General features: G+C 25.0%; 58 protein-coding genes, 7 tRNA genes and 1 pseudogene (2 of these 66 only partly in view). 36 read left to right on the top strand and 30 right to left on the bottom strand.

Features of this window, described 5'->3' with window-relative positions:
• Positions 1-327: the end of a ribosome biogenesis GTPase Der gene (gene der, locus ATN01_RS03065; RefSeq protein ID WP_075433597.1), read on the top strand. 1,044 nt of this gene lie to the left of the window's left edge; the window shows 327 of its 1,371 coding nt (coding positions 1,045-1,371); its start codon lies off the left edge, out of view; its stop codon occupies positions 325-327.
• A 2-nt stretch (positions 328-329) separates the two neighbouring features.
• Here der and fdx read toward each other — a convergent pair whose 3' ends face one another.
• From fdx to ATN01_RS03040, 5 genes are all read right to left on the bottom strand, one after another.
• Positions 330-659, bottom strand: a complete 330-nt coding sequence (gene fdx / locus ATN01_RS03060) for an ISC system 2Fe-2S type ferredoxin (RefSeq protein ID WP_075433596.1) — start codon at positions 657-659, stop codon at positions 330-332.
• A gap of 216 nt (positions 660-875) precedes the next feature.
• Positions 876-2,399, bottom strand: a complete 1,524-nt coding sequence (gene hscA, locus ATN01_RS03055; RefSeq protein WP_075433595.1) for a Fe-S protein assembly chaperone HscA — start codon at positions 2,397-2,399, stop codon at positions 876-878.
• Between the two features lie 22 nt (positions 2,400-2,421).
• The gene (gene hscB, locus ATN01_RS03050) at positions 2,422-2,931 is read right to left on the bottom strand and encodes a Fe-S protein assembly co-chaperone HscB (RefSeq protein ID WP_075433594.1); all 510 of its coding nucleotides are present in this window, start codon (positions 2,929-2,931) and stop codon (positions 2,422-2,424) included.
• A 96-nt stretch (positions 2,932-3,027) separates the two neighbouring features.
• A complete protein-coding gene (gene iscU / locus ATN01_RS03045; RefSeq protein ID WP_075433593.1) occupies positions 3,028-3,408 on the bottom strand; it encodes a Fe-S cluster assembly scaffold IscU in 381 nt (126 codons plus the stop codon).
• Positions 3,409-3,435: 27 nt separating this feature from the next.
• Positions 3,436-4,650 carry an IscS subfamily cysteine desulfurase gene (locus ATN01_RS03040; RefSeq protein ID WP_075433592.1) on the bottom strand — a complete coding sequence of 405 codons (1,215 nt, stop codon included), beginning with the start codon at positions 4,648-4,650 and terminating at the stop codon, positions 3,436-3,438.
• A gap of 177 nt (positions 4,651-4,827) precedes the next feature.
• Here ATN01_RS03040 and ATN01_RS03035 point away from each other — a divergent pair.
• The 9 genes from ATN01_RS03035 (at position 4,828) to ATN01_RS02995 (ending at position 12,850) form a co-directional block, all read left to right on the top strand.
• Positions 4,828-4,903 (top strand) — tRNA-Trp (locus ATN01_RS03035).
• 240 nt (positions 4,904-5,143) lie between these two features.
• Positions 5,144-6,997 (top strand): dihydroxy-acid dehydratase, encoded by a 1,854-nt coding sequence (gene ilvD / locus ATN01_RS03030; protein WP_075433591.1) that lies wholly within the window; start codon positions 5,144-5,146, stop codon positions 6,995-6,997.
• A 39-nt stretch (positions 6,998-7,036) separates the two neighbouring features.
• Positions 7,037-8,506 (top strand): ketol-acid reductoisomerase, encoded by a 1,470-nt coding sequence (ilvC, locus tag ATN01_RS03025; protein ID WP_075433590.1) that lies wholly within the window; start codon positions 7,037-7,039, stop codon positions 8,504-8,506.
• 68 nt (positions 8,507-8,574) lie between these two features.
• The gene (locus ATN01_RS03020) at positions 8,575-10,533 is read left to right on the top strand and encodes a UvrD-helicase domain-containing protein (RefSeq protein ID WP_075433589.1); all 1,959 of its coding nucleotides are present in this window, start codon (positions 8,575-8,577) and stop codon (positions 10,531-10,533) included.
• 183 nt (positions 10,534-10,716) lie between these two features.
• The gene (gene trxA / locus ATN01_RS03015) at positions 10,717-11,043 is read left to right on the top strand and encodes a thioredoxin TrxA (RefSeq protein WP_075433588.1); all 327 of its coding nucleotides are present in this window, start codon (positions 10,717-10,719) and stop codon (positions 11,041-11,043) included.
• Between the two features lie 149 nt (positions 11,044-11,192).
• On the top strand, positions 11,193-12,452 hold the full coding sequence (gene rho / locus ATN01_RS03010) for a transcription termination factor Rho (protein WP_075433587.1): 1,260 nt from the start codon (positions 11,193-11,195) through the stop codon (positions 12,450-12,452).
• A gap of 92 nt (positions 12,453-12,544) precedes the next feature.
• A tRNA-Arg gene (locus ATN01_RS03005) sits at positions 12,545-12,618 on the top strand.
• A 45-nt stretch (positions 12,619-12,663) separates the two neighbouring features.
• Positions 12,664-12,736, top strand: a tRNA-His gene (locus tag ATN01_RS03000).
• A gap of 37 nt (positions 12,737-12,773) precedes the next feature.
• Positions 12,774-12,850, top strand: a tRNA-Pro gene (locus ATN01_RS02995).
• A 5-nt stretch (positions 12,851-12,855) separates the two neighbouring features.
• On the opposite strand, the gene ATN01_RS03230 is transcribed toward ATN01_RS02995, so the two are convergent.
• From ATN01_RS03230 to cyaY, 4 genes are all read right to left on the bottom strand, one after another.
• The gene (locus ATN01_RS03230) at positions 12,856-13,305 is read right to left on the bottom strand and encodes a uroporphyrinogen-III synthase (RefSeq protein WP_075433586.1); all 450 of its coding nucleotides are present in this window, start codon (positions 13,303-13,305) and stop codon (positions 12,856-12,858) included.
• Positions 13,263-13,610 carry a uroporphyrinogen-III synthase gene (locus tag ATN01_RS03225; protein ID WP_075433585.1) on the bottom strand — a complete coding sequence of 116 codons (348 nt, stop codon included), beginning with the start codon at positions 13,608-13,610 and terminating at the stop codon, positions 13,263-13,265. Before ATN01_RS03225 ends, ATN01_RS03230 begins: the two co-directional genes overlap by 43 nt.
• Positions 13,607-14,551 carry a hydroxymethylbilane synthase gene (gene hemC, locus ATN01_RS02980; protein ID WP_082248332.1) on the bottom strand — a complete coding sequence of 315 codons (945 nt, stop codon included), beginning with the start codon at positions 14,549-14,551 and terminating at the stop codon, positions 13,607-13,609. The genes ATN01_RS03225 and hemC overlap by 4 nt, the downstream gene beginning before the upstream one ends.
• Before the next feature lie 111 nt (positions 14,552-14,662).
• Positions 14,663-15,013, bottom strand: a complete 351-nt coding sequence (gene cyaY / locus ATN01_RS02975; RefSeq protein WP_075433583.1) for an iron donor protein CyaY — start codon at positions 15,011-15,013, stop codon at positions 14,663-14,665.
• A gap of 166 nt (positions 15,014-15,179) precedes the next feature.
• Here cyaY and dapF point away from each other — a divergent pair, with 166 nt between their 5' ends.
• From dapF to ATN01_RS02960, 3 genes are all read left to right on the top strand, one after another.
• Positions 15,180-16,034: a diaminopimelate epimerase gene (gene dapF, locus ATN01_RS02970; protein ID WP_075433582.1), complete on the top strand. Its 855-nt coding sequence runs from the start codon at positions 15,180-15,182 to the stop codon at positions 16,032-16,034.
• A 30-nt stretch (positions 16,035-16,064) separates the two neighbouring features.
• The gene (locus tag ATN01_RS02965) at positions 16,065-17,279 is read left to right on the top strand and encodes an MFS transporter (protein ID WP_161938580.1); all 1,215 of its coding nucleotides are present in this window, start codon (positions 16,065-16,067) and stop codon (positions 17,277-17,279) included.
• Positions 17,280-17,417: 138 nt separating this feature from the next.
• Positions 17,418-18,881, top strand: a complete 1,464-nt coding sequence (locus ATN01_RS02960) for an inorganic phosphate transporter (protein WP_075433581.1) — start codon at positions 17,418-17,420, stop codon at positions 18,879-18,881.
• An 85-nt stretch (positions 18,882-18,966) separates the two neighbouring features.
• Here ATN01_RS02960 and ATN01_RS02955 read toward each other — a convergent pair whose 3' ends face one another.
• Positions 18,967-19,704, bottom strand: coding sequence for a class I SAM-dependent methyltransferase (locus ATN01_RS02955; protein ID WP_075433580.1), 738 nt, complete (start codon positions 19,702-19,704; stop codon positions 18,967-18,969).
• A 185-nt stretch (positions 19,705-19,889) separates the two neighbouring features.
• On the opposite strand from ATN01_RS02955, the gene ATN01_RS02950 reads away from it, so the two are divergent.
• Entirely contained in the window at positions 19,890-20,246 is a 357-nt protein-coding gene (locus tag ATN01_RS02950; RefSeq protein WP_075433579.1) for a hypothetical protein, read from the top strand.
• 125 nt (positions 20,247-20,371) lie between these two features.
• Positions 20,372-21,307, top strand: coding sequence for a hypothetical protein (locus ATN01_RS03100; RefSeq protein ID WP_236854799.1), 936 nt, complete (start codon positions 20,372-20,374; stop codon positions 21,305-21,307).
• 117 nt (positions 21,308-21,424) lie between these two features.
• On the opposite strand, the gene coaD is transcribed toward ATN01_RS03100, so the two are convergent.
• Positions 21,425-21,922, bottom strand: coding sequence for a pantetheine-phosphate adenylyltransferase (coaD, locus tag ATN01_RS02940; RefSeq protein WP_075433578.1), 498 nt, complete (start codon positions 21,920-21,922; stop codon positions 21,425-21,427).
• Positions 21,923-22,049: 127 nt separating this feature from the next.
• On the opposite strand from coaD, the pseudogene epmA reads away from it, so the two are divergent.
• Positions 22,050-23,009, top strand: a pseudogene (epmA, locus tag ATN01_RS02935) (elongation factor P--(R)-beta-lysine ligase); the annotation flags it as partial.
• Between the two features lie 16 nt (positions 23,010-23,025).
• Here the strand turns inward: epmA and ATN01_RS02930 are convergent.
• From ATN01_RS02930 to hslV, 4 genes are all read right to left on the bottom strand, one after another.
• A complete protein-coding gene (locus ATN01_RS02930) occupies positions 23,026-23,778 on the bottom strand; it encodes an FAD-binding oxidoreductase (protein ID WP_075433576.1) in 753 nt (250 codons plus the stop codon).
• A gap of 113 nt (positions 23,779-23,891) precedes the next feature.
• A complete protein-coding gene (locus tag ATN01_RS02925; RefSeq protein ID WP_075433575.1) occupies positions 23,892-24,377 on the bottom strand; it encodes an Hsp20 family protein in 486 nt (161 codons plus the stop codon).
• A 186-nt stretch (positions 24,378-24,563) separates the two neighbouring features.
• Positions 24,564-25,895 carry an HslU--HslV peptidase ATPase subunit gene (gene hslU / locus ATN01_RS02920; RefSeq protein WP_075433574.1) on the bottom strand — a complete coding sequence of 444 codons (1,332 nt, stop codon included), beginning with the start codon at positions 25,893-25,895 and terminating at the stop codon, positions 24,564-24,566.
• Between the two features lie 12 nt (positions 25,896-25,907).
• Positions 25,908-26,438, bottom strand: coding sequence for an ATP-dependent protease subunit HslV (gene hslV, locus ATN01_RS02915; RefSeq protein ID WP_075433573.1), 531 nt, complete (start codon positions 26,436-26,438; stop codon positions 25,908-25,910).
• 558 nt (positions 26,439-26,996) lie between these two features.
• On the opposite strand from hslV, the gene rpmE reads away from it, so the two are divergent.
• On the top strand, positions 26,997-27,206 hold the full coding sequence (gene rpmE, locus ATN01_RS02910; RefSeq protein WP_075433572.1) for a 50S ribosomal protein L31: 210 nt from the start codon (positions 26,997-26,999) through the stop codon (positions 27,204-27,206).
• 97 nt (positions 27,207-27,303) lie between these two features.
• On the opposite strand, the gene ATN01_RS02905 is transcribed toward rpmE, so the two are convergent.
• The 3 genes from ATN01_RS02905 to orn form a co-directional block, all read right to left on the bottom strand.
• Complete coding sequence (locus tag ATN01_RS02905) at positions 27,304-28,032, bottom strand: N-acetylmuramoyl-L-alanine amidase (RefSeq protein WP_075433571.1); 729 nt, start codon at positions 28,030-28,032, stop codon at positions 27,304-27,306.
• Positions 28,033-28,363: 331 nt separating this feature from the next.
• Positions 28,364-28,439 (bottom strand) — tRNA-Gly (locus tag ATN01_RS02900).
• A gap of 93 nt (positions 28,440-28,532) precedes the next feature.
• Positions 28,533-29,075, bottom strand: coding sequence for an oligoribonuclease (gene orn, locus ATN01_RS02895; protein WP_075433570.1), 543 nt, complete (start codon positions 29,073-29,075; stop codon positions 28,533-28,535).
• Between the two features lie 205 nt (positions 29,076-29,280).
• Between orn and pgi the strand changes: the two genes are divergently transcribed.
• The 15 genes from pgi to dut all read left to right on the top strand — a co-directional run bounded on the left by pgi (position 29,281) and on the right by dut (position 45,417).
• Positions 29,281-30,930: a glucose-6-phosphate isomerase gene (pgi, locus tag ATN01_RS02890; protein ID WP_075433569.1), complete on the top strand. Its 1,650-nt coding sequence runs from the start codon at positions 29,281-29,283 to the stop codon at positions 30,928-30,930.
• A 74-nt stretch (positions 30,931-31,004) separates the two neighbouring features.
• Positions 31,005-32,927 carry a PTS mannitol transporter subunit IICBA gene (locus ATN01_RS02885; protein WP_075433568.1) on the top strand — a complete coding sequence of 641 codons (1,923 nt, stop codon included), beginning with the start codon at positions 31,005-31,007 and terminating at the stop codon, positions 32,925-32,927.
• 50 nt (positions 32,928-32,977) lie between these two features.
• On the top strand, positions 32,978-34,150 hold the full coding sequence (locus ATN01_RS02880) for a mannitol-1-phosphate 5-dehydrogenase (protein WP_075433567.1): 1,173 nt from the start codon (positions 32,978-32,980) through the stop codon (positions 34,148-34,150).
• A 61-nt stretch (positions 34,151-34,211) separates the two neighbouring features.
• Positions 34,212-35,606 carry a DNA mismatch repair endonuclease MutL gene (mutL, locus tag ATN01_RS02875; protein WP_236854797.1) on the top strand — a complete coding sequence of 465 codons (1,395 nt, stop codon included), beginning with the start codon at positions 34,212-34,214 and terminating at the stop codon, positions 35,604-35,606.
• Positions 35,607-35,668: 62 nt separating this feature from the next.
• Positions 35,669-35,878, top strand: a complete 210-nt coding sequence (locus ATN01_RS03175) for a hypothetical protein (protein ID WP_236854795.1) — start codon at positions 35,669-35,671, stop codon at positions 35,876-35,878.
• A gap of 45 nt (positions 35,879-35,923) precedes the next feature.
• On the top strand, positions 35,924-36,829 hold the full coding sequence (gene miaA, locus ATN01_RS02870; protein WP_236854793.1) for a tRNA (adenosine(37)-N6)-dimethylallyltransferase MiaA: 906 nt from the start codon (positions 35,924-35,926) through the stop codon (positions 36,827-36,829).
• 132 nt (positions 36,830-36,961) lie between these two features.
• Positions 36,962-38,176, top strand: a complete 1,215-nt coding sequence (gene hflK / locus ATN01_RS02865; protein ID WP_075433565.1) for an FtsH protease activity modulator HflK — start codon at positions 36,962-36,964, stop codon at positions 38,174-38,176.
• Between the two features lie 2 nt (positions 38,177-38,178).
• Positions 38,179-39,105, top strand: a complete 927-nt coding sequence (gene hflC / locus ATN01_RS02860; protein ID WP_075433627.1) for a protease modulator HflC — start codon at positions 38,179-38,181, stop codon at positions 39,103-39,105.
• A 45-nt stretch (positions 39,106-39,150) separates the two neighbouring features.
• Complete coding sequence (locus ATN01_RS02855; protein WP_075433564.1) at positions 39,151-40,440, top strand: adenylosuccinate synthase; 1,290 nt, start codon at positions 39,151-39,153, stop codon at positions 40,438-40,440.
• 145 nt (positions 40,441-40,585) lie between these two features.
• Positions 40,586-42,775, top strand: coding sequence for a ribonuclease R (gene rnr / locus ATN01_RS02850; protein WP_075433563.1), 2,190 nt, complete (start codon positions 40,586-40,588; stop codon positions 42,773-42,775).
• Between the two features lie 171 nt (positions 42,776-42,946).
• On the top strand, positions 42,947-43,300 hold the full coding sequence (rpsF, locus tag ATN01_RS02845; RefSeq protein ID WP_075433562.1) for a 30S ribosomal protein S6: 354 nt from the start codon (positions 42,947-42,949) through the stop codon (positions 43,298-43,300).
• Positions 43,301-43,382: 82 nt separating this feature from the next.
• A complete protein-coding gene (gene rpsR / locus ATN01_RS02840) occupies positions 43,383-43,610 on the top strand; it encodes a 30S ribosomal protein S18 (protein ID WP_075433561.1) in 228 nt (75 codons plus the stop codon).
• A 43-nt stretch (positions 43,611-43,653) separates the two neighbouring features.
• Positions 43,654-44,106, top strand: a complete 453-nt coding sequence (gene rplI / locus ATN01_RS02835) for a 50S ribosomal protein L9 (protein ID WP_075433560.1) — start codon at positions 43,654-43,656, stop codon at positions 44,104-44,106.
• 49 nt (positions 44,107-44,155) lie between these two features.
• Positions 44,156-44,914: a 3'(2'),5'-bisphosphate nucleotidase CysQ gene (cysQ, locus tag ATN01_RS02830; RefSeq protein ID WP_075433559.1), complete on the top strand. Its 759-nt coding sequence runs from the start codon at positions 44,156-44,158 to the stop codon at positions 44,912-44,914.
• 47 nt (positions 44,915-44,961) lie between these two features.
• The gene (gene dut / locus ATN01_RS02825; protein WP_075433558.1) at positions 44,962-45,417 is read left to right on the top strand and encodes a dUTP diphosphatase; all 456 of its coding nucleotides are present in this window, start codon (positions 44,962-44,964) and stop codon (positions 45,415-45,417) included.
• A gap of 50 nt (positions 45,418-45,467) precedes the next feature.
• Here the strand turns inward: dut and pyrE are convergent, their stop codons facing one another.
• Positions 45,468-46,118 carry an orotate phosphoribosyltransferase gene (pyrE, locus tag ATN01_RS02820; protein ID WP_075433557.1) on the bottom strand — a complete coding sequence of 217 codons (651 nt, stop codon included), beginning with the start codon at positions 46,116-46,118 and terminating at the stop codon, positions 45,468-45,470.
• A 121-nt stretch (positions 46,119-46,239) separates the two neighbouring features.
• Positions 46,240-46,315: transfer RNA gene (locus ATN01_RS02815), tRNA-Ile, on the bottom strand.
• Between the two features lie 137 nt (positions 46,316-46,452).
• On the opposite strand from ATN01_RS02815, the gene ATN01_RS02810 reads away from it, so the two are divergent.
• Positions 46,453-46,525 (top strand) — tRNA-Asn (locus ATN01_RS02810).
• A 10-nt stretch (positions 46,526-46,535) separates the two neighbouring features.
• Here ATN01_RS02810 and ATN01_RS02805 read toward each other — a convergent pair.
• Positions 46,536-46,844 (bottom strand): DUF496 family protein, encoded by a 309-nt coding sequence (locus tag ATN01_RS02805; protein ID WP_075433556.1) that lies wholly within the window; start codon positions 46,842-46,844, stop codon positions 46,536-46,538.
• A gap of 117 nt (positions 46,845-46,961) precedes the next feature.
• On the opposite strand from ATN01_RS02805, the gene sbcB reads away from it, so the two are divergent.
• Complete coding sequence (gene sbcB / locus ATN01_RS02800) at positions 46,962-48,395, top strand: exodeoxyribonuclease I (RefSeq protein WP_075433555.1); 1,434 nt, start codon at positions 46,962-46,964, stop codon at positions 48,393-48,395.
• Here sbcB and murI read toward each other — a convergent pair.
• The 3 genes from murI to mutY form a co-directional block, all read right to left on the bottom strand.
• On the bottom strand, positions 48,382-49,164 hold the full coding sequence (murI, locus tag ATN01_RS02795) for a glutamate racemase (RefSeq protein WP_075433554.1): 783 nt from the start codon (positions 49,162-49,164) through the stop codon (positions 48,382-48,384). The genes sbcB and murI overlap by 14 nt on opposite strands.
• A 95-nt stretch (positions 49,165-49,259) precedes the next feature.
• The gene (locus ATN01_RS02790) at positions 49,260-49,499 is read right to left on the bottom strand and encodes an oxidative damage protection protein (RefSeq protein ID WP_075433553.1); all 240 of its coding nucleotides are present in this window, start codon (positions 49,497-49,499) and stop codon (positions 49,260-49,262) included.
• 1 nt (position 49,500) lies between these two features.
• Positions 49,501-50,565, bottom strand: a complete 1,065-nt coding sequence (mutY, locus tag ATN01_RS02785) for an A/G-specific adenine glycosylase (protein WP_075433552.1) — start codon at positions 50,563-50,565, stop codon at positions 49,501-49,503.
• A gap of 55 nt (positions 50,566-50,620) precedes the next feature.
• Here mutY and trmB point away from each other — a divergent pair, with 55 nt between their 5' ends.
• On the top strand, positions 50,621-51,352 hold the full coding sequence (trmB, locus tag ATN01_RS02780) for a tRNA (guanosine(46)-N7)-methyltransferase TrmB (protein ID WP_075433626.1): 732 nt from the start codon (positions 50,621-50,623) through the stop codon (positions 51,350-51,352).
• Here trmB and hemW read toward each other — a convergent pair.
• From hemW to dnaB, 5 genes are all read right to left on the bottom strand, one after another.
• Positions 51,344-52,474 carry a radical SAM family heme chaperone HemW gene (gene hemW, locus ATN01_RS02775; RefSeq protein ID WP_075433625.1) on the bottom strand — a complete coding sequence of 377 codons (1,131 nt, stop codon included), beginning with the start codon at positions 52,472-52,474 and terminating at the stop codon, positions 51,344-51,346. The two genes, trmB and hemW, sit on opposite strands and share 9 nt — an antisense overlap.
• Positions 52,475-52,523: 49 nt before the next feature.
• A complete protein-coding gene (locus ATN01_RS02770; protein WP_236854846.1) occupies positions 52,524-53,108 on the bottom strand; it encodes a YggS family pyridoxal phosphate-dependent enzyme in 585 nt (194 codons plus the stop codon).
• Positions 53,109-53,236: 128 nt separating this feature from the next.
• On the bottom strand, positions 53,237-53,650 hold the full coding sequence (gene ruvX, locus ATN01_RS02765; RefSeq protein WP_075433550.1) for a Holliday junction resolvase RuvX: 414 nt from the start codon (positions 53,648-53,650) through the stop codon (positions 53,237-53,239).
• Positions 53,631-54,620 carry a glutathione synthase gene (gene gshB, locus ATN01_RS02760; protein ID WP_075433549.1) on the bottom strand — a complete coding sequence of 330 codons (990 nt, stop codon included), beginning with the start codon at positions 54,618-54,620 and terminating at the stop codon, positions 53,631-53,633. The genes ruvX and gshB overlap by 20 nt, the downstream gene beginning before the upstream one ends.
• Before the next feature lie 208 nt (positions 54,621-54,828).
• On the bottom strand, positions 54,829-56,226 hold the full coding sequence (dnaB, locus tag ATN01_RS02755; protein WP_075433548.1) for a replicative DNA helicase: 1,398 nt from the start codon (positions 56,224-56,226) through the stop codon (positions 54,829-54,831).
• A 494-nt stretch (positions 56,227-56,720) separates the two neighbouring features.
• Between dnaB and ATN01_RS02750 the strand changes: the two genes are divergently transcribed.
• Entirely contained in the window at positions 56,721-57,236 is a 516-nt protein-coding gene (locus ATN01_RS02750) for a single-stranded DNA-binding protein (RefSeq protein ID WP_075433547.1), read from the top strand.
• A 62-nt stretch (positions 57,237-57,298) separates the two neighbouring features.
• Here the strand turns inward: ATN01_RS02750 and bioH are convergent, their stop codons facing one another.
• Positions 57,299-57,671, bottom strand: partial view of a pimeloyl-ACP methyl ester esterase BioH gene (gene bioH, locus ATN01_RS02745; protein WP_075433546.1) — the end only. 398 nt of this gene lie beyond the right edge of the window; 373 of the gene's 771 nt are visible here — the last part of the coding sequence; its start codon lies beyond the right edge, outside the window; it ends in the stop codon at positions 57,299-57,301.

Below are 57,671 nucleotides of genomic sequence, written 5' to 3'. Positions count from 1 at the left end.
AAATTATTTCAATCTGTAAAAGAAGGATATGAAGAATCTAATAAAAAGATTAGTACATCTAAATTGACAAAAACTATGTTTGAAGCAATTAAAAAACATCAACCACCAATTTTTAAAGGACGTCGAATAAAACTTAAATATGCACATTTAGGAAGTTTTAATCCACCTAAAATAATTATACATGGAAATCAAGTAACATTTTTATCTTTACCTTATAAAAGGTATTTAATAAATTTTTTTCATCAAAATCTTAATATTAAGGGAACACCTATACAAATACAGTTTAAAGATAATATTAATCCCTATATTCAAAAACAAAAAAATTAATATTATTTAACATGATTAACAGTATATAATGGTATTTCTACTTCTATATCACAATTACCAACAATTGCTTGGCAACTTAAACGACTTTCAGAGCTAAGTCCCCAAGCTTTATCTAAAATATCATCTTCTTTTTCAGACCATCCTGAAAGAGACGCAAATCCTTTTCTAATAATACAATGACAAGTGCTACATGCACATGATTTTTCGCAAGCATGTTCTAATTGAATATTATGTTGTAATGCAACATCTAGTATAGTCTGTCCTGTTTGTGCGTATAATGTAGCACCTTTAGGTAATATAATTTTATGAGGTAAAAACAATATTTTAGGCATTTATATATTCTCTTTTAAAATACTTTTTAAAGTATAGACAATAGTATTTTATTTTTTAATAAAAAATAGTATTGATTTATTTTTGCTAAATTTTTTTAAATTAATTTTAAAAATAGGAAAATTATATCTATGTATAGATTATTTTAGTGTTATTAATTGTCATTTTATTTAATTTTTCTTTATTTATTTAAAATTATTTTTTAAATATATATCAATTTATTGGTGTTCTGTCTTTGAAAGATTTATTTTTTGTAAAATAATATTATTATCAATTTGAACTAACCTATCTTGATTACTATTTTTTTCAGATACTCTGATATTAATCAAACCATCAGTATCAATTTGAAATGTAACCAAAATACGAGCTAATCCTAATTTTTGAGGTTTAATATTTTTTAAAACAAAACGACATAATGAAATACAATCTTGTAAAAATTCACTTTCTCCTTGTAAAACATGAATTAATATAGATGTTTGATTATCTTTATATGTTGTAAATACTTTAGTTTTAGAAATAGGAATTGTACTATTTTTTAAAATAATTTTTTCAACAAAACCACCCATAACTTCAATTCCTAACGAAAGTGGAATAACATCTAATAACAATGTTTTCTTTTTCATATGAGTATTAACAAGCATATTTGCATGTATGGCAGCACCCATTGCTACAACTTTATCTGGATTAATAGAGTTTAATGGCATTTTTTTAAAAAAATCGGCTACTTTTTGATATACTAATGGAATGCGAGTAGATCCTCCAACCATTATGATTTCCTGTACTTCATGGATAGATAAATCAATTTCTTTAAGAACATCAGAACAAATTAATAAAGTTTTTTCAATTAAATTTACAATAGTTGAATTGAATTCATCACGGGTAATATAATCTGTCCAATTAAGGAATTGAACTTTTACTTTATTATATTGACTTAATTGTAATTTAGCATCTCGTGCTATTTTGAGTAAAGATGTTTGAAACCAATTATTGCATCTATTAAATAAATTTGATTTTTTATAAATATACTTGGCTAATTCAAAATCAAAATCATCGCCACCTAAATTAGAATCCCCACTAGTAGCTAATACTTCAAATATCCCTTTATTTAATTTTAATACCGAAATGTCAAATGTACCCCCTCCTAAATCGTATACAATAACAATACCTCTTTTTTTTATTTCTAACCCATATGCTAAAGCAGCAGCTGTAGGTTCATTTAAAAGTCTTATTAAACTAATGTTTGCAAGATTTGCAGCTTTTTTAGTTGCTTCTCTTTGAAAATTATTAAAATAGGCTGGAACAGTAATAACACTTGCATCTATTTCTTTTTCAAAGAAAAACATAGCTCTATTTTTTAAGTATTTTAATATCTCACTAGAAACATCAATAGGTGTAACTATTCTTGATGTTGTATGAAGTAAAATACCTCCTCTGTCATCTTTTGTTATACTATATGGTAAAGATGGATATTCTTGTTTAATAAATTCAATAGAACGGCCCAGTAAACGTTTTACAGAAAAAATTGTATTTTTAGGATCCTTAATTATTTTTTTTAATGCATTCCACCCAACCGTCACAGAATTCTTTTGATAATGAACAATTGATGGCAATAAATAACGTTTTTTCTTATCTGATAATAAAAAAACCCCTCTCTTCGTCACTGTTGCAACCAAAGAATACGTAGTACCAAGATCAATACCTAAAAATATTTTTTTTTTACATGTATTTATCAAATCAGTCATTCTATAATCCTTTATTTTATGCTTATTTTAGATGCATGTTATTTTTTAAACTTATTTTCATTCTTTCAAAAAAAAATAATTTTTCTACAAGAATAACGATCTTTTTAAAATTTCTTTTTTCAAATTCGCAATTAATGTCTTCTTGATGTTGGTAAATATTTTTTGTAATTTTTTCAAAAAAATTATTTATTAATACTTTATTAAAATCGTTTTTTTTTAAATTATCTAATTCTTCATATAAAGAAAAATATTCTTTTAAAAAAATATGATTATTTGAAAAAATAGTTTCTTTTTCAATTTTGATATCATATAAAGAGAGTAAATAGACAGATCTAGTTAAAAAATGTTTTAAAGTTTTATAACCTTTGTTTATTTCAATTGATTTTTCTAGAATTATTTTTTTCTTATGTACAGAATGATTTACAAATAAATCTGGATGAAATTGTAACTGTAATTTATAAAAATTTTCAGAAAGAATTTTTCTATCAATATTAAATTTTTTTGGTACATTAAATAATTTAAAATAATTCATTTATCACCTAAATTTATTTCATTCAAAACAATTATTAATTATAAAATAATAACAGTACATGTTGAAAGAATATTTTCTTTCAACACTAAAATTAAATTATTTATTTTTATTTTTATAATCAGCAATTGCAGCTTTAATAGCATCTTCTGCTAAAATAGAACAATGAATTTTTACCGGTGGTAATTCTAATTCTTCTACTATTCTTGTATTTTTAATGCTTTCAGCTTCTTTAATAGATTTTCCCTTCACCCATTCTGTAATTAATGAACTTGATGCTATAGCAGACCCGCAACCATAAGTTTTAAAACAAGCGTCTTCAATAATATCGTTTTTATTAACTTTAATTTGTAATTTCATTACGTCACCGCAGGCAGGAGCACCGACTAATCCACTTCCTACATTCATGTCTGTATTAGAAAAAGATCCAACATTACGTGGGTTTTCATAATGATCCATTACTTTTTTACTATATGCCATTTTTATAATTCCTTAATTTTTTTATATTTAAATATGATCCCATTCTATGCTATTTAAATCAACTCCTGATTTAAACATTTCCCATAAAGGTGAAAGTTCACGTAATCTATGAATAGATTCATGAACTAATTTTATTGTATATTGAATTTCTTCTTCTGTTGTAAATCGTCCAATAGAAAAGCGAATAGAACTATGAGCTAATTCATCTTTAATTCCTAAAGCTTTTAAAACATAAGATGGTTCTAGACTAGCCGATGTACAAGCAGAACCTGAAGAAATTGCTAAATCTTTAAGTGACATAATTAAAGATTCTCCCTCAACATAATTAAAACTAACATTTAAGATATGAGGTACACCTTGTTTTAAATCACTATTTAAATAAACTTCTTCAATGTTTTTAATCCCGTTCCAAAGTAAGTTTCTCAATTTTGTTGAACGAATAAAATCATCATGTATTTTCCTTTTGGCTAAAATAAAAGATTCTCCCATTCCCACAATTTGATGAACTGGTAAAGTACCTGAACGCATTCCTCTTTCATGTCCTCCACCATGTATACAAGGAAGTAGACGAACACGTGGTTTTCGACGTACATATAAGCAACCAATTCCTTTTGGTCCATAAACTTTATGAGCAGAAAAAGACATTAAATCTATAAATGTTGTTTTTAAATCAATAGGAATTTTTCCCATGCTTTGAGTTGCATCTACATGAAAAAAAATACCATTTTCTCGACAAATTTTAGATATATTATCTATATCTTGTATAATACCAATTTCGTTATTTACATGCATTATAGAAACGAGAATAGTATCTTTTCTTATATTTTTTTTTAGATTGTTTAAATCAATAATGCCATTATTTTTAGGAGTAAGATATGTTAAATTAAATCCTTGATTTTCAAGATATCTACAGGTATCTAAAACAGATTTATGTTCTGTTTTACTAGTGATAATATGTTTACCTTTGCTTTTATGAAACAATGCTATACCTTTTATAGCTAAATTGTTTGCTTCAGTAGCACCTGAAGTAAAAATAATTTCACGAGAATCAGCTCCAATAAATTCAGAGATCTGATTGCGTGCAATATCAACAATTTCTTCAGCATCCCAACCAAATTTATGAGAACGAGAAGCAGAATTACCAAATATTCCATCTATTGTTAAATGATTCATCATTTTTTTTGCAACTTGATACTCTACTGGAGTAGTTGCTGCATAATCTAAATAAATTGGAGTTTTCATAATAAAATTGCTCTTTTAATTTAACATTTTAAGTGTATAGAATAAATATTCTATCATTTTCATAATAAATTAGATCTAAAAATGATTAAAATTTATTGTTTTTAAACTTATTAAAATACATACTAGACTTTTATTATGATTAATAATATAATTATTTTATATTTTACAATATCACCTAGGGGTGTAGTTCAATTGGTAGAGCATCGGTCTCCAAAACCGAAAGTTGTAGGTTCAAGTCCTGCCACCCCTGCCAAAATATCATTAATTAATCATTTTTTAATATAAAAATGTTAAAAAATAAATTAATTTCTATAAATTTAATTATATAAAAAGTATAATTCCTAAAATTTCTATATAATTTTCTAAAAACATTCTATTATTTATTTCCTCTAATAATTTCATTAATCAATGGTATAATTTTTTATAAAAAACCTATAGAAATTTTTTTCAAAAGATGCTTAATACCATTATTTTTGCTGGAGTAGTTTAAAAAATGCCTAAATATCGTTCTTTTAAAACCACTCATGGAAAAAACATGTCTGGAGCAAGATCATTATGGCGTGCTACAGGTATGAACGATGAAGATTTTAAAAAACCTATTATTGCAATAGTTAATTCTTTTTCACAGTTTGTACCAGGACATATTCATCTCAAAAAAGTCGGAGAACTGATTTCAGACCAAATTCAGAAATCTGGTGGCGTTCCAAAAGAGTTTAATACTATTGCAATTGACGATGGAATCGCTATGGGACATTCCGGAATGTTATATTCTTTACCTTCAAGAGAATTGATTGCAGATTCTATAGAATATGTAATTAATGCACATTGTGTTGATGCCATGATCTGTGTGTCTAACTGTGATAAAATTACTCCAGGTATGCTTATGGCAGCATTAAGACTAAATATACCATCTGTCTTTATTTCAGGTGGTCCTATGGAAGCAGGTAAAATAAGAAAAAATGAAAAAGAAATAAAAATTGATTTAGTAGACGCTATTATGATAGGAGGACAATCTAATCAATGTAAAAATTTTATTAAAGAAGTTGAACTTTTAGCATGCCCTACATGCGGATCTTGTTCAGGGATGTTTACAGCTAATTCTATGAATTGTCTAACAGAAGCTATAGGTTTATCCTTACCAGGCAATGGTACACTTTTAGCAACTCATGTTGATCGAAAAAATCTATTTATAAAATCTGCTAAAACTATTGTCAAAATCACAAAAGAATATTATCACCATAACAATAAAAAAGTTTTACCGAGAAGTATTGCAAGCAAAGAATCTTTTGAGAACGCAATGATATTAGATATTGCAATGGGTGGTTCAACTAATACTATTTTACATTTATTAGCCGCTGCTCAAGAAGCAGAAATTGATTTTAATATGTCTAATATTGATGAATTATCTAGAAAAATACCTCATATTTGTAAGGTTTCTCCAAGTACTTCGCTATATCACATGGAAGACGTTCACCGTGCTGGTGGTGTTATGGGTATTTTAGGAGAACTAAATCGTGCTAATTTATTAAACAAACAAACACAAAATATATTGCAATTAAATCTAGAAGAAACTTTAAAAGAATATGATATTGTTTTATCTAAAAACCCTGATATTTTGAAAATGTTTAAAGCGAAACCTGCTGGTATTCGTACAATACAACCTTATTCTCAAGAAAATAGATGGTTAACGTTAGATTATGATCGTAAAACTGGCTGTATTCGTTCATGTAAAAACGCCTATAGTCAAGATGGAGGATTAGCTGTTTTATATGGAAATTTAGCTAAAAATGGCTGTATAATTAAAACTGCAGGAATTAAAAAATCCAATTATATTTTTTCTGGTCCAGCAAGAGTATATGAGAGTCAAGAAGAAGCAGTTAACGCTATTTTAAAAGGAGAAATTATTTCAGGTGATATTGTCGTCATTCGTTACGAAGGCCCTAAAGGTGGACCGGGAATGCAAGAAATGTTATATCCAACTACATATTTAAAATCTATGAAGTTAGATAAAACATGTGCATTGATTACTGACGGTAGATTTTCAGGTGGAACTTCAGGACTTTCTATAGGACATGTTTCTCCAGAAGCAGCAAATAAAGGTGTAATCGCTCTAGTAAAAAACGGTGATATTATTAATATTGACATTACTCAAAGAGTTATTAATCTAAATATTACAGAACAAGAATTACAACAACGTATTTTTCAAGAAGAATCAAAAAAATCTTTATCTTATAAACCTCTGAATAGAAAAAGACATATTTCATATGCATTAAAAACATATGCATTTTTTGCTATGAGTGCAGATAAAGGCGCTGTGAGAGATCGACAAAAATTATCTAAGATTTAAAAAACCAATGTCTATAAAAAATCAGGAGAATATTTATTAATGAATTATTTTAATACATTAAATTTTCGTCAAAAAATTAATCAAATTAAAAAATGTCGTTTTATGGAAAAAAAAGAATTTAACAAAAAAAATGAAATATTGAAAAATAAAAAAATAGTTATTGTAGGATGTGGATCTCAAGGTTTAAATCAAGGTTTAAATATGAGAGACTCAGGATTAAATATTTCTTATGCTTTAAGAAAAAATAGTATTTTAAAAAAAAATCAATCTTGGATTAATGCAACAAAAAATAATTTTTTAGTAGGTGATTATGAATCACTTATACCAAATGCTGATTTAGTAATTAATTTAACTCCCGATAAACAACATTCTAATGTAGTTAAGGAATTACAAAAATTAATGAAAAAAGATGCATGTTTAGGTTATTCACATGGTTTTAACATTGTAGAAAACGGAGAAACAATTAGAAAAGATATTACTGTAATTATGGTTGCTCCCAAATGTCCAGGTACAGAAGTACGAGAAGAATATAAAAGAGGATTTGGTGTTCCTACATTAATCGCTGTACATAATGAAAATGATTATTCTAATATGGGATTAGAAGTTGCAAAAGCATGGGCTTTCTCTACTGGTGGACATCGTGCAGGAGTTCTTGAATCATCATTTGTTGCTGAAGTAAAATCAGATCTCATGGGTGAACAAACAATTCTATGTGGCATGCTTCAAACCGCTTCATTAGTATGTTATGAAAAATTAATTACAACTCAAAACCATCCGGGTTATGCAGGTAAATTAATACAATTTGGTTGGGAAACCATAACAGAATCGCTTAAACATGGTGGTATCACTTTAATGATGGATCGACTATCTAATTCATCAAAAATCAGAGCATTCAAACTATCTCAAGAAATAAAAAGAATTTTCTCAAAACTATTTCAAAAACATATGGATGATATTATTTCAGGAGATTTTTCTTCAAAAATGATACAAGATTGGAAAAATAAAGATCAAAATTTGTTAAATTGGCGATATAAAACAAAAAACACATCCTTTGAACAATCTCCTGATTATGATAAAAAAATATTAGAACAAGAATATTATGATCATGGGATACTTATGGTCGCAATATTAAAAGCAGGAATTGAGTTGTCTTTTGAAACAATGATACAATCAGGTATTATGGAAGAATCAGCGTATTATGAATCATTACATGAATTACCATTAATAGCGAATACAATTGCGAGAAAAAAACTATACGAAATGAATATGGTAATTTCAGATACAGCTGAATACGGCAATTATCTTTTTTCTGAATCAGCATATCCTATTTTAAAAGAATTTGTAAAAAATATTAATAACACTGATCTTGGTTCTGCTTTACCTAGAAATTCTGTAAACAACATTGAATTATATAATGTCAACACAATGATTCGTAATCATCCGATAGAAATTATTGGACGTAAGTTAAGATCTTATATGAAAAACATGAAAACAATTATTGTAGGTTAATAAAAATTGTTGTTTAAAAATATTTACTTATATATCATCATTTTTAATTAAACATTATCGATATTCTCATGTCTCTTAATTTTGCTCAAAAAAATGCTGTTAAATTGATTACTGGTCCCTGTTTAATTTTAGCAGGGGCTGGTTCTGGAAAAACAAAAGTCATCATCAATAAAATTGTTTATTTAATTAAATATGGTGCATATAAATCTCACAATATTGCAGCGGTAACTTTTACAAACAAAGCCGCTTATGAAATGCGAACTCGTCTTTCAAAACATTTGAATATTTTAAAAACAAAAAATATAAATATTTCTACTTTTCATTCATTAGGATTAAAAATCATCAAACATGAAATTAAATCATTAAGATTTCATGATAATTTTACTCTGTTCGACGAAAAAGATCAAATTTCCTTACTAAAAAAAATATGTAATAAAGAAACGAAAAATAATATAACATTATTAAAAAAAATTAGTTTTCAGATTTCCTTTTGGAAAAATCAATTTTACACTCCTGAAAAAGTTAAATCTTTAGCAAAATCTGCTGTAGAAAAATACTTTTCAGACATTTACGAAAAATATAATACTTGTCTTTATGAATTAAATTCATTAGATTTTGATGATTTAATTTGTTTACCTACCACTTTATTAAAAGAAAATAAAGAAATAAAAAATAGATGGCAAACAAAAATTACATACTTATTAGTCGACGAATATCAAGATACAAATAATAGTCAGTATGAATTTATAAAAGAACTAACTAACACTCAATCGAATTTTACGTTAGTTGGAGACGATGATCAGTCGATTTATTCTTGGAGAGGTGCAAATCCTAATAATATTTTCTTATTAAAAAAAGATTTTCCTAATTTAAAAATTATAAAAATGGAACATAACTATCGCTCTTCAGGGAGAATATTAAAAGCAGCTAACAGTCTGATTTCTAATAATATGCATTCTTTAAAAAAAACATTGTTTTCTCAATTACAATATGGAAAATTTATACAAATTATAATAGCTGAAAATGAAGAAAAAGAAGCTGAAAAAATAGCGAAAAAAATTTTTCTACAATGCTCTAAAAAAAAACTTCAGTATCAAGATTATGCAATCTTATACCGTGGAAATTATCAATCACGAATTCTTGAAAAAGTTTTAATAAAAGAAAATATTCCATATAATATTTCAGAAAATTCATCATTTTTTTCTTGCGTTGAAATTAAGGATTTATTAAGTTATCTTCGTATTATTATTAATCCTAATGATAATGCTGCATTGATAAGAATTATAAATATTCCTTCTCGGAAGATAGGTAGTATTACTCTCAAAAAAATAGAAAAATATACTACTAAACAAAAAAAAAGTCTGTTTGATGCTATTAATGATATTGAATTAGAAAAAATTATAAACAAGAAAACTATTAAAAAATTAAAAGATTTTATCGATTTGATACAAGAATTTATTGATTTGGCTGATATAGCACCATATAAAATTTTAGATAAAATTATTCATGATATTGAATATGAAAAATGGCTATACAAATCTTTGAAAGATCCAAAAAAAATACAAAAAAGTATAAATAATATTTATACATTGTCTGAATGGTTAAAAAATATGATTCAAGGTGATGAACTTGAAAAACCCATGAGTTTATCAAAAATTATTACACGAATGACATTACGTGATATTGTAACAAAAAATACAAAAAAACAATCAGATAACAATAAAGTACAGCTCATGACATTACATGCATCTAAAGGTTTAGAATTTCCTACTGTTTTTATGATTGGCATGTGCGAAGGAGTTTTGCCTAATCAAAAAAGTATTCATAATAATAACATAGAAGAGGAAAGGCGATTAACATATGTAGGAATAACTAGAGCGAAAAAACAATTGTTTTTTACTTATTGTTGTAAAATCATTCAATATGGGAAAATGTTGTATACATCACCTAGTCGATTTTTATTTGAATTACCTCAAGAAGATATAAAATGGGAAAAAAATATTTTTAAAAACAATTTCGACAGATAAATTTAGAAAATTAAATTATTAAAAAAAATTTAATAATTGTTAGAAAAAAAATTTAAATAAATATTTGAAATTTAGTTTTAAAAAATCTTGAAAAATGATATAATATGGTTCTATATTTTTTACGTCATAAATATTTGAATTCTATTTTATTTAAAATTTCTTACTGCTGAGCAAAATACAAAAATGAATAAAATAATTGAATTAACTGATCAAAATTTTAAAGAAAAAGTATTAACTGCTCAAGGTTTTATATTAGTTGACTTTTGGGCTGAATGGTGTAATCCTTGTAAAATTTTAGCATCTGTTTTAAATGAAATCTCAGAAGAATATTCTAGCAAGATAATCATTGGTAAACTAAACATAGAAAAAAATCCTAATACGGCTCCAATATATTCTGTTAGAAGTATTCCAACATTATTATTATTTCATAATAGCGAAGTTCTATCAACTAAAGTAGGAGCAATTTCTAAATTAGAACTTAAAGAATTTTTAAATGAATACGTTCATTAAAAACATCAAAAATCATTAGTTATAAAACATTAAAAGCATCAAGATATTTAATTTCATTTAAAATTTATTATAAAATATTATTAAATTTTGAAATTACATAATAACTTTTATTTTGAAATTTACCCCGATTTTACTAAGAACCCACCATTATGAATCTTACCGCACTTAAAAATCTGCCAGTTTCTGAATTAATTACTCTTGGTGAAAAAATGGGGTTGGAAAATTTAGCGCGTATGCGTAAACAAGATATTATTTTTGCAATCCTTAAACAACATGCAAAAAGCGGAGAAAATATATTTGGAGACGGTGTTTTAGAAATATTACAAGATGGATTTGGTTTTCTACGATCTGCTGATAGTTCTTATTTAGCTGGTCCTGATGATATATATGTTTCACCTAGCCAAATACGTAGATTTAATTTACGTACAGGTGATACTATTTCTGGAAAGATAAGACCACCAAAAGAAGGAGAAAGATATTTTGCTTTACTTAAAGTTAATGCAGTAAATTATGATAAACCTGAAAATGCAAGAAGCAAAATTTTATTTGAAAATTTAACCCCATTACATGCGAACTCTCGTTTAAGAATGGAACGCGGAAATGGTTCTACTGAAGATTTAACCGCAAGAGTGTTAGATTTAGCATCTCCCATTGGAAGAGGACAAAGAGGGTTAATTGTAGCTCCTCCAAAAGCTGGAAAAACAATATTACTACAAAATATAGCACAAAGTATCGCTTATAATCATCCAGATTGTGTTTTAATGGTTTTATTAATTGATGAAAGGCCCGAAGAAGTTACCGAAATGCAAAGATTAGTTAAAGGAGAAGTAGTCGCTTCTACTTTTGATGAACCTGCATCAAGACATGTACAAGTAGCGGAAATGGTTATTGAAAAAGCAAAGAGATTAGTAGAACATAAAAAAGATGTCATTATTTTATTAGATTCGATTACTCGATTAGCACGTGCTTATAATACAGTAGTACCCGCATCAGGAAAAGTTTTAACAGGAGGTGTTGATGCTAATGCTTTACATAGGCCTAAACGTTTTTTTGGGGCCGCACGTAATGTAGAAGAAGGAGGGAGTTTAACAATTATTGCAACAGCATTAGTTGATACAGGTTCAAAAATGGATGAAGTCATTTACGAAGAATTTAAAGGAACAGGGAACATGGAATTACCTTTATCTAGAAAAATTGCTGAAAAACGTGTTTTTCCAGCTATCGATTATAATCGTTCTGGAACTAGAAAAGAAGAATTATTAACTTTGCCAGATGAATTACAAAAAATGTGGATTTTAAGGAAAATTATTCATCCTATGAGTGAAATCGATGCAATGGAATTTTTATTAAACAAACTTTCTATGACTAAAACTAACGATGAATTTTTTGATATGATGAAACGTTCATGAAAATTTGAAATGTTTTATTTTAAATTTTTACAAAAAAAAGCTGGACATCAGAGTTAATTAATTTTAAAATCTAGTTGTTATTTTTTAATATTGCGCTCGTAGCTCATTTGGATAGAGCGCTACCCTCCGAAGGTAGAGGTGTCAGGTTCAAATCCTGTCGAGCGCATTGTTTATAAAAATCACATCTCCATTAACTTATTTTTTTATTTTGGTGGCTATAGCTCAGTTGGTAGAGTTCTGGATTGTGATTCCAGAGGTCATGGGTTCAAGTCCCATTAGCCACCCAAAAACTAGATTATATAGCATTTTCATAATCAAAAACGGCGAATAGCGCAGCTTGGTAGCGCAACTGGTTTGGGACCAGTAGGTCAGAGGTTCAAATCCTCTTTCGCCGACCAAAAACTTAATGAATATATTTAATTTCCTCTATTCTTTTTATTAAACAATTATTACTTGCACAACTTGCAACTATGACATCATTCCATCCTAAATATTTTGCTATTTTTAGCAATCTTATACTTATGACAAAAATTTTACATTTTAATAACCAATCCGTTCTATCTAGACTAGACACTACATTTTTTACATGGTATAAAATTTCGCTACTAGTTATAACTAAAGTGTTTATTTTATACGACCGCCATTTTTTTTCTTCTATTTGCATATCTATATTTTTTACAACTCTTTTATAACATTCAACAAGAGAAATATTAAATTTTTTTTTTAATTGTCTTTGTATTAATTTTCGTCCATTTTCACCTTGTAATAACACTATTTTATCGTTTTTTAATAAATTTCTATATAATAATTTTAATAAATTCTCACTATTTTCTTTTTCTTGAGGGAAAAATATTTTTTTTTTACATATTTATAAAGAAAAAGCGCAGTACTTTGACCAATAGTAAAATATTTTACATTATCAGGCCATTTTAAATTATTATGTTTTAAATATAAGTTTGTATAGTAAATAGATCTTTTAGAAAATAGAACAATTATATTAGATTGATATAATTCATTGCACTTATTAGACAAATTCATCGAACTAGTGCTTATATCAAAATCAAAAAAAGAAAAATGCCAAGATTTTATACCTATTTTATTTAAATTATTTACTAAATCTTTACCTAATCGTTCAGGTCTCATGACTAATATTTTCATATATAATTAAACTGTTGTAAAAAGATATTGTTAAGAATATTTTGAGCTCCATTTTGTAATAATTCTTTAGCAAGTGAGTATCCCATTTTTTCTCCTGTATTATATCTGCCTATTTTTTCTCCTTTTAATATAGTTTCACCATTAGGTGAACCTACTAATCCTCGTAACCAAATTTGATTTTTTTTAATAATAGCATAACTTCCTATTGGAATATGACATCCTGCATTCAATTTTCTACAAAATGCTCTTTCTGCATTAATTTCAATAAAGGAGTTTATATGATTAAGACGAGATAAAAAAAATATCATTTTTTTATCGTGTATTCTAGATTGAATACCGATTGCACCTTGACCACATGAAGGAAGGGATAATTCAGCAGGTATAATTTGAGTAATTCGATTTTGTAATTTTAATCTGTTTAAACCTTCAGTTGCAAGAATAATTGCGTCATATTTTCCTTGATCTAATTTAGCTATTCTTGTTTCAATATTTCCTCTTAAGGGTAAAATAATTAAATCTGGTCGATAAGTAATCAGTTGGCATTGTCTTCTTAAACTAGATGTACCAATTTTAGCACCTTGGGGTAATTGATTAATTGAATTATAATGATTAGATACTAGTGTGTCTAATGGGTTTCCTCTTTTACAGACGCTAACTAAACATAATTCCTTTGTAATATTTACTGGAAGATCTTTCATAGAATGAATTGCAATATCCGCTTTATTCTCAAGCAAAGCAATCTCTAATTCTTTTATAAATAATCCCTTTCCTCCTATTTTTGATAGAGATTTATTTAAAATGTTATCTCCATTAGTGACAATAGGTACTAATTTTATATTCACATCTGGATACAAAGATAGTATTTTTTTTTGAACATATTTAGTTTGTTGTAAAGCCAACGGACTTTTTCTAGTAGCAATTCTTAATGTTTTATTTTTCATATTACAATTCATGTTAATATGAGTATATTTTATATGATTTTTTTCTTACAATCCTTAAAACCGGTGAAAAATCATTATAATTTTCATATTTATAATCAATTTATTTTTTTGTTAAAAGTGTTTCGGATTAAAAATAATTTTTTTATTTGATTGTATAGAAAAGGCATTTTCAAATATTTCCCAAAAATTTTTTTTAGTACGATTACAAATCCATTTATTTTCCTTGTAGTTAAAATGATATCCATTGATTTTCGTAGCTAACCAAATTTGTTTTAGTGATTCTTGTTTATTGATTATAATTAAACTTTTATTTGAAAAGGTAATAGTCATCACATAATCTTGAATTTCATAGTCTATATCAATTTCATTCTCATATAAATTTAAAATATCTTCTATTTTTAGAAATAAATCGTTCAATAAAACATAAAAATTATTTTTTTTATTTGTAGTTGTGTTTTTCATGATTATTTCCTTAGTTTTTATATTTATTATAACAAATTTGAAAGACAAAAATAATGAGATTAATATATTTTTATATAATTCTATTTTTACTATAATTTTAATGATTATTTGGATTGATTTATAAAAAATAGGTTTTAAAACATTAAACTATTAATTAGGACAGAATATGATTTCATATGATAAGAACAAAAAAAAATTATCTTTTTCTAAAATGCATGGATTAGGTAATGATTTTATGGTTGTTGATTGCATTAATCAAAATTTTCTTTTATCATCATGTATAATAAAAAAATTATCTAATCGAAATACTGGGATTGGTTTCGATCAACTTTTAATTGTAGAAAAATCGAATCATCCTTCTTTTGATTTTAATTATCGAATTTTTAATGCAAATGGCAGTGAAGTTGAACAATGTGGTAATGGTGCACGATGTATTGGTTTGTTTTTATTGTTAAAAGGTTTAACTAATAAGAAAAAAATTTTTCTTAGCACACAAAAAAATAGTTTAATTATTGAATTTTTATCTAATGATATGATTCAAGTTAATATGAATAAACCTGATTTTGAATTAAAAAATTTTACTTTATTAAAAAATTTTTCACATAAAAATTTTTCAATAGAGCTTTTTCAAGAAAAATTAATGTGTAGTCTTGTGTCAATTGGTAATCCTCATTGTATTATTAAAGTTCAAACTATTAAAAATGCGCCTGTCAACATACTTGGTAAAAATATAGAAAAAAACATTCTATTCCCTCAGGGAATTAATGTAGGATTTATGGAAATTATAAATAGAAAAAATATTAAATTAAGGGTATATGAACGTGATGTAGGTGAAACCTATTCTTGTGGTAGTGGAGCATGTGCTGCAGTAGCGGTAGGTATTGCACAAAATTTACTTTCTAATACCGTTAAAGTGACTCTATTAGGTGGACAACTCATTATAACCTGGAAAGGTTTTGGACATTGTCTGTATATGACAGGACCTGCAAAACATATTTATGATGGTTATATATATCTATAAAATTATTTTTTCTAAAACAGGAGTGATATTTTGATTTTATTAAAAGAAAACAATGAATCATTTGAAAAAAAACAGTATATTAAAAAAAATACAAGAAAATTTAATCAAGTTATTCTGGCTCTTTTTTCAGGTGGATTTTCTACTTTTTCAATTTTATACTGTGTACAATCAATTTTGCCAGTATTTTCTAAAGAATTTTCTCTCACTCCTGCCGAAAGCAGTTGGTCGTTATCTTCAGCCACTGGAATGATGGCTTTTGGTATGTTATTTACTGGACCTTTGTCTGATGTAATAGGTAGAAAATCAATTATGTCTGCTTCTTTATTTATAGCAGCAATATTAACAATAATATGTTCTATGATGACTAGTTGGACTAATATTGTTTTGTTTCGTGCTTTAACAGGTTTAGCACTAAGTGGTGTTGTAGCTGTAGCTATGACATATATTAGCGAAGAAATACATCCCAATTCCTTATCTTTTTGTATGGGTTTGTATATCAGCGGTAATACTATAGGTGGATGTTCAGGAAGACTTTTAAGTAGCCTTTTATCCGAACGATTTTCATGGAATATTTCATTAATAATTATTGGATTATTTTCTTTTATATCTTCTTGTCTGTTTTTATATTTTTTACCTGAATCTAAAAATTTTCATTCTATTTCTATTAATTTTTATAGTTTTTTAACACGTTTTTATTCACAATTAAAAAAACCTAAATTATGTATTTTATTTTTAATAGGTTTTATATTAATGGGTAGTTTTGTTACAATATTTAACTATATTAGCTATCGTTTAATTTTAGAACCATTTTTTCTTTATCCATCCACTATAGGATTATTATCTATGATTTATTTAACTGGAGTTTATAGTTCTCCTAAAGCTGGAATTTTAATAAAAAAATATTCTCGAAAAAACGTTTTAATAATGTCTTTATGTTTAATGTTAATAGGTGTATTTGTTACACAATATAATCAATTATATATAATTATTTTAGGCTTAATAGTCTTTTCTAGTGGGTTTTTCGCATCACATTCTATTGCTAGTAGTTGGATCAGTTCTCAGACAAAAACTGCTAAAGTACAAGCTACTTCTTTATATTTATTTTTTTATTATTTAGGTTCAAGTTTATTTGGTACAGTTGGTGGATATTTTTGGTTGCATTTACAGTGGTTAGGAATTTCAATTTTTATAACAACAATGTTATTATTAGGAGTGATATTATCTTTAAAATTAAAAAAAAATTAAATACTATGAATAAATGTTATTCTTTTATGAAAAGTATCAAAAATCATTTTTATACAAAAATTCATATTTTTCTTTCCTCAAATATAGTTTCTTACAGATAATAAACTTAGTTCAATTCATCAAAATGGCTTGAAGATTATGCTATACTTATTTTCTTATTCTGATTTGAATCATAGTTTATTCGTTTTTTTAGCTTTATTTTTCGTTTTATTTTATGAAGCTATAAATGGTTTTCATGATACAGCAAATGCAGTATCAACGTTAATTTATACTCGTGCAATGTCTTCAAATGTTGCAGTCGTAATGTCTGGAATATTTAATTTTTTAGGTGTGATACTTGGAGGTTTAACAGTTGCTTATGCGATTGTACATCTTTTGCCAAACGATTTACTATTAAATAGTACATCAAAAAATGCACTTGCTATGATTTTTTCGATTTTATTAGCTGCTATAATATGGAATTTATCTACTTGGTATTTTTGTTTACCTGCCTCAAGTTCACATTCGTTAATTGGAGCAATTGTTGGAATCGGAATAACAAATGCGATCATGAAAAATGCATCTTTAGTTGATGCACTTAACATTCCTAAAATGAAAAGTGTGTTTTTATCTCTTATTTTTTCTCCTATTATAGGATTGATAATAGCAGGTAGTCTAATTTTTTTATTACGATACTATGTTAATAATATTAATAAAAATTTTTATCAAATCCATATGACTCCATTAGAACGTGAAAAAATAGATGGAAAAAAAAATCCACCATTTTTTATTCGCGTAGCATTGATTTTATCATCTATCGGTGTCAGTTATACTCATGGTGCAAATGATGGACAAAAAGGTATTGGATTAATAATGCTCGTTTTGATAGGAATTGTACCTTCTTCTTTTTTAATAAATTTAAATTCTACTACAACTGAAATAATTTGCACAAAAAATACAATTCATCAATTAGAAAAATATTATTTAACATATTCAAAAAATACATTGCAAAAAATTGAAAACAAAAAAATAATTAATTCATGTAATTTTTATGAAATTATTACAAACATAAATAAAACTAAATTTTTACTACAAGATATTTCTAATTATAATACATTAGATGGAGAAAAAAGATTGCAATTACGTCATCTTTTATTATATATTTCTGATGTAATTGACCAAACAATCAACATTATTAATCTTGATAAAAAAGATAAAAATTTTTTAATAAAAAGCAAAAAAAATATACTAAAAAATATTGAATATGCGCCTATGTGGATTATATTAATTGTCGCGTTATCTTTATCAATAGGAACTATGATAGGTTGGAAACGTATCGTGATTACTATTGGTGAAAAGATAGGAAAAAAAGAAATGACTTACGCACAAGCTATGTCAGCACAAATAACAGCTTCATTTTCAATTGGATTAGCAAGTTATACAGGAATACCTGTTTCTACTACACATATTTTATCATCTTCAGTAGCAGGCACAATGTTAATTGATGGTGATGGAATTCAAATGAATACTATTAAAAACATCGCCTTAGCATGGTTATTAACTTTACCTATTTCAATTATTTTATCTAGCTTTTTATATTCTATCACGTTATTTCTAATATAAAATATGAATTTAGAATATAAATTTTGTAAAATTATTAGTGTTTTAATAGGGGTACGTGAAAATAATATGTACTCCTGTTTATATTTTAAATAGGATGATATATATCAAAACGATGTGTTTTGCCTCTAATAACAAAATTTATCTTATCTTTAGATAAGGGTTTTGCATAATAAGGACGTTTAACAACAATTCTTTTTTTTGCAACGGTTCTAGAAAGAGTTAATAAATTCTTAGCATCATCATCTTTTCCTATTAATGTTCTAAAAATTTGCATATTTTTTTTTGGCAAAGATGTTTTTTTCCGTAAAGGATACATAGGATCTATATATATAATATCTGGTTCTAAAACAGTCGATTTTATTATATGAAAACTATCATCAAAAATTAATTGTAATCTTTTTTTTAACCAACTTCCTATTTTTGTGTCTTGATAACCTCTGTCTAATCCATCTTTTAATAATGCAGCAATGATTGGATTACGTTCTACCATAAAAACGCGACAACCTAAAAAAGAAAGTATAAAAGCATCGCTTCCTAATCCTGCTGTTGCATCTAAAATAATAGGATAATAAGAATTTTTTATTCCTACAACTTTAGCTAATATTTCATTTTTTTGAATTGAACGACATCTATAAATATTTTTTTTTGATGTAAAATCAACTTTTATAGGGTTTTGTTTAGGATTTCTACGATTATGTAATTCGAGTGAATTAGAATTTACTATTAGAGTTATAGGACAATTTTCATCATGTTTTAAATTAAATAAATTAATTAAATTATACAATCGTTTATTATTATCTTTAAATGATAAATATATTTTCATGTTTTACCTTTTTTTTCATAATTAATAATTGACTTTTTTAAAAATATATCTAAAATATAATTTAATAAATTTTTTATATATTGTATATATAAAAAATATATAAAAATTATTTAAAAAAATTAATCTGTTAATTTCATTGTTATCAATTTATAAAAACAGTGTATCAAAAATAAGGATAAAATATTATGTCATATAATCTTTTTAATATGGATATAATTAGAAAAAAACCTGAAATAAAACAAAATACTTATAAAATTTCTAATAAAAAATTATCAGAACATAACAAAAATAAAAAAATTATATCATCAATGATATTTCAAAAAGATATAGAAAAAAATTTGAAAAATATATGTGAAAATTCTCTAATTTTATTAGACATATTAAATCAACACACAAAAAAAAACATGTATAAAAAATACAATTTAGAATCTTCTCTATTTGTAGACAAAAATTTTCACAAAATTATCAATGCAAGTGATAAATCTTCTGTAAAACTTTTAATGAAAAAAAAATTTCTAATAACCCCTCATCATATGTTTTAAACAATAAAAACACAACTTTTCAAAAAAAATTCATAGATTTCGATCTTTTAAGAATAAGTCGTGATATTTTAAATGCTATTAAAGATAAAGTAGTCACTACTTATAAAACTGCAAAAAAAAAGACAATGCAAGTTTTTAATGGAAAAATTAAAACTATATTATTTTCAGATCGAGATTTAGATCCAAATTCCAAAACTACAAAAATGATTCCCTTATCTGAACATCTTGAAGATCTTAATCAAATGATTGAATCTTCAAAAATTTTTATAAAATCAATAATTGAAAAAGTTCGATATCAAGGAAAAATAAAAATCGTTAATAAATTAAACAACAATCCGCAACATCCTCAGTATGAAAGTTCTTTTCCAGATCTTCTTAATGTGACTCCTAAAACACATAATGAAGATAGTTCTTATACAAGATTAGATGAAAATTTTGATTTAGAAGGGAGAAAACATCTTGCAAAGATAGATAGCAATTTTAAGAAACGAATGAATAAAAGTGTTCAAGAATCTTATATGCAAAATTTTATTGTTGACAAAAATTCATGGAAAGTTTCAGATAAATTAAATTCATGGAAAAATATTCAAAATGCAATCATACATTTTCAAAAATCTTACGAAAACTTAAAATTGACTTCAGATTTAAATAAGACTTTTATGGATGATTTTAATGTATCTCTTTTTATTATAAATGACCAAATTATTACTCCCGATAATCGTGAAAAGATGATACAAGATTTTAAAACAATCATACCAGATAGCAATTCTCAAAAAATAATTTCTATATATGCAAATCCCAAATTTTTATATCAATCTTATCTTCAATTAATTTCTGAACATCCAGAAATTGATCAATATCAAATAAAAAACTCACGAAATATTTATAAAATCGACAACTTAAATGATGGATCAATTAAATTAGTTGCCACACACCTATCTGATTTAAATGTACAAAATAGTAATTATATTCAAAAATATAAATCTTTAGGAGTTCGAGCAACTGTAATTATTTATCCTAATGATTTTCCAATCATTAAATATTCACACTTTGTAAAATAAACATATATTAGTTTTTTTGATATATTATACATCATAAATTATGAAGTAATAGGGTATATGAAATATATACCCTATTACATTATAATTTTTTATAAAATTAAAGTGTAATAAGATATGTTATTGAACAATAATGTTATTTATTTTTTTGAGTAATGCAATATGTACTTCTTTAGGAAGATATAATTTAGTATCACCTTTATGTTTTGCAATTTCTTTAACAAAGGATGAAGATATAAAAGAAAATTCTTTTGAAGAAAGTAAAAATATACTGTCTAAATCTGGATAAATTTGTTTATTTATAGCAGCTAATTTTATTTCATAATCAAAATCAAATATAGTACGTACTCCTCTAATCAGGATTTTAGTTTTTTCTTTTTTTGCTAAATTTGCAAGTAAACCATTAAAACCAAGTATTTTTTTGATATTTTTTAGATGTGATGTAGAGATTTTAGTTAATTCTATTCTCTCTTTAAGATCAAAAATAGGTTTTTTTTTTAAATTATTAGAAATTGCAATAATTATGTTATCAAATATTTTTGTTGCTCGTGTTATAATGTCTAGATGTCCATAAGTGATGGGATCAAATGTTCCTGGATATATTGCAGTTGTATTCATATTATGTATTTATAATTCACTGTATTTACGTATTTTTAAATATACAATATTTTTTAAAGAAAAAGTTTTTATTTTTTAATTTCAAACAATCAACTTCTAAGAAAATTCATATGAAAAAAAAAATCGTTGGAAACCCAGTGCATCAATTTCAAATTTAGTCAAAAGATCGAAAATTATTTCTAATATTCGTTTATTTTTTTTACAAAAAAATATTATTGAAGTTGAGACACCAATTTTATCTAGTTCATCTGTTACCGATGTAAATTTGGTTTCTTTTAAAACATATTATTCTTCATGTGATCAAGTTCAAAAGTTAAAATTATGGTTAATTACCAGTCCAGAATATCATATGAAACGTTTATTATCAGCAAAACTTGGATCTATATATCAAATTTCTCATTGTTTTAGAAATGAAGAATTTGGTCGATATCATAATCCAGAATTTACTATGTTAGAATGGTATCAACCTTTTTGTTCAATGAAAAATTTTATAAAAGAAATAGATAAATTTCTTCAAATCATTTTAAATTGTAACAAATCAGATAAAATGTCTTATCAAGATGTATTTATAAAATTTTTAAACATAGATCCTTTATCTACTACATTATCAGAATTACATCAAATATCTAAAAAATTAAAATTACATTATTTAACTCATATTGAAAATGATTTAAATAAGTTAATACAATTGTTATTCACATTAGAAATAGAGCCTAAACTTGGTAAAAAAAAACCGATATTTATTTATCATTTTCCAGTAGAACAAGCGTCTCTTGCGGCTATTAATTCACAAGATTCTCGTATTTCAGAAAGATTTGAATTTTTTTTTAAAGGAATAGAATTAGGAAATGGATTTTACGAACTAATAGATGTCGATGAACAAAAAAAACGCTTTATTGAAGATAATAAAAAACGTATTGCTATGAATATTCCTTGTCAAAAAATAGATAGTTTATTTCTCGATGCTTTGTCTTCCGGGTTACCGAATTGTTCCGGAGTTGCGATAGGTTTAGATCGATTAATTATGTTAATGTTAAATGAAACCAGGATCAGTAAAGTAATATCTTTTTCATTAAATCGTTGTTAATAAAAAATCAATCTTTTTACCAATAGTTTTCCATGGTAATATGGCCTGGTTCACGTCGTAAATGTTTTTTCATATTTCGGTTGTTTTTTAAAAAAATATATGTATCTTTAACCATATGAGGATTTCCACATAACATTATGTGCGAAGTTTTGGGATTGATTGATAAATTAACTGTTTTTTCTAAACGTTGATTTTTTAACAAAAAAGGAATTCGACCGGTTAAAGAATTTTTATTTTTTTCTCTACTGAGAATAGTTTGAATTTTTAATTTACCTTGATATTTTGTACGTAATTCCTTCATTAAGGGAAGATAAACTAATTCATTTTGATATTTTACTGCATGTATTAATACAATATTATTAAATTTTCTAATATTTTTCCCTTCTTTTAATATTGAAAGATAAGGTGCTATTCCTGTCCCTGTGGCAAACATCCATAATATTTCAGAATCAGGTATTTCATTTATAGTAAAAAATCCAAATGAATGTTTTTTAATTAAAATTTTGTCGTCAGATTGCAAATTATATAATAAATTACTTAATTTTCCATTTATAACACGAACAATATATATCTCGATATTTTTTTCACTTGGTGAATTCAGATATGAATAAGCTCGTTGAACTTTTTTTCCAGTCTGTTCATTATATAAAGCTAGTTTCGTAAATTGCCCTGCATTGAAAGATGCTATAGGAGCTTTTAAAATCAGACTAAATAAATGATTAGTCCACTTTTTTTTTTCTAAAACTGTTGCATTGATCCATGGATTCATGTTTTATTCTCAATAATCAATGATCATATTTCACCATTGTACTTATGTTTGTGTTTGCTTAAGTACAATGGTTTGGATTTAAAAAAAAATATAAAATTTTTATTTTTTTAACTTTATTTGTTATCAATTTTTTTCGTTTCGTTTGGAATATTAATTGAAATTTTTTTAGGTTTTTCTGTTTCTGGAATATTACAACTAAAAGTTAATTTTAACAATCCTAAATATAACTCTGCTTTTTTGACTTGAATTTTATGATCTAAGTTAAAACTGACAGAAAAGTTATTAAAAATTATTCCTTTATGTAACCACTTTTTAATTTCATTTTTTTTATCATGTGTTTCTTGATGTTCTTTTTTTCCTCGAATAGATAATTGATTATTATGAACAGAAATATCTAATTCTTTTTCTTCATATCCAGGAATACTAAGTATTAACTCATATTCTACTTCATTTATTTGACAAATATTATAAGCTGGTGTATCAGATATTGGTTTTTCTCCTGTCAATGTACTAAACATTTTGTCAATTTGATTAAATCTATTTGAAAAAATATCATGATCATTGAAATTAGGAATAAATGAAACAGAACGATAAGACATAAAAAACTCCTTCTTTAAAAAAATATTTTTAATTTTTATAAAAAACGAATAATTTTAAAAATCTTTTATTGTTTATATAAGGCCTTATTTCTTTTTTTCAATACTAATGTTAAATTAATTTGAAACTTTTTAAGTAATTTTAATTAAAAATATTTATCTATTACAGATAAATATTTTAAAAATTAATTATAAAATAAAACGACTTAGATCTTCATTAGATATTAATTGATCTAAATGTTTTCCTACATAACTTGAATTAATTTCAATTGTATTACCCTTATTTTCAGTTGCGTTAAAAGATATATCTTCCATTAATTTTTCTAATATAGTATGTAATCGACGAGCTCCAATATTTTCCATAGATTCGTTCACTTTCCATGCTGCTTCTGCAATATTACGTATACCCTCTTTAGTAAAATGAATATTAACGCCTTCTGTTTCCATAAGTGCTTTGTATTGCGCAGTAATAGAAGCTGTGGGTTCCGTTAAAATTTTTTCAAAATCATCTATTGTCAATGCTTGTAGTTCAACTTTGATTGGTAAACGTCCTTGTAATTCAGGAATTAAATCAGAAGGAGTAGAAGTTTGAAATGCTCCAGAGGCAATAAATAAAATATGATCTGTTTTTACCATTCCATATTTAGTTGAAACAGTACAACCTTCTACTAATGGTAGTAAATCTCTTTGAACACCTTCTCGAGAAATATCTGGTCCGGAAGCATCTCCTCTTTTACAGATTTTATCAATTTCATCGATAAATACTATCCCGTTTTGTTCAACTGCATTAATAGCTTCTTTTTTTATTTCTTCGTGATTAATTAATTTTGCAGCTTCTTCTTCTGTTAGTAAGATTATCGCATCTTTAATTTTTAATCGTCTATTATTTTTTTTCTGTCCTCCTAAATTTTGAAATAAAGATTGTAATTGATTTGTCAATTCTTCCATGCCTGGAGGAGCCATTATTTCAATTCCCATACTAGTTGTAAGTACGTTGATTTCTATTTCTTTTTCATCTAATAGACCTTCTCTTAACTTTTTTCGAAATATTTGAATCGTGTTTGAGAGACTTTCATTTTTTTCTTTTTCCGATGCATTTATTTTTGGAGTAGGAATAAGAACATCTAATATTCTTTCTTCAACTATTTCTTCTACTCTATTTTTGTTTTTTTCAATGTTTTTTATTCGAATCATTTTTATTGCTGCATCAGTTAAATCTCGAATGATTGAATCTACTTCTTTTCCAACATAACCTACTTCAGTAAATTTTGTTGCTTCTACTTTTATAAAGGGAGAAGCAGCTAATTTTGCTAAACGTCTAGCAATTTCTGTTTTACCAACTCCAGTAGGTCCGATCATTAAAATATTTTTAGGAGTTATTTCATGACGAAGTTCATTATTTAATTGCATACGACGCCAACGATTTCTTAACGCGATAGATACAGCTCTTTTTGCTTTTTCTTGACCAATAATAAATTTGTCAAGTTCAGAAACAATTTGAGGAGGAGTCATTGAAGACATAAAAAATAATCCTTATTTTTCTGAAAATAGTTCTTTAATAGTAAAAGTATGATTTGTATAGATACAAATATTTGCAGCAATAGTTAATGATTTCTCTACGATCTCATGTGCATTTAAATTAGTGTTATTTATTAATGCACGAGCAGAAGATTGAGCATAAGAACCACCTGATCCTATAGCTATTAAATCATCTTCAGGTTGTATTACATCTCCATTTCCGGTAATTATCAATGAACTGTCTTTATCAGCAACAGCTAACAAAGCTTCTAGCTTTCTTAGCATTCTATCAGATCGCCAATCTTTTGCTAATTCAATTGCAGCACGTTGTAATTGCCCTTGGTATAATGCTAATTTTTTTTCAAACATTTCAAATAAAGTGAAAGCGTCTGCTGTTCCTCCTGCAAAACCAGCAATGACTTTTTCGTGGTAAAGAGATCTAATTTTTTTTACATTACTTTTCATAATTGTATTACCTAAAGTTGCTTGTCCATCACCTCCAATTACTACTTTATTTTTTAGTCTTACACTTAATATTGTGGTCACAAGAAAAACCTCTTTAACGTAACGTTTTTATTTCTTCATACGTTTTTTGTATAAAAATTTTATATAGAATATAATTTAACACCTTCGTGATTTAATCATCTTTAGTTAAATTACTTTTTTATGTTATTTCATGATTTTTAAAAATTGGGAAAAGTTTTATATTATATAAAATATAATTCATTTTGTTCAACTCGTTTTGAAGATACTAAATATTTTTACAGATTTTTTAATTTTTTAATATATTTCCATTTTTCTTTTGGTTTAGGAGGTAATATATTTTTTTTTTTGTCTTTTTCTGTTATATGTGTATTTTTTTTTTTCAAAAATCTATTTTGATTAATGCAATAATAACTAATAGAAATTATTATTAATGTAAATATAACATATAGATTTTTTTTTTTTGAAATAAAAATTCGATTTTTTTTTTTTTTTTTTACAATATAAATATTCGTTATACATTGTGTTTCATCATGTAAAATAACTAAATTTTTTAGTATTAGTGTATTAAAAATTGTATAATAATATAAAACATATTTTTACTTTATAGGAATTTTTTTAATGAAAAAAAATATTCATCCTAATTACACTAAGATAATTGCTATTTGTTCTTGTGGAAACAAAATTGAGATTTTTTCTACTATTAATCACAGCATAAATTTAGATATATGTGCAAAATGTCATCCATTCTATACAGGAAAACAAAGAATTATTGATACTGGAGGACGTGTTGAAAGATTCAAAAAACGTTTTAATTTTAATAAAAAATAGTTGACATTAAAAAAAATTTTATTTTTTCCTTTAAGCATCTTAAAAATTGATAGTTTAGATGCTTAAAAAATGATTCAAAAAAATATAATTTTTTAAATTATTTACTTTTTAAAGTAAATGAAAAATATTTTTTAAGTGCTAAATAAAGGGCATTAGAAATTTTTTTTTGATAAAAAGTTGTATTTAATTGTTTTTCTTCCCAAAAATTAGTAATAAAACCTGTTTCTATTAATATAGCAGGTATATTTATAGAACTTAATATCCCTAAACTAGCGTAGTTTAATTCTATTTTATGTAATTTTATGTTTTTTTTTAATTGTTCAAATATATGTGTAGATAGATCGAATTCTATTTTTTGAAAATTGCTAAATTGCAAGTCTAAAATAGTTTTTTTTAAAAATAAATCATTTTTGTTTTCATTAAACACTTTCTGTATGCTTTCAGCAAATAATATATCTGAATTTTTATTTTTTAGATAATTATTAATTTCACGATCCATTCTGCTAGGTGAAATGATCCATAACGATGCTCCTGATACGTATCTTTTTTTAGAAGAATCTACATGAATAGAGATTAATAAATTTACGTGATTTTTTTTAAAAAATTGTTTTCTTGTTTTCAATGAAAGATAAGAGTCATTATTACGTGTTAGAATTGTACGAAATATTTTATCGTTATCTAAGAACTTTTTAAGTTGGAGTGCTATTGCAATATTAACTTTTTTTTCTTGAAGTCCATTATGCCCAATTGCTCCTGGATCTTTCCCTCCATGTCCTGCGTCTATTAAGATAGTAATCTTTTTTGATAAATTGTCCGTATTATTTATCTTTTTTTTTAAAAAAAAATTTATCTTTATAAGATTGAAATATTTTAATGTTTTTTATATTATTTCTTTTGTGTTTTAATATTCTTGCATTTTTTAAACAAATTATATTATCGTTTTTAAAATTTTTTTTTTACATATTTAGTATTCATTTGTATTTGAAAGAAAAATGATAATAGAAAAAACATTATCCATTTATAAGGGTAGTGAAAAATCATATATATTTCCTTTAATTATATTTTAAATATTATTAAACTTTTTATGTGTGTGATAATATAAGGTTGATTTTTATTCTTTAGAAATTTTATTGAAATAAAATTTTTAAAAATATGATTGGAGCGGGAAACGAGATTTGAACTCGCGACCCCAACCTTGGCAAGGTTGTGCTCTACCGACTGAGCTATTCCCGCATGCTTTTAAATGTTTTGAATCGATATAAACAATATTTATTTTATAGATATAAAATAAATTTTTCAAGCTTTCTTTTTTAAAAATAATTTTTATCAAATTTTAAAAAAATTTTTTTTATAAAACTTTAGTTCCATAATAGATTCATAAACATCTTCAAGTGCTGTATGATTATTTTTTTTTAAACAATTATGAACTTTAGTATTCCAACGATAAAACAATTCTTTAATCGTACTAACATCTATATTTCTATAATGAAAATAATTTTCTAATTTTGGCATATATTCAAATAAAAATCTTCTATCTTGAGTAATACTATTTCCGCACATTGGAGATGATTTAATTGGAACCCATTTTTTTAAAAAAAGTATTGTTTCTATTTCAGCTTGATGTTCATCATAAAAACTATTTTCAACACGTTGTATTAATCCGCTTTTTCTGTGTGTCCGAATATTCCATTGATTCATTAATAACATATTTTTTTGTTTTTGATGTATAGCAATGACTGGTCCTTCTGCAATTATATTTAAATTAACATCTGTAATTAATGTCGCAATTTCAATAATGCGATGTATTTTCGGATGAAGACCAGTCATTTCTAAATCAATCCAAATAAGATTGTTTTTATTGATTTGCATATACTTTATGTGTTATTGAAAGATTTTTAAAAAATACAATTATTCCTTATACCATATATTTAATTTATATAAAGATTTTAATCAAAATTTCACATGTAAAAAGATAATTTTACAATATTAATATTTATTAAAAAATAGTAATTTTATTAAAAAGTTCTTAAAAATATTAAATTATCTATTTTTAGATTCTTCGAGAAACATTATGATGCAAAACATAAATTTAAATCAAACTAAATCTTATCAAGATTTAATTAAACACTTCAAAAAGATAAAAAATATTCATTTGAAAGATTTTTTTTTAACTGATCCTAATCGATTTAAAAAATTTTCAGTTTTATTTGAAAATGAAATATTGGTTGATTTTTCAAAAAATCGTATTAACGATATGACTTTAATGTATTTGTTAAATTTAGCTAAAGAAACTAATGTAAAATCCGCAATCAAACAAATGTTTTCTGGTGAAAAAATTAATCAAACAGAAAACCGTTCTGTATTACATGTAGCACTTCGTAATAGAACGAATCATGCTATTGTCATAGACAACCATAATATTATGATAGAAATTAATACTGTTCTCGAAAAAATGAAAAATTTTACAAATCTTGTGATTAACGGAGAATGGAAAGGTTTTACAAACAAAACAATTTCTGATGTTGTAAACATTGGTATTGGTGGATCTGATTTGGGACCATATATGGTAACTGAAGCATTACGTCCCTACAAAAATCATTTAAATATGCATTTTATTTCAAATATTGATGGTACTCATATTACTGAAGTTTTAAAAAAAATTAATCCTGAAAAAACCATCTTTTTAATAGCTTCTAAAACCTTTACCACAGACGAAACAATCACTAATGCTTATAGTGTAAGGAAATGGTTTTTAGATTTTTCAAAAAATACAAATGCATTAAATAAACATTTTTTTGCTCTATCAGCTAATGTAAAAAATGTTTTAGATTTTGGAATTGATATTAATAATATTTTTAAATTTTGGGATTGGGTAGGAGGACGTTTTTCATTATGGTCTTCAGTTGGTTTATCGATTGCTTTATCTATTGGGTTTGATAATTTTAAAAAATTTTTAGATGGTGCACATGCAATGGATAATCATTTTTATAATACAGATAACCATAAAAATCTCCCGATATTATTAGCTTTAATAAGCATTTGGTATGGTAATTTTTTTGAATCTGAAACCGAGGCTGTATTACCATATGATCAGTACATGCATCGTTTTTCTGCATATCTGCAGCAATCCAACATGGAGTCTAATGGAAAATCAATTAATAGAAATGGACAAAAAATATCTTATCAAACAGGTCCTATTATTTGGGGAGAGCCTGGAACTAATGGACAACATGCGTTTTATCAGTTAATACATCAAGGTACTAAGTTAATTCCCTGTGATTTAATTGCTTCAGTATTTTCACATAATAATGTGAATGATCATCATTTAAAACTTATATCTAATTTTTTCGCTCAAGGACAAGCATTAGCTTTTGGTAATTCGAAAAGTACGTTATCCCATGAATTAAACTTAGTTAATGATAGTTATCATAACACAGATATAACTTTACCGTTTAAAATATGTGAAGGTAACCAACCTACGAATTCAATTTTAATTCGAAAAATTAATCCTTATAATTTAGGAGCATTAATTGCTTTATATGAACATAAAATTTTTGTTCAAGGTTATATATTAAATATATTTAGTTTTGATCAATGGGGTGTAGAAATAGGAAAAAAATTATCTCAAGATATTTACAATTATTTAAATCATAATTTTCAACAAAAATGTTATGATTCATCTACTGAAGGTTTAATTGATTTTTATAAGTCTTTTGTAAAATAAAACATTTAATAATTAAAATGGTATTTAAAAAAAATTATTTCAAATTCTAATTTTATCAAAAAGCGTGGATTATTATGTTTACATTAATGAAATTAAAAATACAAAATTTTGGTCAATTCTTAAGTAATATGATCATGCCCAACATAAGTATTTTTATTACATGGGGTATTATGAATGCTTTGTTTTTACCTGTAGGTTGGCAACCCAATAAGCTTTTAGCGCAGTTAATAGCACCTGTGATGTTTTATCTTTTACCTCTTTTAATTGGATATACAGGAGGTCGTTTAGTTTCTAATGAAAGAGGCGGATTAGTAGGAAGTATTAGTACCATTGGAGTTATTACTAGTACTGATATGCCAATGTTATTAGGAGCAATGATTGCAGGGCCATTAGGTGGATGGGCTATGAAGAATTTTGATCAAATAATAGAAAATAAAATAAAAAATGGTTTTGAGATGTTAGTTAATAATTTTTCTATTGCTATTTTAGGTATTTTATTAGCAATTATTTCATTTTTTACAATTGGTCCATTTATTGAATGGATTTCTCATATTTTATCTAATTTAATTAAATTAATATTATTTTATAATTTGTTGCCTCTTTTATCTATTATTGTAGAACCAGCTAAAATATTTTTTTTAAATAATGCGATCAATCATGGGATTTTTTCACCATTAGGAATTCAAGATGTTTTAGAAAATCATAAATCTATATTTTTTTTAATAGAATCTAATCCAAGTCCAGGATTAGGTGTATTAATGGCTTGTCTTTTTTTTGGAAGAAAAGATACATCTAAATCTTTAGGAACAGCGGCAGCAATTGAGTTTTTAGGCGGAGTGCATGAAATTTATTTTTCTTATGTACTTATTCAACCAAAATTAATTATATCTCTTATTATTGGTAGTATGATAAATATTTTTATGCTTGTTATGTTAGATGGTGGTTTAATTTCTGCAGTATCACCAGGATCAATTTTATCTATTTTGGCTATGACTCCAAAAGGTTTTTATTTAGTTAATATTACTGCTATTTTTTGCTCTTTTATTTCTTCTTTTTGTAGTGCTTCTGTATTGCTAAAATATGATTTTGGTAAAATATATAAAAAAAATGAAAATAATTTGAAGAATGATAAAGATTCGTTAAGCATAGCAACATCTCAAGAAAAACAATTTAATGAAATAAATTTAACAAATTTTAGTAAAATTAAAACAATAATAGTCGCTTGTGATGCGGGAATGGGTTCTAGTGCTATGGGAGCTAGTATTCTTCGTAAAAAAATAAAAACAGCTAATTTAAATCATATTTCTGTATCAAATATGGCAATTAATTTATTACCTAAAAACGCAGATTTAATAATTACACATAAAAATCTAACTGATCGTGCAAAACAATATGCACCTAATGCACAGCATATTTCTTTAAAAAACTTTCTTAATAATAATTTTTATGATAATTTAGTAAAAAAATTGCTAGAAAGTATGTTTTTATTAAACAGAAATTACAATATTTCTTTAAATCATAATAACAAGAATAATATAAAAGATAAAAAAAAATCTCGTTCTGTATTTCAATTAAGTGAAAAAAACATTTTATTAAATCAATATGCTAATACTAAAGAAGAAGCAATTAAAATTGTAGGCTTGAATTTAGTAAAATATGGATATGTTAAATTTGACTATATTAATTCAATGTTAGAAAGAGAAAAAATAGCTTCAACTTGGTTAGGTGAATCAATAGCCCTTCCACATGGAACTATTCAGGGAAAAGAATCTGTTTTAAAAACAGGGATAATTTTTTGTCAATTTCCAAAAGGTGTTCATTTTGGGGAAGATCTAGATGATATTGCTTATATTGTGATTGGTATAGCGGCTAAGAATGATGAGCATATTATGGTAGTAAGTAATATCACTAATGCCTTAGATAATAAAGGTACTATTAAAACACTTTCGACAACAAATAATATAAAAGAAGTATTATCACTTTTAAATAGCAAATAAATACAAGATTAACATCGTTATAAACATAACATTTTTATTGGAATTTCTATATGAAAGCACTTCATTTTGGAGCTGGAAATATTGGTCTTGGATTTATTGGAAAAACACTATCAGAATCGAATTTTGATGTTATATTTTCTGATATCAATCAAGATATAATAAATAGAATTAATCATCATAAAAATTATTTTGTTAGAATAGTCGGAAAAAATAAAGATAAGATTTTTAATATTAAAAACGTAATAGGTGTAGGTTTTAATGATCCTGATATCGTAAAAACAATAACCTTAGTTGATTTGATTACGACTTCATCCGGTGTTTCTTCGCTTAATAAAATTGCATCGGTGATTTCAGAAGGAATAATATTAAAATGCAATATGAAATCAATAAAACCATTAAATATCATTGCTTGTGAAAACAAAATGAAAGCAAGTTCTATTTTAAAAAAAATGGTATTAGATACATTACCTGAAAAATATTATACTTATTTCAAAAAATATATTGGTTTCGTTGATTGCAGCATTGATACAATAATTCCTTATAAAAAAAATCAAAAAAAAAGCTCTATACTTATAATTGCTGAAGATTTTCAAGAATGGATTGTCAACATCACTCAATTTAAAGGTAAAATACCAAAAATAACTAATATGAAGTTAAGTAAGAATTTAGATTCTTTGATAGAAAGAAAATTATTTACATTAAACACTGGACATGCTATAGCTGCATATTTAGGATTAATAAAAACATACCAAACAGTTAATGAAGCTATTTTAGATAAAACAATACGTTTTATTGTCAAATCAGCTATGAAAGAAAGTGGAAATTTTTTAATAAAACATTATAATTTTAATGTTCATGATCATTTTTCTTATATTGATAAAATTTTTTTTCGTTTTGAAAATCCTTTTTTATTAGACAATCTTACACGTATCGCACGAAATCCATTACAAAAATTACACAAAGAAGAACGTTTAGTAAAACCTTTGTTAGGTTGTATTCAATATGGATTATCTTATGGAAATTTAGCAAAAGGTATTGCAGCAGCGTTTCACTATTATAATAAAAATGATTTAGAATCATTAAAAATATCTGATTTTATAAAAAATCAAGGAATTCAAAAAACTCTATCCAATATCTGTGGTGTATCTGAAAATAGTGAGGAAGCTCATTTGATTATTTCAGAATATAATTCTATATTAATAAATAGATCTATAATAATTTAAATAAATATAAAGTAATATTATTTTTCTAGTAATTTATTTAACTAACTTTAAAATTAAAATAATGCCATTTATTCGTGTATTACCATTAGACTTATCATCTCAAATTTCATCTGGAGAAGTAATTGATTGTCTAGCTGGAGTAGTGCAAGAAATTATAGAAACTAGTATAGATGAAAATGCGAAAAATATTGATATTCGAATAGAAAAAAATGGTTTTCAATCTATTCTTATACAAGATGATGGTTTTGGTATTAATAAAAAAGAATTATTGCTTGCGCTTACTCGTCATGCTACTAGTAAAATTAATTCTTTGTCTGATTTAAATTCAATTCATACTTTTGAATTTCGAGATGAAGCATTAGCTAGTATTTGTTCTATTTCGAAATGTAATTTAATTTCTTCTAATAAAAATAATAATATTGCTTGGAAAATATATTCAGAAGGGTCGATTGATACAAACAAAATAGTTCTTCAACCAATAGCATATCCTCAAGGAACTACTGTTATAATTGAGAATTTTTTTTACAATATACCAGTTAAACTAAAATTCATAAAAAATGAAAGATTGGAATTTTTAAAAATTTTTAACATTATTAAAAGAATTGCTTTATCAAATTTTGATATAAATTTTTCTTTCAAACATAACAAAAAAATAATTATACAATATTATAACACTAAAAATAAGACAAGTAATCTTCATAGGTTAAAAGATGTTTTTTTAAACAAAATAGATATAAAAAACTTATTAGAAATAAAATTCAAATTACATAATATGATCTTATCTGGATGGATATTAAATTCTGGAGATTTGAATAATTTTAAAAAAATTCAATACCGTTATGTTAATAATCGTTATGTTTGTAATAAAACGATTATTAATGCTGTTTATTATACATCTAATAAAATATTAGGAAATAATAAAATTTCTTTTATTTTATATTTGAACATGCCATCTAATGAAATTGATATTAATATTCATCCCACGAAAAATGAAATTGCATTTCATCAATGTAATGTAGTGTATTCGTTTATTTACCTGGCTATTTTCTGTACTTTAAAAAACAATCAAAATAAATTTTTATCTAATAAAATATTTGATTCTTTGATACAGAAACATATAATCAAAAAAACAAAAACACAAAGAAATCTTATATTTGACGATTGTTTAAAACAATGTAATTATTCTTTACACAATTTATTAATAGTTGTACGAAATTATTATGGACTAATGCATCATCGTGGTAATTTTTCATTAATTTCTTTTCTCTTGTCTCAAGCGATAGTTAAAAAATATCAACTGCGAATCAATATCATAAACAATATTGAACTTAAATATTTTATCACTCATATAACGATACATCTTACTTCTACAAACTATTTGACTTTACTCTTCCATGAAAAAATATTACTAAAATTTGGATTTCGTTTAATTTTAAAGAAAATTGTGTTATTTTAAACACTATTCCATTTTTTTTTAAAAAAAATATTGATATATTAATACCGAAATTTTTTAAATTTTTGTTTTCAAAAAAAATACTATTAATTTCAGATATAATTAATTGGTTTTATATTAATGTTTTTATTGAATTAAAAAACTGGACTTATGCAAACGGAGCTTCTCTTCTTTTAAAAATGCAAGTATATTGCCCTCTTTTATTAGAAAATGCTTCACCTAAACTATTACAAAAAATAAATATTAATTCAGCATTATGTATGTTAAAAATATAGATTTTAATAAAAATAACAAAAAAAAAACCTGTAGTATTTTTCTTAATGGGACCTACAGCATCTGGAAAAACTCAATTTGCTATGTCTTTAAGAAAATATTTTCCAATAGAATTAATTAGTGTAGATTCTGCTTTAATTTATCGTGATATGGATATTGGAACAGCCAAACCAACTTTTTCTGAGTTATTACATCATCCTCATCGTTTATTAAATATTAAAGATCCGATTGAAACTTATTCAGCTGCTGAATTTTATAAAGATGCTGTAAAAGAGATTAATGATATTGTTAAATTTGGGAAAATACCTTGTCTTGTCGGTGGAAGCATGTTTTATTATAATGTATTATTAAATGGATTATCTGTTTTACCACCCTCTAATCTTAAAATTCGTGAATATTTATTAAATAATGAAAAAAAAAATCTACATGCAAAATTAAAACTAATAGATCCTGTTTCTGCTAATAGAATTCATAAAAATGATATTCAAAGATTATTAAGAGCATTAGAAATATTTTATCTTTCTGGAAAAAATTTAACAGAATTAAAAAAAAATAATCACAAAAAATTACCATATACTATTTTTCAATTTGCAATTATCCCGCCAAGTAAAGAATGGTTGAATAATCGCATTGAATTACGTGTCAAAAAAATACTAAAATTAGGTTTACAACAAGAAGTAGAACGATTATTTTTTAGAGGAGATTTACATATCAATTTACCTTCTATTAGAAGTATAGGATATCGTCAAATGTGGGAATATCTTGAATATAAAATTAGTTATCAAGATATGTGTAACAAAATTATCAACGCTACCAAAAAACTTGCTAAACATCAATTAACATGGTTAAAAAAATGGAAAAATCTTAATAAACTATCATATGATTCTAATCATGATATTTTAATTAAACAATTAATAGATATACTTAAAAACCAAATTCACAGAACAATATAACGATTAAAAAATAAATTTTTTAATATAATATTAATTATTAATTTTGTATTTTTTACGATTTTATCGTAAATAAACTTTACTACTTATTTTTTAAATTTATTTTAGCAACAAAATCAATTAATGAGGCATAATATGGCCTGGAATAAACCAAATGATAAAAAATCTGAACTTGATCCTTGGGGGGATAAAAAAAATGATAAAAAATGTTCTTCAAATGATATAAATAAAAAAAAATTAACTCAAAAAGATACTATATCAGATATAAAAAATTTTTTTTATAACATAAAAAATATTTTTATTAAAAAAACTTGTTCTTCAAAGACATCTAAAAAAAATACACATCCCTTTTTGATAATAATATTTATAAGTTTTTTTATTTGGTGCTTTAGTGGTTTTTACACTATTAAAGAAGCTGAACGTGGAGTTGTAATAAGTTTGGGAAAGTTTAGTCATTTAGTGGAACCAGGATTAAATTGGAGACCTGTATTTATAAATGAAGTAAAGGTTGTAAATGTTGAAACTGTACGAGAATTGGTAACTTCAGGAATGATATTGACTTCTGATGAAAATGTTGTTCATGTTGAAATGAATGTACAATATAAAATAACTGATCCTTCCGATTATTTATTTTCTGTTTCATATCCAGATCATAGTTTACGTCAAGCGACAGAGAGTGCATTACGCGGTATTATTGGTCGTTCTACGATAGATAGAATTTTAACAGAAGGACCTACTTTAGTACGTAGTGATGCTCAAAAAGAAATAGAAAAGATCATTCAACCATATCAAATGGGAATAACTATATTAGATGTGAATTTTCAAACAATTAGACCTCCAGAAGAAGTAAAATCATCTTTTGACGATGCAATTTTAGCACGTGAAAATCGTGAACAATATATACGAGAAGCGGAAACATATTCTAATGAGGTTCAACCAAAAGCTTATGGTCATGCTCAAAGAATTTTAGAAGAAGCGCGAGCATATTCATCACGTATAATTTTAGAGGCTCAAGGAGAAGTTGCTCGCTTGTCTAAAATTTTACCTGAATATAGAATTTCTAAGCAAATTACTTTAAAACGGCTTTATATAGAAGCTATAGAAAGATTGTTAAGTAAAAATAAAAAAATATTTATAAATAAAAAAAATAACTCAACGCTTCTTCTTTCTTTAGATAAATTATTTTCTAATAAAAAAACTATTAATGAAAATTTTAATAAAAAAAATCGTCTTTGTTTAAAAAAAAATAAACATGTTAAATATTTTTCTTCATTATCTCCTAAAAATATTTTAGAACAACGTCGTATTGACGCAATACGAAGTAATGTACAAAATTCAGAGAGAAAATGAATATGAATAAAGCTATTATTTGTCTATTAAGTATCTTACTTTTTTTTCTATCTTCTTCTTGTTTTGTTGTTAAAGAAGGACAACGTGGTATTATTTTAAAATTTGGAAAAGTATTACGAAATAATGAAAAAAAAACTATAGTATATAGTCCTGGTCTACATTTTAAATTACCATTTTTAGAAACAGTTAAAATGTTAGATGCTCGTACTCACACCATGGAAAATCAATCTGATCGTTTTGTTACAAAAGAAAAAAAAGATTTAATTATTAACTCTTATATTAAATGGCGTATTAGTGATTTTAGTCGTTATTATCTCTCTACAGGAGGAGGTGACTTATTTCAAGCTGAAGTTTTACTAAAAAGAAAATTTAGTGATCGATTACGTTCTGAAATAAGTCGTTTAAATGTACAAGAAATCGTTACTAATTCTAGAGAACAATTAACAAAAAAGGTTCTGAATGTTTTAAATGAAGGTTCTATAGATTTAGAAACAAAATCATCTATCAATGTAAATAGCATGAATTCCTTAGGCATGCATATCTTAGATGTTCGTATCAAACAAATTAATTTACCTCTAGAAGTCTCTAATTCTATATATAATCATATGAGAATTGAAAGAGAAACTGTAGCTAAAAGTCAACGTTCCCAAGGACGAGAAAAAGCTGAAAAGTTACGTGCGGCAGCAGATTACAAAGTTTCTGTAATATTATCAGAAGCTGAAAAAGAAGCATCTATTATCAAAGGAGAAGGAGAAGCTAAAGTAACTAAAATATTTGCAGAAAATTTTAGTAAAGAGCCTTATTTTTACTTTTTTATCCGTAGTTTACGTGCTTATGAAAATAGTTTTAAAAATGATGGGAATATCATCATACTTGATTCAGATAATAATTTTTTTGAATATATAAATGAAATGATGAAAATTAAATGATTCTATTTTTAAAAAATATAAAAAATATAGTAGGTATTATCTAATATGAATAAAAATATAGCAATACTTGGAACGCAATGGGGTGATGAAGGAAAAGGGAAAATAGTTGATTGTCTAACTAAAGATGCTGCATATGTTGTAAGATGTCAAGGTGGTCACAATGCAGGTCATACTTTAGTGGTTAATGGAGAAAAAATTATTCTTCATTTAATTCCATCTGGATTATTACATGAGAATGTAATTGGTGTTATTGCTAATGGTGTAGTCATTTCTCCATCAGCGCTAATTGAAGAAATAAAAATGTTAGAAAAACATAAAATTTTTATTAAAAATCGCTTGTATATTTCCAATTCAGCTCCTTTAATTTTAAAATATCATATTAAAATGGATATTGCACGTGAAAAAAAACTAGGATTTCATGCCATTGGTACGACAGGAAGAGGAATTGGACCTGCATATGAAGATAAAATTGCACGCCGTGCTTTACGTGTTTCGGATTTGAAAGATGAAAAAAGATTATCAGAACGTTTAGAAAAAATAGTTGATTATTATAATCATCAATTAGTATCGTTTTATAAACAAAAACCTGTTGATTATAAAAAAATTTTAAAGGATTTACTACCGTCTATAGATTTAATACAGGATATGATTCAAGACACAACTCATATTTTACATACAGCTATTAAAGATAATAAAAAAATTGTTTTTGAGGGGGCACAAGGTAGCTTTTTAGATATTGATCACGGTACATATCCATATGTAACTTCTTCTAATACTACTATTGGTGGTATTTGTTCAGGTACAGGAGTAGGTCCTAAACATTTACATTGTATAATTGGAATAACTAAAGCATACTCTACAAGAGTTGGTAATGGTCCTTTTCCTACCGAATTATTTAATAATATAGATGAACATTTTTCAAAAAAAGGTAATGAATTTGGTTCTACAACAGGTAGAAAAAGACGTACTGGTTGGTTGGATGCAGTATCTTTATGTAGAGCAGTAAAACTCAATTCTGTATCTAGTTTATGTGTGACAAAATTAGATGTTTTAGATGGTTTAAAAGAAATAAAAATTTGTACATCTTATAAAGATGTTAGTACGTCTGAAAAAATACTAACTGTCAACACTATAAATCATTGGAAAAATATAAAACCAATATATGAGACATATCCAGGATGGAACAAGAAAACTTTAGGAATTAAAACTTTTGAAAATTTACCTTGTGAAGCTAAAAATTATCTAAAACGTATAGAATCTATAACTAAAGTGCCTGTCGATATTATTTCTACAGGTCCTGAACGTTCTGATATTATTTTTTTAAATAATTTTTAGTAAAAATAATTTTTAACAGTATTTTAATTTAAATATTGTTAATATTTTTACAAAAGAACATAAAATAAACATGTAGAGTCTATTGTAAAAAAATTTTAATTATAATTTATATATATTATTTAATAATATAAATGGAGAAGTAAATATGGTAGTAAATCCCTACCAAAAACGAGATACTAGTAAGCATACATACTTAATTCCAAGTAGTAAAAATATTTTTTTATGGTTAAAAAAACGTAAAAACTTAGTTAGTCAAAAATGTTTAGAAAAGAAATTTTGTATTAATAATAAAGAAGCTAAGAAAGCATTTCGTCGTAGATTAAAGAAAATGGAGAAAGATGGTCAAATTATATATACTAAACATCAGTATTATATTATTTCTAAAAGTTTGAACATTGTGAAAGGAAAAGTGATAGGACATAAAGATGGTTATGGTTTTCTTAGGACGGAAACGTTAAAAGAAGATCTTTGGCTTTCGTCAGAACAAATGAAATTATGTATTCATGGAGATGTAATTTTAGCTTATATTATTGAATCTGATAGAAACACACGAAGATCAGCAAAATTTTTAAAAATATTAGAACCAAATAAATCCTTAATTATTGGTAGATATTATGTTTTTAATAAAAATAAAATCGTAATTCCTAACGATACTCGTTTTAATTTTAAGATTTTTATCTTTTCATCTATTAAAGATAATATTTCTTTAGGATCCATTGTAGTTGTAAAATTAAAAGAAAATTTTATTAGAACAAGTAAAATTAAAGGTTTGATAGTAGAAATACTCGGAAAAGAAATGGGTACTACTTTAGCAATAGATATAGCATTACGAACATATTCCATACCTACTCTATGGTCAGAAAACGTTAAAGAGCAATTACATACCATAAACGATCAAATTAATCAATATGAAGTAAAAAATCGCATAGATTTAAGGCATCTACCGTTTTTTACTATTGATGACGAAGACGCTCGTGATTTTGATGACGCTGTTTTTTGTAAAAAAAAAATAAATATAGAAGAAGAATGGATTTTGTGGGTAGCAATAGCAGACGTTAGCTATTACATTAAACCTAATACTCCTTTAGATATTGCTGCATTAGAAAGAGGTACATCTATATATTTTCCTTCATTAGTTATTCCCATGTTACCAGAAAAAATTTCTACAGATTTATGTTCATTAAAACCGTATAAAGAACGTTTATGTTTAATATGTGAAATGCATTTATCAAAAAATGGAGAATTAATTAGCTATAAACATTATGAGGCTATTATATGTTCTCATGGACGATTTACATATGATGAAATTTTTAAAATTTGGAATGGCGATAATTTTTTACGTTTTAAACATAAAAAATTTTTAAAAGATATTGAAAATTTATCGTTCTTGCAACAAATCTTAAGTCAACAAAACTATTCTAAAAAAGGCATTTATTTTGAAAATATAGAATCAAAATTTATTTTAGATTCTAATTTAAGAATTAAAGATATTTATCAAAAAATTCGAAACGATGTACATAAATTTATTGAGTCATGTATGATATTAGCTAACATAGCTTCTGCTAATTTTGTAGAAAAATATCAATATCCTGTCTTATTTCGGAATCATGATCGTCCTAAAAAAGATAAAATTTCTAATTTTCGTTTGTTTTTAAAAACGTTAGGATTAACGTTATCAGGAGGAGAAAGTCCAGAATCAATGCATTATGCCGATTTATTAAAAAATATTGCTAACCGTCCTGAATATGAAATCATTCAAACAATATTATTACGTTCGATGACACAAGCCGTATATTCTCCAGAAAATTCCGGACATTTTGGTTTATCTTTGTCTAGTTATGTGCATTTTACTTCACCGATTCGACGTTATCCTGATCTTATGTTGCATAGAATCATTAAATATTTATTATCACAAAATAATAAAAATCGGTTGCCAACTAAATATAATGTTAATGACGCTTATTCATATAGTATTCAAGCAGTAAAAAACATTGGAATTCATTGTTCTATGACAGAAAGACGTGCTGATGAAGCCACTCGAGATGTAATTGATTGGTTAAAATGTGACTTTATGCATAAAAAAATAGGTCGTGTATTAACAGGTGTAATTTCCAACGTGACTTCTTTTGGTTTTTTTGTTCGATTAAATCAGTTCTTTATTGAAGGATTAGTGCATATAGCATCTTTACATGATGATTATTATGATTTTGATTCTCTAAATTTTAAATTAATTGGAAAATCTAAAAAAAATGTTTATTGTCTTGGTGATACATTACAAGTAAAAGTAATATCGGTTGATTTAAACGAACGTAAAATAAAACTATCTTTAATATAATTATGTTTTATTTATGTTGTTAAAAATAAAATTTCATTGATTTTTTGGTGAAAGTAAAATACCATATATATGAAAAAATTATCTATATTATAAAAAAGTTCCTTGCTTCCTTACAAAATGAAGATAATTTTTTATAAGGAAGCTAAAAAAACCAAAAGGATCATATACTTTATGCGTCATTATGAAATTATTGTTATGATTCATCCTGATCATAGCGAGAAAGTTTCTTTATTAATCGAAAAATATAAAAAAATTATTAAAAAAGATGCAGGTATCGTACATCGTTTAGAAGATTGGGGTAGACGTCAATTATCTTATCCTATTAATAAATTACAAAAAGCACACTATGTTTTAATGAATATAGAAACTGCACCTAAAACTATTAATATCTTAGAAACGGAGTTTCGTTTTAACACAATAATACTTCGTAATATGATTATGTGTGTTAAAAAAGCAATAGTTCAACCTTCACCTATTTTAAAATTAAAAGATGAAAAAAAAGAAAAAAGTAAATTTGATAAATAAACAATAGTGTTCAAAATTATATTTTTACGAATAATCAAAACTTGAGTTTTTACTATTTGTTAATGTTTTGGAGGAAATATAAATGGCACGTTATTTTCGTCGTAGAAAATTTTGTCGTTTCACTGCAGACGGTATCCAAGAAATAGATTATAAAGATATCGCTGTTTTAAAAAACTATATTACAGAAAGTGGTAAAATTGTCCCTAGTCGTATTACTGGGACTAGAGCTAAATATCAAAGACAATTATCTAGAGCGATTAAAAGAGCACGCTATTTAGCTTTATTGGCTTATACTGATCAACATCGTTAAAAATATGTTTTTTATTATTGTTTATAATATATGAGATTTACAAATGGAAATAATTTTATTAGAAAAAGTTCATAAATTAGGTAATTTAGGTAATATTATTAACGTCAAATCTGGTTACGCCAGAAATTTTTTAATTCCTAAAGGCAAAGCTATTTTAGCTAATAAAAAAAATATTGAATCTTTTGAAGCTCAACGTATTGCTTTAGAAAAAGAAAATATGAGTAAGTTTCTGATTGCAGAATTACGTGCTGAAAAAATAAAAAAAATAAAAACTATTAAAATTTTATCTAAAGTAGGAAAAGAAGGAAAAATATTTGGTTCTGTTGGTATTAGAAATATTATTAAAGAAATGACATCATTAGGTGTAAAAATAAACAAAAAAGAAATTCGATTACCCAATGGTCTACTACGTCATGTTGGAGAACATAAAGTAATATTTCAACCGCATAAAAAAATATGCGTCAATTTTATCGTGAATATTATTTCAAAAAAATAAATTCATGAAAATTTTTCATTTTTAATTACTATTCAAGATGTCAAGCATTATGTTAGAAAAAATTTGCACACTTGCACGTCATACAGGAAAGGAAATAATAAAATTTTATAATTCTAAAAAAATTATAAATATTTCTTATAAATTAGATAAAACTCCTATTACCAATGTTGATCGTGAGGCGCATAATATAATTAAAAAAGGACTTTTCAAAATCGATTCCAAACTACCAGTTATTTCTGAAGAAGAATTACATCCATTTAAAATTTGTCGTTTGTGGAAAGATTATTGGTTAATTGACCCATTAGATGGAACGAAAGAATTTTTAAAGAAAAATAGTGAATTTACAGTCAATATAAGTTTAATTAAAAATGGTGTTCCTACTTTAGGAGTCATATATGCGCCTGTTTTAAATGTTTTATATTTTTCTAGTAATAAAAATGCTTGGAAAGAAACAGGATCAGGTAAAAAAGAAAAAATCTATGTCGCATCTGATAAAAATCAGAGAAATACACTATTAGTTACTAGTCGTTCACATCCCGATAAAGAGTTAAGTAATTTTTTAAAAAAAATAAAAAATTATCAGCTTAAAAAAATGGGTTCTTCTTTGAAATTTTGTTTAATTGCAGAAGGAACAGCGCAAATTTATCCAAGATTTGGTAGTACCCATATTTGGGATACTGCTGCAGGTCAAGCTATTTTGATTGCTGCCGGTGGAAAAGTGCAAACATGGTCAGGAGATGATTTAAATTATTCATTATATTCTCGTTCTTCTTTTATTAATCCTGGATTTTGTGCGTTTGCTCCATAATCATTTAAAATGATTATTTTTTACTAATAAAATATACCCTTAATATTATGAAAAATATTGAAATACAACTTATAAACTTAAATACAGAACAGCAAAACTTACCGCCAAAATATGCGACTGAAGGGTCATCTGGTTTGGATTTACGGGCTTGTTTAGAAAAAAAAATCAAATTAAAATCTGAAAAAACGATATTAATATCAACTGGTATAGCTATATATATTAAAAATCCTAATATTGCAGGATTGATTTTACCTCGATCTGGATTAGGTCACAATGAAGGAATTGTCTTAGGTAATTTAATCGGTTTAATTGATTCTGATTATCAAGGTCAATTAATGATTTCATTATGGAATCGTAGTAAAAAAGATTTTTATATTAACCCTAACGATAGGGTAGCCCAAATAATTTTTATTCCGATTATTAAACCAAGTTTTTCTATAGTCACAAGTTTTACGAAAAGTGTTCGTTCAGACAGCGGTTTTGGACATTCTGGTATTATTTAATCTGGTATTATTTAATATAATAGTAGTTTGATAAAACGAATTAAACAATTTTATTGTTTATCAATACCGTATTTTTTACGATATTTTAACAGTTTGATTAGATGTCTTTTTAATGTTTTGTTTTCTAATAGATAATCGATAAGATCTTCAATAGTAATTATTGAAGTAATTTTATAGTTTTTTTTCTTTTCAAGACAATTAATAGTGTGTAGTTCTCTTTCTCCTTTTTCTTTTCTATCAAATAGTACAAATATTGAAGATATATATGCTTTATGTTCCTCCACAATTTTGATAGAATTATGTATTGCAGTTCCTGATGTAATTACATCATCTAAAATAATAATTTTTTTATTTTCAATAATATTACCTATTAACTTTCCTTGTTCTCCATATGTTTTTTTTTCTTTTCTATTAAAAGTATATGGAATATTTAAATTATAGTGATTTTTTAATGCAATAGATGTTGAAACAGCTACAGGAATACCTTTATATGCTGTACCAAATAATATATCAAAGTCTACATTTGAATTCATTATAGAGTGAGCATAAAACACTCCTATTTTAACAATATCTTCTCCATTAGATAACAAACCTGAATTAAAAAAATAGGGACTAGTTCGTCCTGATTTTAGTGTAAATTGTCCAAATTTTAAAACTTGTTTTTTACAACAAAAATCAATAAATTCTTTTTTCCAATACATAAAAATTCAATCCGAATTTATTAAAAAAATTTAGAATAAAATTCAAGAAAATATAATAATATTAATTAAATTAACAATTAATCTAATGTTTATTAGATAAACTAAGAAGACAATGGTTTTTTGGTGGCCCTTGCTGGATTTGAACCAGCGACCAAGCGATTATGAGTCGCCTGCTCTTACCACTGAGCTAAAGGGCCATTTTATTTCAATATCTCTACTATAAATGAATTTTTTCTAATAATCTAGATTTCTTTTTAAAAATTTTGATTTTTTTAAATAAAAATTTTCACATATATTTGACAGATACGAAAAATTTTGATATATATAATTAAATTCCTCTGTAGTTCAGTTGGTAGAACGGCGGACTGTTAATCCGTATGTCACTGGTTCGAATCCAGTCAGAGGAGAAAAATATTTTTAATCAATAATTAATTTTAATTCTTGTGAAATAATTCTTTTTTCTTTTGACAGTTCTGCGTTTTTAACAATATAATCATCAATTCTATCTTCGTAATCGTTTTTCATCATAGAAATTATTTTTTTAATTTCCTCATAATTCATATCTGATGTAATATATTGACTAAGATTGTCTAAAAGTAAGATTCTTTTTTGATTATCTCTGATTTTTTTCTCAATATCAGATATTTCTCTTTTTATTTTATTTTTTCTTCTGAATTTATGAACAAATTCTAATACATTTTTAAATGATTTTTTCGTATTTGACATGTTTTATAAACCTTGTTATGTTTATGTTTTTGATTGTTTTAATAATTTAATAATTTTTAAAATTTTAAAAATTTTAAAAATTTTACATTTATCGCTTGAATTTTATATATAAATAATATGTCTTTAAATCAACCTACTTTTTTATTTTATGATTATGAAACATTTGGAATACATACATCTTTAGACAAACCAGCGCAATTTGCTTGCATTAGAACAAATATAAATTTTGATATTATTGAGAATCCAAAATGTTTTTATTGTTTTTTTTCAAATGATTATTTACCTGATCCACATGCTATTTTAATGACAGGTATAACTCCTCAATATACAGAAAAACATGGAACTAATGAATATAATTTTTCTAAAAAAATATTTAATATTTTTAAACAACCTAAGACTTGTATTATTGGTTATAACAACATTCATTTTGATGATGAAATTACTAGGAATATATTCTATAGAAATTTTTTCGATCCTTATGAATGGAGCTGGAAAAATGGAAACTCTCGTTGGGATATATTACATTTATTAAGAGCATGCTATGCGTTAAGACCTGAAGGTATCAAATGGCCTAAAAATGATTTGGACCTACCTAGTTTTAAACTTTCTGATTTCACTGAGATCAATAATATTACTCATGCTCATGCGCATGATGCTATGTCAGATGTGTATGCTACTATTGCTATAGCAAAATTAATTAAAAATAAACAACCTAAATTATTTGCATTTTTTTTTAAAATGAGAAAAAAAAGTGCATTGTATAAATTGATTGATTTAAACAAATCAAAACCAATTGTTTATGTTTCTAATAATTTTGGAGCTATTCGTCATAATGTTAGTTGTATATTACCTATAATATGGCATAAAAACAAAAACATACTTATTGCTATCGATTTATTTAGAGATATTGAAAAATTAATTTTTTTATGTACACAAATATCGTTTGAAGATGATTTTATTAAAAGCTTATTTAATCTAGGCATACTATTATTACATTTTAATCGTTGTCCAACATTAGCACCAATTCAATGTATAAGAAAAGAAGATATATCTCGGTTAGATTTTAATTTTCTTTTATATTATAAAAAAATCAGACTTTTAAGAAAAAATAAACATATTTTCGAAAATATTAAAGTTATGTTATCGAAAGAAAAAGAAATTGTTTCATCGTCAAATGTAGATTTGAAAATTTATGATGCTTTTTTTTGTATGCATGATAAAAAAATTATAAACACTATTCAAAAAACTTCTCCATCTATGTTAAAAAATAGGACTTATCATTTTTATGATTATCGTTTAAAAAAATTGCTTTTCCGTTATCGAGCTCGTAATTTTTATGAAACATTAAATAAAAAAGAAAAAAAAGTATGGTTAAAATATTGTTTAAATGTTTTAAAACCAACTATTTTAAAAGAATATGTTAGAAAAATTGAAAATTTGTTAAAAGAATATTCTTATGATAATAAGAAAATAATTTTATTAAATAGCATATTATTTTATGTTTTTCATAAATATAAAAAATTATTTTACGAAAATTTTAATTTAAGTTAATTATTGTTGTTTCATGAAAATTATATTCTTTTAAATAAAATAGTAATTCCTGTATTTTTTTATTATCTTTTGAGTATAAAAAAATATTTTTTTTAATTTCTTGTTTAATATTAAATTGATAAAAATATTTTTTAATTTTTAGTATCACTGTGTTTTTTGAGTCTATAAAATAAATAGAGTTGTATAAAATTTTTTGAATTTCAATTTTTAAGAATAAAAAGTGAGTGCAGCCCAATATAATTGTATCAGGTGTTATTTTAAGATTTATCCATGGTTTAAAAATATTTTGCAATTCTTTTTTGTTGGTATTATTACCTCTAATTTTTTTTTCTGCTATTGATGCTAATTTATTTGTAGCTATTATTTTAATAGTGACATTAGTAGGTTTTTTTTGTATGATTTTTTGAATATAATCAGAATTGATTGTAGCTTTAGTTGCTATTAAACCAATAATGTTATTTTTTGTAATTCTTTGAGCAAATTTAATTTCAGGGAATATTCCAATAATAGGAAAATTAAATTGTTTTTTTAGGATAGATAAAGTATTCGTACTTGCTGTATTGCAGGCAATTAAAACAATTTTAATAGGATATTGTTTTTTTATTATATTGATAATTTTAATGCTTCTTTTTAAAATAAAAGTTTTTTTCTTATTTCCGTAAGGAAACCCTTGATTATCTAATACATATATGTAACGTATATTTGGTAGTGTGTTTTTTATATTTTTTAATATAGATAAACCACCTACACCAGAATCAAATATTAGCACTGTATGTTTTTTTTTTATAAAGTAGAAATATTATTTAACAAATAGTTTTGGATGACACAATACTATTTTAAGTATTATTACAATAATTTTTATTTTTAATTAGTTTCTTTAAATAAAAAGAATTTCATTTCTTTTTCTATTTCTCTACGGTGATTGATATCATTCATGTTAAGTTTTTTTTCATTTATTAAAATAGTTTGCTTCATTATCCATTTTTTCCAAGCTTTTTTAGAGATTTTATTGTATATTTTTTTTCCTAATTCACCAGGATAAATTTGATAATCTTGACCTTCAGATTTTTTTTGTAAAAATGTACAAAAAATTATACGAGGCATTTTAGTTTTTCCTTAAAACAGTATCTTTTTGAAAATTTGTAAGTATTTTTTTTACAGGTTGAGGTAATCCTATATGTTTTGGTTTGTTTAAATTATACCAAATACCTATTTTATTGTCTCCATGAAATTTTAAATTATGTGGACAATCAATTAAAATTGGATGGATATGTAATATAAAATGACTAAATTTATGAAAAAATGATAACATTTTTTTTATTTTTTTTAAATTTATTTTTTTTTCTTTCAACCATATTAATGCTTTTTTTTCAGTATCAAAATTAGGAAAACAAAATAAACCTTTCCAAACATTTTTTATGGTATTTCGTTCTAACCAAAAATTGTTTTTAGATTTAATTAAAATAAACCAAGATGTTTTTTCATGAGATGTTTTTTTGATATTTTTTGATGGATATTGTTCCCAGTTTTGTTTGATATTTGAAATACAACTTTTTTTTAATGGACAAATATTACATTTTGTTTTTCCACGTGTACAAATTAAAGATCCTATATCCATCATACCTTGATTAAATTGACCAGTGTTGTTGATTGGTGTAATAGATTCAATAAGACACCATAATTTTTTTTCTAATTTTCTATCTTTTATGCTTCCTCTGAAATCATAATAACGTATTAAAATTCTTTTTACGTTTCCGTCTAAAATAGAATGAAAAAAATTTAATGATAAAGATAAAATAGCTCCAGCTGTAGATTTCCCTATTCCAGGTAGTTTAATTAGATTTGCAAATTGATCAGGAAATACTCCATTATATTGTGTTTGGATTATTTTAGCTGATTTGTAAATATTTCTTGCTCTATTATAATATCCTAAACCACTCCATAGATATAAAATTTTATCTAAGGTTGAATCATTTATAGATTTTACATCTGGAAAATTTAATATAAATTTTTTAAAATATGGAATAACAGTTTGAACTGTTGTTTGTTGCAACATAATTTCGGATATCCAAACTATGTAAAGTGTTTTATTTTTTTGCCATGGTAAATTTTTTCTACCATTTTCATGGTACCAATTTAAAACTAATTGAGAAAAAGAATATATCGTCATAATGAAGAATTATTTTGTATAAAATTTTTAATTAAAAATGAGAAATCAAGTAAAAATGAAAAATAATATTTTAATACCTGAATATAATAATAGCGGTGTTTTTATCAGAAAAACTCGTAGTTTTGTTTGTCGAAAAGGTCGAATTACTATGTCTCAGTTAAATGCTATTCAAAAATATTGGAGATTAATTGGAATTGATTTTCAGTTAATACCTTTAGATTTTTCTTCCATATTTAATAGTTCTGGTTCTGTTGTATTAGAGATTGGTTTTGGTTCAGGAAGATCTTTAGTTCAAAGCGCAATAAACTGTCCTAATAAAAACTTTTTAGGTATAGAAGTATATAAATCAGGGATAGGATCCTGCTTAAATTTGGCCTATCTATCTAAAATTAAAAATTTAAAAATCATCTATCATGATGCTACTGAGGTTATTAATACTATGATTGTGAATAATACTTTATCACAAGTACAAATTTTGTTTCCAGATCCTTGGAATAAAAAACGTCATAATAAACGTAGAATCTTACAAAATAATTTTTTAACAATTCTTTCTAAAAAATTAATAGTTAATGGTATATTACATATTGTAACTGATTCTAAAGAATATGCTATTTATATAATAAATATGATTAAAAATATTAATAATTATAAAAATTTATCAAAAACAAATGATTTTGTTCAAAGTCCTTCGAATTATGTAATAACTGATTTTGAAAAAAAAGCATATCTTCGAGGTGATCGTGTTTTTCACCTAATGTTTCAAATAAAAAAAAATTATTTATCTTAAAAAAATTTTTAGTAGAGAATTTAAAAAAAATTTACCTTTTTTTGTGGTATTCCAATAGTTCAATTCATCAATTAAAAATCCACGTTTTATTGCCATTTGAATTTTTTTTTCTATATAATTTTCATTTAAATTAGTTTTTTCTTGAAAATGTCTTTTAGAAACAGGTTTATATAATCTAAAGGTATTCATAAAATATTCAAAAGCTAAATCTTGTTTAGAAATAATATTCATAGAGCGTAGGTAGTTTCCATGCAAATAATCTTTTAGATTTTTATTTTTATAAGTTCTTAGGATTTTGCCATTTTTTTGACTAATTTTACCATGAGCGCCGCAACCTATTCCTATATAATCTCCAAAACTCCAATAATTAAGATTATGTTTACACTGATAATTTAATTTCGAGTATGAAGATATTTCATACTTTTGATATCCTGATTTTTTTAATAATTGATCTCCTTTAGAAAACATTTGAAAAATTATATCATCATTAGCTATATTTAGTTTTTTTGAATAAAAAATAGTATTAGGCTCTATAGTTAATTGATACCAGGATATATGAGATGGATTATATTTAATAGCATATTTTAAATCTGTTAAAGAACTTTCTAAATCTTGATCTGGTAAACCATACATTAAATCTAGATTAATATTATTATTAATTGTTTTTAATTTTTTAATACAACTAATACATTCAGATGAAGTATATGTACGCTCTATTTTTTTCAATAAATTTGTATTAAATGTTTGAACTCCTAAAGAAAAACGATTAATACCAGATTTTTTATAATGAATAAAGCGTTGACATTCTATTGTTTTAGGATTAGCTTCTATAGTGATTTCTGCATTTTTACAAACCAAATATCTCTCTTTAATACCATTAATTAAATTGTTTACTGATTTTTGTTTTAATAAACTCGGAGTACCTCCACCGATGAAAATAGTATTTATTTTTTTATTTTTTATGAGCTTTAAATCTTTTTCAAAATCTTTTAATAAATTTTCAATATACTTTTTTTCAGGTATCGTCTCTTGACTAACATATGAATAAAAATCGCAATATCCACATTTTTTTAAACACCAAGGAATATGAATATATAAACTAATCGGAGATGATTCAAACATAAGAGTACTTTTAAGTATGATGTTAAATAATTTTAGTAAAATAATTATACTAATTAAAAATATTTCGACCAATTCTAATCATATTACTGTCATTTAATAAAGAATTTTCTATATCAAAACTGGTTCCTAATGATAACGTATCTACTGATGTGTATTGTTGTTTTAATTGATGAAAAGTTTTTTTGATTATTTGATACTGTAGATTAGTATTTACGATGTTTTTGGTAATTTTTGGCATTGCCATAATTCCTCGTAAATTAATATTAGGCATTGAAGAAATTATTTTTGCTAATGTTTGATATTCTGTTATATCAATGCCGTTTTTTTTAGGTTCCTTGGAAATGTTTATTTGAATTAAAACATTAATAGGAAGTAAATTTTTTGGTCTATATTTATTCAATAAAAAAACAATTTTTTCTCTATCGACTGTTTGACACCAATCAAAATTTTTCGCAACTAATTTGGTTTTATTAGATTGTATTTTTCCAATAAAATGCCAAGTGATATGTTTATATTTTTTAAATTTTTGTATCTTTAAAATAGCTTCCTGTATATAATTTTCTCCAAATTCTTGTATCCCTGATAATATAGATTGTTTTATTATATCCACTTTTTGATTTTTAGAAACTGCTATAATTTTTACTTTTCTGTAAGGCAGATTATTAGTTTGAATAAAATTTTGTATTTTTTTTTTAAATTATGATAATTAAAATTTATATTTTTCATATTTTTATTTTTTAGTATTTTTAAGTCATTAAATTTTTAAACGTATTTTTTATTTAACCAACTTTCTAATATAATAACTGCTGAAAAAGAATGAATATTATCCCTATTTAATTTTTTAAACCCTCCTGTTTGAAACATTATTGATTTAGCTTCTACAGTACTTAATCGTTCGTCATGCATTTTTACTATAATGTTAAATTTATATTTTAATAAAAACGCGAATTTTTCTGATTTTTTTGTGATTTTTTGTTTAGTGCCATTGATATTAAGAGGAAGACCTACTATCAAGAGTTGAGGTTCCCAATGTTTTAATAATCTTTTTACAGCATCCCAATTAGGAGCTCCGTTATGTGCTTTTAAAGTATTTAATGGTCTTGCTTTATTAAGAATATTTTCTCCTACTGCTGCTCCTATTCTTTTTGTTCCAAAATCAAATGCAATTACTATCATGATGTAATCTCTGTTGTGTTTTTTGTTCGATATAATCTAATAAAATACTAGTAATAGAAATTTTTTGTTCTGATTCAATTTCACAAATTCCTGTAGGACTTGTCACGTTAATTTCAGTTAATTTATCACCTATAATATCTAATCCAACAAATATTAATCCTTTTCTTTGTAAAATTGGAGCTAAATAATTAGCTATTGTCCAATCATTTTTATTTAATAATTGTATTTTAGCTTGTCCTCCAACAGCTAAATTAGCTCTTGTTTCTCCAGTTTGAGGTATTCTAGCTAGACACCATGGTATAATTTTTCCATTAACGATTAAAACTCTTTTGTCACCAATATTTATTTTTGGCAAATAGGCTTGAACCATACAAAACTTTGTTTCATAATGAGTCATATTTTCTATAATAACTGAAAAATTAGGGTCATCTTGTTTAATACGAAATATACTAGTACCTCCCATTTTATTTAGTGGTTTTACAACAATGTCTTTATGTTTTTTCCAAAACTTACGTATTCTATCAGAATTTCTTGTGACTAAAGTATCTGTTGTAAATTCCGAAAACCAAGAGATAAAAATTTTTTCATTACAATCACGTAAACTTTGTGGTTTATTAACGATTAACACTCCTGTATTTTCTGCACGTTCTAGTATATATGTTGAATAAATAAATTCTGTATTAAATGGTGGATCTTTTCTCATTAAAATAACATCTAATATATTTAAAGGGATGTTTGTTTCATCAATAATTTTATACCATTTTTTTATATTTTTTTCTATATGGATCAAACGTACTCTTGCATATGGATGACCATTTTGTAAATAAAGATCATTGATTTCCATATAGTAAATTATATGATTTCTTTTTTGAACTTCTAATAAGATAGCGAAACTTGAATCTTTTTTAATGTTAATAGATTCAATAGAATCCATGACGATTCCAACTTTTAAGTTTGTTTTTTTATACATCTATTTAATCTTAGTTAATTGAAAAAGATATTTTTTAAAAAAATTTTTTGAAAACAGACGATATTTTTTTATATTTGATTTAAAAATTTTAAATATTTATATTTATCAAATTAAAATAATATTATTTTTTAAAATATATCGAAAAATTATTTTTGTAAAATTTTTTTATGTATTTACATCATTTTTTTAAAAAATTAATTTTTAATTATTAATCATATTTATTACCTGAGTAATTGTCAAATCTAGACCAGTGCCCATTAAAAGTTAAACAGACTGTACCAATTGGACCATTTCTTTGTTTTCCTATTATTATCTCTGCGATACCTTTAAAGTCACTATTTTCATGATAAATTTCATCACGATATATAAACATTATTAAATCTGCATCTTGTTCTAAAGAACCGGATTCACGTAAATCTGAATTTACAGGTCTTTTATCTGATCTTTGTTCTAAAGATCGGTTAAGCTGTGACAATGCTATTACTGGAACTTGCAGCTCTTTTGCCAATGCTTTTAATGTTCTAGATATTTCTGCAATTTCGAGAGTTCGATTTTCTGACAAAGAAGGTACTCTCATAAGTTGTAAATAATCGACCATAATTAAAGTTAGTCCATTGTTTTCGCGATAAATTCTGCGTGCTCTCGAACGCACTTCACTAGGAGTTAGTGCTGAAGAATCATCAATGTAAATATTCTTTTTTTTAAGTAATACATTAATTGTTCCAGACATACGCGCCCAATCTTCATCATTCAATTGTCCAGTACGAATTCGAGCTTGATTTACTCTAGATAGAGAAGCTAACATACGCATCATAATTTGCTCACCAGGCATCTCTAAACTAAAAATAAGAACTGGTTTATCATAAAGCATAGCAGCATTTTCGCATAAGTTCATTGCAAATGTTGTTTTTCCCATCGAAGGTCTAGCAGCAATAATAATTAGTTCAGAACGCTGTAATCCTGATGTTTTTTTGTTTAGATCTTGATATCCTGTATTAATGCCTGTGACTCCATCATGTGGTGATAGAAATAATTTTTCGATACTAGAAACAGTTTCATCAAGAATTTGTTCTACATTTTTTGGGCCTGAATCTTTTTTAAAACGTTTTTCTGCAATTTTAAAAACACTCGATTCTGCATAATCTAATAATTCTTCACTTTTTCTACCTTGTGTATCATATCCAGCATTAGCAATTTTATTAGCTACTAATATCATTTCTCTTACTATGGCACGTTCTCGAACTATATCAGCATATGCAGTAATATTAGCTGTACTAGGTGTATTTTTTGATAGTTCAGCTAAATAGGAAAATCTACCTACACTTTCTAACTTACCTTTTTGTTCTAAAGATTCAGATAGAGTAATCAAATCAATTGGATATCCTAAGTCAAGAAGTTGTTGCATTTCTTGAAATATTAAACGATGGGGTTTACTAAAAAAATCATCTGCAACAACATGTTCTGAAACTGTATCCCATTGTTCATTATCTAACATTAAACCACCTAATACAGATTGTTCTGCTTCTAAAGAATGTGGTGGGATTTTTAATCTGTTAATTTGATGTAAATATAATTTATTTTTAGCCATATTTATTGCATATACCATTATTTAGTGAATCTCTATGAAATTATATCGTAATATTGCAATAGTACATCATTTACGAATTGATCTATCTAGATCCTTTTTAAAAATCTTTTGTTTAATATAAATTTAAAATTTTATTAAATTTTTATTAATACAACTCTATTTACTACTAACAAAATTATTCACATGTTTTTAATGTTTTATAATTAAAAAACATGCGATTGTTTTTTTAACTTATTATGTTTTTTACTTACTAAAATAGTAATAATTAAATTTATTTAAATAAATTATTTAGAAGGGTTTGTAATATTTTTTGCATTTTAATTTTATTAAAATTTACAATAAAAAATTGAATAAATAGGGAAATTATAATTCTTTTGAAATCTTAAAAAAATAATATAGCATTTTTATAAATTTGATCATACTAAATAAAATATTTAGCATGTATAATTAAAATTTATTATCTAAAAAAAAGATTATTATGTTTATTAATTTTGAAAAATGGAGTTTTTATTATGGCAAGTAGAGGTGTTAACAAAGTCATTCTTATTGGACATTTAGGACAAGATCCAGAAGTACGTTATATGCCTAATGGTAATGCAGTTGTAAATATGACATTAGCAACTTCAGAAAACTGGAAAGATAAAAATACTGGAGAAAACAAAGAAAAAACTGAGTGGCATAGAATAGTATTATTTGGTAAATTAGCAGAAATTGCAGGTGAATATCTTCGAAAAGGTTCTCAAGTATACATTGAAGGATCATTGCAAACTAGAAAATGGCAAGATCAAAATGGACTGGAACGTTATACAACAGAAATTGTTGTAAATATTAGTGGTACGATGCAAATGTTAGGAAATCGTAATTCTAATCTACAAACTGTCTCAAAAAATGATAATAATATTATTTTACCGAAAACAAAAAAAACAGAAAAAGTAGATTTTGAAAATCAATCTGAAAAATACAAATCCGATAAAGATTCAATGAATAATTCTTCAGAAATAGATTTTGATGATGAAATACCTTTTTAATATGTATAGAAAAAAATATGTTTTTAGGCCCCAATTGTTTTGGGGCTCTATATTTTAACGTTTTAAAATATATTTAAAGATTGTAAAATTTTTAAACAAAATTCTTTTTTATGAGAAATAAATGGCATATGAGCTGCTTTTTTAATAATACTAGAATTAGTGTTCGGCCATTTTTTATCTAATATTTTTACTATTTTTTTAGGAACTAAACTATCTAATGCACCATATATACGTAATAAAGGAACTTCTAGAAGATTCATTTCTAAACGTAAATCTACATATAAAATGATTTCTAGATTATTTTGTAAAAAATTTAAACTTGGTTTTTCTTCAGAAAATAATATTTTTTTTAAAATATTTATATCTTTAATATATTGTTTTTTGTTGGTGATTTGTAAATTTAAAAAATTATCTATTGTTCTGTAATAATTTTTT

The organism is Buchnera aphidicola (Diuraphis noxia) (assembly GCF_001700895.1).
GTDB lineage: Bacteria > Pseudomonadota > Gammaproteobacteria > Enterobacterales > Enterobacteriaceae > Buchnera > Buchnera aphidicola_D.
The sequence above is the reverse complement of the archived record's forward strand: the minus strand, read 5'-3'. Positions and strand labels throughout refer to the sequence as shown.

Coding starts and splice junctions, on each gene's coding strand:
- fdx (WP_075433596.1), bottom strand. CDS start 659: ATGCCTAAAATATTGTTTTTACCTCATAAAATTATATTACCTAAAGGT.
- hscA (WP_075433595.1), bottom strand. CDS start 2,399: ATGACTGATTTGATAAATACATGTAAAAAAAAAATATTTTTAGGTATT.
- hscB (WP_075433594.1), bottom strand. CDS start 2,931: ATGAATTATTTTAAATTATTTAATGTACCAAAAAAATTTAATATTGAT.
- iscU (WP_075433593.1), bottom strand. CDS start 3,408: ATGGCATATAGTAAAAAAGTAATGGATCATTATGAAAACCCACGTAAT.
- ATN01_RS03040 (WP_075433592.1), bottom strand. CDS start 4,650: ATGAAAACTCCAATTTATTTAGATTATGCAGCAACTACTCCAGTAGAG.
- ilvD (WP_075433591.1), top strand. CDS start 5,144: ATGCCTAAATATCGTTCTTTTAAAACCACTCATGGAAAAAACATGTCT.
- ilvC (WP_075433590.1), top strand. CDS start 7,037: ATGAATTATTTTAATACATTAAATTTTCGTCAAAAAATTAATCAAATT.
- ATN01_RS03020 (WP_075433589.1), top strand. CDS start 8,575: ATGTCTCTTAATTTTGCTCAAAAAAATGCTGTTAAATTGATTACTGGT.
- trxA (WP_075433588.1), top strand. CDS start 10,717: ATGAATAAAATAATTGAATTAACTGATCAAAATTTTAAAGAAAAAGTA.
- rho (WP_075433587.1), top strand. CDS start 11,193: ATGAATCTTACCGCACTTAAAAATCTGCCAGTTTCTGAATTAATTACT.
- ATN01_RS03225 (WP_075433585.1), bottom strand. CDS start 13,610: ATGAAAATATTAGTCATGAGACCTGAACGATTAGGTAAAGATTTAGTA.
- hemC (WP_082248332.1), bottom strand. CDS start 14,551: ATGAAAAATAAAACATTAAGAATTGCTACTAGAAAAAGTCCGTTGGCT.
- cyaY (WP_075433583.1), bottom strand. CDS start 15,013: ATGAAAAACACAACTACAAATAAAAAAAATAATTTTTATGTTTTATTG.
- dapF (WP_075433582.1), top strand. CDS start 15,180: ATGATTTCATATGATAAGAACAAAAAAAAATTATCTTTTTCTAAAATG.
- ATN01_RS02960 (WP_075433581.1), top strand. CDS start 17,418: ATGCTATACTTATTTTCTTATTCTGATTTGAATCATAGTTTATTCGTT.
- ATN01_RS02955 (WP_075433580.1), bottom strand. CDS start 19,704: ATGAAAATATATTTATCATTTAAAGATAATAATAAACGATTGTATAAT.
- ATN01_RS02950 (WP_075433579.1), top strand. CDS start 19,890: ATGTCATATAATCTTTTTAATATGGATATAATTAGAAAAAAACCTGAA.
- ATN01_RS03100 (WP_236854799.1), top strand. CDS start 20,372: ATGCAAGTTTTTAATGGAAAAATTAAAACTATATTATTTTCAGATCGA.
- coaD (WP_075433578.1), bottom strand. CDS start 21,922: ATGAATACAACTGCAATATATCCAGGAACATTTGATCCCATCACTTAT.
- ATN01_RS02930 (WP_075433576.1), bottom strand. CDS start 23,778: ATGAATCCATGGATCAATGCAACAGTTTTAGAAAAAAAAAAGTGGACT.
- ATN01_RS02925 (WP_075433575.1), bottom strand. CDS start 24,377: ATGTCTTATCGTTCTGTTTCATTTATTCCTAATTTCAATGATCATGAT.
- hslU (WP_075433574.1), bottom strand. CDS start 25,895: ATGTCTTCAATGACTCCTCCTCAAATTGTTTCTGAACTTGACAAATTT.
- rpmE (WP_075433572.1), top strand. CDS start 26,997: ATGAAAAAAAATATTCATCCTAATTACACTAAGATAATTGCTATTTGT.
- orn (WP_075433570.1), bottom strand. CDS start 29,075: ATGCAAATCAATAAAAACAATCTTATTTGGATTGATTTAGAAATGACT.
- pgi (WP_075433569.1), top strand. CDS start 29,281: ATGCAAAACATAAATTTAAATCAAACTAAATCTTATCAAGATTTAATT.
- ATN01_RS02885 (WP_075433568.1), top strand. CDS start 31,005: ATGTTTACATTAATGAAATTAAAAATACAAAATTTTGGTCAATTCTTA.
- ATN01_RS02880 (WP_075433567.1), top strand. CDS start 32,978: ATGAAAGCACTTCATTTTGGAGCTGGAAATATTGGTCTTGGATTTATT.
- mutL (WP_236854797.1), top strand. CDS start 34,212: ATGCCATTTATTCGTGTATTACCATTAGACTTATCATCTCAAATTTCA.
- miaA (WP_236854793.1), top strand. CDS start 35,924: ATGGGACCTACAGCATCTGGAAAAACTCAATTTGCTATGTCTTTAAGA.
- hflK (WP_075433565.1), top strand. CDS start 36,962: ATGGCCTGGAATAAACCAAATGATAAAAAATCTGAACTTGATCCTTGG.
- hflC (WP_075433627.1), top strand. CDS start 38,179: ATGAATAAAGCTATTATTTGTCTATTAAGTATCTTACTTTTTTTTCTA.
- ATN01_RS02855 (WP_075433564.1), top strand. CDS start 39,151: ATGAATAAAAATATAGCAATACTTGGAACGCAATGGGGTGATGAAGGA.
- rnr (WP_075433563.1), top strand. CDS start 40,586: ATGGTAGTAAATCCCTACCAAAAACGAGATACTAGTAAGCATACATAC.
- rpsF (WP_075433562.1), top strand. CDS start 42,947: ATGCGTCATTATGAAATTATTGTTATGATTCATCCTGATCATAGCGAG.
- rpsR (WP_075433561.1), top strand. CDS start 43,383: ATGGCACGTTATTTTCGTCGTAGAAAATTTTGTCGTTTCACTGCAGAC.
- rplI (WP_075433560.1), top strand. CDS start 43,654: ATGGAAATAATTTTATTAGAAAAAGTTCATAAATTAGGTAATTTAGGT.
- cysQ (WP_075433559.1), top strand. CDS start 44,156: ATGTTAGAAAAAATTTGCACACTTGCACGTCATACAGGAAAGGAAATA.
- dut (WP_075433558.1), top strand. CDS start 44,962: ATGAAAAATATTGAAATACAACTTATAAACTTAAATACAGAACAGCAA.
- pyrE (WP_075433557.1), bottom strand. CDS start 46,118: ATGTATTGGAAAAAAGAATTTATTGATTTTTGTTGTAAAAAACAAGTT.
- ATN01_RS02805 (WP_075433556.1), bottom strand. CDS start 46,844: ATGTCAAATACGAAAAAATCATTTAAAAATGTATTAGAATTTGTTCAT.
- sbcB (WP_075433555.1), top strand. CDS start 46,962: ATGTCTTTAAATCAACCTACTTTTTTATTTTATGATTATGAAACATTT.
- ATN01_RS02790 (WP_075433553.1), bottom strand. CDS start 49,499: ATGCCTCGTATAATTTTTTGTACATTTTTACAAAAAAAATCTGAAGGT.
- mutY (WP_075433552.1), bottom strand. CDS start 50,565: ATGACGATATATTCTTTTTCTCAATTAGTTTTAAATTGGTACCATGAA.
- trmB (WP_075433626.1), top strand. CDS start 50,621: ATGAAAAATAATATTTTAATACCTGAATATAATAATAGCGGTGTTTTT.
- hemW (WP_075433625.1), bottom strand. CDS start 52,474: ATGTTTGAATCATCTCCGATTAGTTTATATATTCATATTCCTTGGTGT.
- ruvX (WP_075433550.1), bottom strand. CDS start 53,650: ATGATAGTAATTGCATTTGATTTTGGAACAAAAAGAATAGGAGCAGCA.
- gshB (WP_075433549.1), bottom strand. CDS start 54,620: ATGTATAAAAAAACAAACTTAAAAGTTGGAATCGTCATGGATTCTATT.
- dnaB (WP_075433548.1), bottom strand. CDS start 56,226: ATGGTATATGCAATAAATATGGCTAAAAATAAATTATATTTACATCAA.
- ATN01_RS02750 (WP_075433547.1), top strand. CDS start 56,721: ATGGCAAGTAGAGGTGTTAACAAAGTCATTCTTATTGGACATTTAGGA.